Source organism: Mesobacillus sp. (assembly GCF_047739415.1).
Lineage (GTDB): Bacteria > Bacillota > Bacilli > Bacillales > Cytobacillaceae > Mesobacillus.
In genome coordinates, this window is record NZ_JBIQOE010000165.1 from 1 (window position 1) to 43,691 (window position 43,691).

37 protein-coding genes and 2 pseudogenes are annotated in these 43,691 nt (G+C 43.5%); 34 read left to right on the forward strand and 5 right to left on the reverse strand.

Translation table 11 applies throughout. From position 1 onward, the window contains the following. Nucleotides 1-257 precede the first annotated feature (257 nt). From xseA to spo0A, 9 genes are all read left to right on the forward strand, one after another. Nucleotides 258-1,616 (forward strand): exodeoxyribonuclease VII large subunit, encoded by a 1,359-nt coding sequence (xseA, locus tag ACH0QE_RS12795; protein ID WP_415801029.1) that lies wholly within the window; start codon nucleotides 258-260, stop codon nucleotides 1,614-1,616. After that, nucleotides 1,606-1,839 carry an exodeoxyribonuclease VII small subunit gene (locus ACH0QE_RS12800; RefSeq protein WP_102263537.1) on the forward strand — a complete coding sequence of 78 codons (234 nt, stop codon included), beginning with the start codon at nucleotides 1,606-1,608 and terminating at the stop codon, nucleotides 1,837-1,839. The genes xseA and ACH0QE_RS12800 overlap by 11 nt, the downstream gene beginning before the upstream one ends. A 2-nt stretch (nucleotides 1,840-1,841) precedes the next feature. After that, the gene (locus ACH0QE_RS12805; protein WP_415801030.1) at nucleotides 1,842-2,735 is read left to right on the forward strand and encodes a polyprenyl synthetase family protein; all 894 of its coding nucleotides are present in this window, start codon (nucleotides 1,842-1,844) and stop codon (nucleotides 2,733-2,735) included. A 220-nt stretch (nucleotides 2,736-2,955) separates the two neighbouring features. Continuing rightward, nucleotides 2,956-4,848, forward strand: a complete 1,893-nt coding sequence (dxs, locus tag ACH0QE_RS12810) for a 1-deoxy-D-xylulose-5-phosphate synthase (RefSeq protein WP_415801031.1) — start codon at nucleotides 2,956-2,958, stop codon at nucleotides 4,846-4,848. Between the two features lie 3 nt (nucleotides 4,849-4,851). Continuing rightward, the gene (locus ACH0QE_RS12815; RefSeq protein WP_415801033.1) at nucleotides 4,852-5,700 is read left to right on the forward strand and encodes a TlyA family RNA methyltransferase; all 849 of its coding nucleotides are present in this window, start codon (nucleotides 4,852-4,854) and stop codon (nucleotides 5,698-5,700) included. A gap of 421 nt (nucleotides 5,701-6,121) precedes the next feature. After that, entirely contained in the window at nucleotides 6,122-6,571 is a 450-nt protein-coding gene (gene ahrC, locus ACH0QE_RS12820; protein ID WP_041967930.1) for a transcriptional regulator AhrC/ArgR, read from the forward strand. A 16-nt stretch (nucleotides 6,572-6,587) separates the two neighbouring features. After that, nucleotides 6,588-8,279 carry a DNA repair protein RecN gene (gene recN, locus ACH0QE_RS12825; protein ID WP_415801034.1) on the forward strand — a complete coding sequence of 564 codons (1,692 nt, stop codon included), beginning with the start codon at nucleotides 6,588-6,590 and terminating at the stop codon, nucleotides 8,277-8,279. A gap of 119 nt (nucleotides 8,280-8,398) precedes the next feature. Beyond that, complete coding sequence (gene spoIVB, locus ACH0QE_RS12830; protein ID WP_415801035.1) at nucleotides 8,399-9,691, forward strand: SpoIVB peptidase; 1,293 nt, start codon at nucleotides 8,399-8,401, stop codon at nucleotides 9,689-9,691. A gap of 1,000 nt (nucleotides 9,692-10,691) precedes the next feature. Then, entirely contained in the window at nucleotides 10,692-11,486 is a 795-nt protein-coding gene (spo0A, locus tag ACH0QE_RS12835; RefSeq protein WP_415801036.1) for a sporulation transcription factor Spo0A, read from the forward strand. A 189-nt stretch (nucleotides 11,487-11,675) separates the two neighbouring features. Here spo0A and ACH0QE_RS12840 read toward each other — a convergent pair whose 3' ends face one another. Further along, nucleotides 11,676-11,816 carry a YycC family protein gene (locus ACH0QE_RS12840; protein ID WP_023627393.1) on the reverse strand — a complete coding sequence of 47 codons (141 nt, stop codon included), beginning with the start codon at nucleotides 11,814-11,816 and terminating at the stop codon, nucleotides 11,676-11,678. A gap of 39 nt (nucleotides 11,817-11,855) precedes the next feature. Here ACH0QE_RS12840 and ACH0QE_RS12845 point away from each other — a divergent pair, with 39 nt between their 5' ends. Beyond that, on the forward strand, nucleotides 11,856-12,590 hold the full coding sequence (locus ACH0QE_RS12845) for a glycerophosphodiester phosphodiesterase (protein ID WP_415801037.1): 735 nt from the start codon (nucleotides 11,856-11,858) through the stop codon (nucleotides 12,588-12,590). A 2-nt stretch (nucleotides 12,591-12,592) separates the two neighbouring features. Here ACH0QE_RS12845 and ACH0QE_RS12850 read toward each other — a convergent pair whose 3' ends face one another. After that, nucleotides 12,593-12,856: a DUF2627 domain-containing protein gene (locus ACH0QE_RS12850; protein ID WP_415801038.1), complete on the reverse strand. Its 264-nt coding sequence runs from the start codon at nucleotides 12,854-12,856 to the stop codon at nucleotides 12,593-12,595. 214 nt (nucleotides 12,857-13,070) lie between these two features. Here ACH0QE_RS12850 and ACH0QE_RS12855 point away from each other — a divergent pair, with 214 nt between their 5' ends. From ACH0QE_RS12855 to ACH0QE_RS12895, 9 genes and pseudogenes are all read left to right on the forward strand, one after another. Continuing rightward, complete coding sequence (locus ACH0QE_RS12855) at nucleotides 13,071-15,131, forward strand: sigma 54-interacting transcriptional regulator (RefSeq protein ID WP_415801039.1); 2,061 nt, start codon at nucleotides 13,071-13,073, stop codon at nucleotides 15,129-15,131. Between the two features lie 132 nt (nucleotides 15,132-15,263). Further along, nucleotides 15,264-16,169: a phosphate butyryltransferase gene (gene yqiS / locus ACH0QE_RS12860; RefSeq protein WP_415801040.1), complete on the forward strand. Its 906-nt coding sequence runs from the start codon at nucleotides 15,264-15,266 to the stop codon at nucleotides 16,167-16,169. Nucleotides 16,170-16,197: 28 nt separating this feature from the next. Further along, complete coding sequence (gene bcd, locus ACH0QE_RS12865) at nucleotides 16,198-17,292, forward strand: Leu/Phe/Val dehydrogenase (RefSeq protein ID WP_226085308.1); 1,095 nt, start codon at nucleotides 16,198-16,200, stop codon at nucleotides 17,290-17,292. A 250-nt stretch (nucleotides 17,293-17,542) separates the two neighbouring features. Continuing rightward, on the forward strand, nucleotides 17,543-18,628 hold the full coding sequence (gene buk / locus ACH0QE_RS12870) for a butyrate kinase (RefSeq protein WP_415801041.1): 1,086 nt from the start codon (nucleotides 17,543-17,545) through the stop codon (nucleotides 18,626-18,628). A 91-nt stretch (nucleotides 18,629-18,719) separates the two neighbouring features. Next, nucleotides 18,720-20,141: a dihydrolipoyl dehydrogenase gene (gene lpdA, locus ACH0QE_RS12875; RefSeq protein WP_415801042.1), complete on the forward strand. Its 1,422-nt coding sequence runs from the start codon at nucleotides 18,720-18,722 to the stop codon at nucleotides 20,139-20,141. 70 nt (nucleotides 20,142-20,211) lie between these two features. Next, nucleotides 20,212-21,207, forward strand: coding sequence for a thiamine pyrophosphate-dependent dehydrogenase E1 component subunit alpha (locus ACH0QE_RS12880; protein WP_415801043.1), 996 nt, complete (start codon nucleotides 20,212-20,214; stop codon nucleotides 21,205-21,207). A 12-nt stretch (nucleotides 21,208-21,219) separates the two neighbouring features. After that, nucleotides 21,220-22,203 (forward strand): alpha-ketoacid dehydrogenase subunit beta, encoded by a 984-nt coding sequence (locus ACH0QE_RS12885; protein WP_214906953.1) that lies wholly within the window; start codon nucleotides 21,220-21,222, stop codon nucleotides 22,201-22,203. Nucleotides 22,204-22,270: 67 nt separating this feature from the next. Beyond that, nucleotides 22,271-22,420, forward strand: a pseudogene (locus tag ACH0QE_RS12890) (biotin/lipoyl-containing protein); the annotation flags it as partial. A 171-nt stretch (nucleotides 22,421-22,591) separates the two neighbouring features. Further along, a pseudogene (locus tag ACH0QE_RS12895) lies at nucleotides 22,592-23,566 on the forward strand (dihydrolipoamide acetyltransferase family protein); the annotation flags it as partial. 90 nt (nucleotides 23,567-23,656) lie between these two features. Here the strand turns inward: ACH0QE_RS12895 and ACH0QE_RS12900 are convergent. Continuing rightward, nucleotides 23,657-23,818: a hypothetical protein gene (locus ACH0QE_RS12900; protein ID WP_415801044.1), complete on the reverse strand. Its 162-nt coding sequence runs from the start codon at nucleotides 23,816-23,818 to the stop codon at nucleotides 23,657-23,659. A 243-nt stretch (nucleotides 23,819-24,061) separates the two neighbouring features. On the opposite strand from ACH0QE_RS12900, the gene ACH0QE_RS12905 reads away from it, so the two are divergent. The 9 genes from ACH0QE_RS12905 to ACH0QE_RS12945 all read left to right on the forward strand — a co-directional run bounded on the left by ACH0QE_RS12905 (nucleotide 24,062) and on the right by ACH0QE_RS12945 (nucleotide 34,641). Beyond that, nucleotides 24,062-26,017, forward strand: a complete 1,956-nt coding sequence (locus ACH0QE_RS12905) for a methylmalonyl-CoA mutase subunit beta (protein ID WP_415801045.1) — start codon at nucleotides 24,062-24,064, stop codon at nucleotides 26,015-26,017. Continuing rightward, nucleotides 26,004-28,184: a methylmalonyl-CoA mutase gene (gene scpA, locus ACH0QE_RS12910; protein ID WP_415801046.1), complete on the forward strand. Its 2,181-nt coding sequence runs from the start codon at nucleotides 26,004-26,006 to the stop codon at nucleotides 28,182-28,184. Before ACH0QE_RS12905 ends, scpA begins: the two co-directional genes overlap by 14 nt. After that, a complete protein-coding gene (gene meaB / locus ACH0QE_RS12915; protein WP_415801047.1) occupies nucleotides 28,184-29,311 on the forward strand; it encodes a methylmalonyl Co-A mutase-associated GTPase MeaB in 1,128 nt (375 codons plus the stop codon). Before scpA ends, meaB begins: the two co-directional genes overlap by 1 nt. A gap of 552 nt (nucleotides 29,312-29,863) precedes the next feature. Further along, entirely contained in the window at nucleotides 29,864-30,301 is a 438-nt protein-coding gene (locus tag ACH0QE_RS12920; RefSeq protein ID WP_415801048.1) for a BrxA/BrxB family bacilliredoxin, read from the forward strand. 218 nt (nucleotides 30,302-30,519) lie between these two features. Continuing rightward, entirely contained in the window at nucleotides 30,520-31,311 is a 792-nt protein-coding gene (locus tag ACH0QE_RS12925; protein ID WP_415801049.1) for a transporter substrate-binding domain-containing protein, read from the forward strand. An 83-nt stretch (nucleotides 31,312-31,394) separates the two neighbouring features. Beyond that, nucleotides 31,395-32,054: an amino acid ABC transporter permease gene (locus tag ACH0QE_RS12930; protein ID WP_102263517.1), complete on the forward strand. Its 660-nt coding sequence runs from the start codon at nucleotides 31,395-31,397 to the stop codon at nucleotides 32,052-32,054. Continuing rightward, a complete protein-coding gene (locus ACH0QE_RS12935) occupies nucleotides 32,047-32,769 on the forward strand; it encodes an amino acid ABC transporter ATP-binding protein (RefSeq protein ID WP_415801050.1) in 723 nt (240 codons plus the stop codon). Before ACH0QE_RS12930 ends, ACH0QE_RS12935 begins: the two co-directional genes overlap by 8 nt. A gap of 340 nt (nucleotides 32,770-33,109) precedes the next feature. Then, on the forward strand, nucleotides 33,110-34,099 hold the full coding sequence (locus ACH0QE_RS12940) for an aromatic acid exporter family protein (RefSeq protein WP_415801051.1): 990 nt from the start codon (nucleotides 33,110-33,112) through the stop codon (nucleotides 34,097-34,099). Between the two features lie 26 nt (nucleotides 34,100-34,125). Continuing rightward, nucleotides 34,126-34,641, forward strand: a complete 516-nt coding sequence (locus ACH0QE_RS12945; protein WP_415801052.1) for a L,D-transpeptidase — start codon at nucleotides 34,126-34,128, stop codon at nucleotides 34,639-34,641. A 48-nt stretch (nucleotides 34,642-34,689) separates the two neighbouring features. Here the strand turns inward: ACH0QE_RS12945 and prli42 are convergent, their stop codons facing one another. Further along, a complete protein-coding gene (gene prli42, locus ACH0QE_RS12950; protein WP_023627413.1) occupies nucleotides 34,690-34,785 on the reverse strand; it encodes a stressosome-associated protein Prli42 in 96 nt (31 codons plus the stop codon). A 266-nt stretch (nucleotides 34,786-35,051) separates the two neighbouring features. Between prli42 and mce the strand changes: the two genes are divergently transcribed. From mce to ACH0QE_RS12970, 4 genes are all read left to right on the forward strand, one after another. Next, nucleotides 35,052-35,465 carry a methylmalonyl-CoA epimerase gene (mce, locus tag ACH0QE_RS12955; protein WP_415801053.1) on the forward strand — a complete coding sequence of 138 codons (414 nt, stop codon included), beginning with the start codon at nucleotides 35,052-35,054 and terminating at the stop codon, nucleotides 35,463-35,465. Nucleotide 35,466: 1 nt separating this feature from the next. After that, nucleotides 35,467-37,017 (forward strand): acyl-CoA carboxylase subunit beta, encoded by a 1,551-nt coding sequence (locus ACH0QE_RS12960; RefSeq protein ID WP_415801054.1) that lies wholly within the window; start codon nucleotides 35,467-35,469, stop codon nucleotides 37,015-37,017. 74 nt (nucleotides 37,018-37,091) lie between these two features. Next, nucleotides 37,092-38,213: a tripeptidase T gene (locus ACH0QE_RS12965; RefSeq protein ID WP_415801055.1), complete on the forward strand. Its 1,122-nt coding sequence runs from the start codon at nucleotides 37,092-37,094 to the stop codon at nucleotides 38,211-38,213. Nucleotides 38,214-38,695: 482 nt separating this feature from the next. Then, nucleotides 38,696-39,178 carry a chemotaxis protein CheW gene (locus tag ACH0QE_RS12970; protein WP_415801056.1) on the forward strand — a complete coding sequence of 161 codons (483 nt, stop codon included), beginning with the start codon at nucleotides 38,696-38,698 and terminating at the stop codon, nucleotides 39,176-39,178. A gap of 59 nt (nucleotides 39,179-39,237) precedes the next feature. Here the strand turns inward: ACH0QE_RS12970 and ACH0QE_RS12975 are convergent, their stop codons facing one another. Next, nucleotides 39,238-40,950: a methyl-accepting chemotaxis protein gene (locus ACH0QE_RS12975; protein ID WP_415801057.1), complete on the reverse strand. Its 1,713-nt coding sequence runs from the start codon at nucleotides 40,948-40,950 to the stop codon at nucleotides 39,238-39,240. Nucleotides 40,951-41,141: 191 nt separating this feature from the next. Between ACH0QE_RS12975 and ACH0QE_RS12980 the strand changes: the two genes are divergently transcribed. Both ACH0QE_RS12980 and gndA read left to right on the forward strand, forming a co-directional pair. Beyond that, on the forward strand, nucleotides 41,142-42,434 hold the full coding sequence (locus tag ACH0QE_RS12980) for a DNA polymerase IV (RefSeq protein WP_415801058.1): 1,293 nt from the start codon (nucleotides 41,142-41,144) through the stop codon (nucleotides 42,432-42,434). A 132-nt stretch (nucleotides 42,435-42,566) separates the two neighbouring features. Next, the coding region (gene gndA, locus ACH0QE_RS12985; protein WP_415801059.1) for an NADP-dependent phosphogluconate dehydrogenase at nucleotides 42,567-43,691 on the forward strand (1,125 nt) is incomplete at its 3' end.

Below are 43,691 nucleotides of genomic sequence, written 5' to 3' on the forward strand. Positions count from 1 at the left end.
TAGCTTTGAGCAGCTCGAGTCGCTTGTCTAGTTTCGCCTCCTAGAAACTCCGAAACTTCAACTCCGCCGGCAGAAGCAAAAAGCGCTTCTTTGTCGGAGTCTCCAGTTTCTGCGTTTCTGGGCAGTCGGCTATACATTTCGATTTCGGTCAGCCCAATGAAGTCAAAGAGCGATTTCACTGGTCGGCCCTCCAGCGCTTGTCGAGGCTGGACAAGGTGCTTGAGCTTTCTAATCAGTTCCACAAAAGGAGTTTACCAATGGATAATCAGCGTTATCTAACCGTCAACGCGTTAACCAAATACATAAAACGAAAATTCGATGCAGATCCGCATCTACAGGGTGTCTATATCAAAGGGGAAATCTCCAACTTCAAAAGGCATTCGAGCGGGCATATGTATTTTACGCTCAAGGATGAGAAAGCCCGAATACTTGCTGTCATGTTTGCGGGTGCCGCCAGGTCCATGAAGTTCAAGCCTGAGAATGGCATGAAGGTTCTGGTCAGAGGAGATATCTCAGTGTACGAAGGCAGTGGACAGTACCAGGTATACATAAAAGAAATGAAAACCGATGGAGTGGGCGATTTATTTGTTGCTTATGAGCAGCTGAAGAAGAAGCTTGAGCAAGAAGGCCTTTTTTCTCCAAAATACAAGCAGCCTATTCCGAAATATCCAAAAGCTGTCGGCATTGTTACTTCCCCAACTGGGGCAGCAATCCGCGATATATTAACAACGATTAAAAGAAGATATCCAATTACCAAGGTGCTCATTTTCCCGGCCCTTGTTCAGGGAGAGCAGGGAGGCCCTTCCATTGTGAGGGCAATTGAGAAAGCGAATGCAAGGACAGATATTGATGTTCTGATCATCGGTCGCGGGGGCGGATCGATTGAAGAGCTGTGGAATTTTAATGAGGAATCAGTTGCCAGAGCAATTTTTGCCTCGAAAATTCCCATCATCTCAGCAGTCGGGCATGAAACAGATTTCACGATCGCTGACTTTGTCGCGGACATGAGAGCGCCGACTCCAACTGGAGCAGCGGAACTGGCAGTCCCTCATATCCAGGATCTCATTGAGAGGGTAATGAACAGGGAAACAAGGCTGATGAGGGCGATGAGGGAAAAAGTATTTTTCCAGCAGGAACGCTATCAGCGACTGATCAGGTCATATGCCTTCCGTTATCCAAGGAAGCTTTATGAACAAAAACTTGAACAAGTTGACAAGTTGACGGAATCGCTGACCAGGGGAGCTGAAAAGCTCTATACTGCTAAAAGCGATTCGCTTTTACAACTGAAGAGAAGATTGGTTCGAAGTCACCCAGAAGAACTGAGGAAAGTGTCTGCTGAAAGGCACGGAAGGACAACGAGGGCTTTAAACAGGGCGATGACGGCCGTCTTATCTGAAAAGCGAAAAGAGTTTGATGGAATACTGTCTACGCTTGAAGCCTTAAGCCCATTGAAAATCATGGACCGAGGCTATAGCCTTGCATACACAGAAGATGGGGAACTGATCAAAACAGTCACCCAGGTAAGACCTGAACGGAAAATAAAGGTGAAGCTTTCTGATGGAAGCATTCAATGTATCGTGACAGATATCAAGGAGAGTGAAAACGATGGCAGATGAAAAAAAACTAAGTTTTGAGCAGGCGATGGATCAACTGGAGACTATTGTTGAAAAACTTGAAGAAGGCGATGTGCCTTTGGAAGAAGCGATCTCTTTTTATAAAGAAGGAATGGAATTATCCAAGCTTTGCCATGATAAGCTAAAGAATGTGGAAGAACAACTGGCCCAGATCATTACTGAAGATGGACGGACTGAGGGTTTCTCCATAAATGAGGAGGAATAGTATTGCATCCTGTTTCACTTGATTCTTTTACAACAAAATACAAGACTCTTGTAGAGGAAAGGCTAAGGGAGGCGGTTGGTGCCCTTGATACGCCGGAGAATCTTGCTAAGGCGATGCTTTATTCACTGGAAGCAGGCGGGAAAAGGATCCGCCCGCTGCTCGTTTTCGCTGTAATCGATGCATTCGGGAAAGACCCGCAAGATGGACTTGATGCTGCTGCGGCAATCGAAATGGTCCATACTTATTCACTGATTCATGATGATCTGCCGAGTATGGACGATGATGATTTGAGAAGAGGAAAGCCAACGAACCATAAAGTTTTCGGTGAAGCGACTGCCATCCTTGCAGGCGACGCTTTATTGACATTGAGTTTCAACATGCTGGCGGATATCCCTGAGGATACAGCACCTGCTACTGTAAAGCTGGCGTTGATTAAGGGATTATCAACTGCCGCTGGTGCTCCGGGCATGGTGGGCGGCCAGGTAGCAGATATGGAAGGGGAAAATAAAGAGCTGACTCTTGAGCAGCTTGAATATATCCATATTAATAAAACGGGGAAATTGCTCGAATACAGTATCATTGCGGGGGCAGAAATTGCCGGGGCAACTAAGGAGCAAAAGGATGTAATGTCCAAGTTTGCCTATCATATTGGCCTGGCATTCCAGATACGTGATGATATCCTCGACCTTGAGGGTACAGAAGAATTGATCGGCAAGCCGGTTGGCAGCGATACAGCTAACGAAAAAAGCACGTATCCTGCTTTGCTTGGATTAGCCGGAGCCAAAGAAGCACTTGATTACCATTTGCGAAGCGCGAAAGATTCACTTGACAAAAGCGGGCTTGAGGTTGGGATTCTTGACCAGATCACCGATTTGATTGGACTGCGTAACCATTAGAGCAATCGTTGAGAATAGTGCAATAGTGTGCTATAATTGGCTGTTAGCACGGTAGTGTTGGCAGCTTTTTTTATACATAAATTAGAAAAATAGATGCCATATTTTCAGGTAGTGCTTGAAAACCTTTCTTTACTTAATATATGGTATTACTAACAACTTTTTCAGAATATGAATAAACAACGCGGAATAATAAGTCAGAAATGAAAGTGAGTGGTCCGAAATGGATCTTTTATCAATAAAAGACCCTTCCTTCTTAAAAAATCTTTCGAATAAGGAATTGGAAGAGTTAAGCAGGGAGATTCGGCAGTTTTTAATCGAAAAACTATCAGTTACAGGCGGACACATAGGACCTAACCTCGGTGTTGTCGAATTAACGATTGCCCTTCATAAGTGTTTTGACAGCCCGAAGGATAAATTTCTTTGGGATGTCGGCCATCAATCATACGTACATAAAATCCTGACCGGAAGAGCATGTCAATTTGATACGTTAAGGCAGCATAAAGGACTGTGCGGTTTTCCTAAAATGATTGAAAGTGAGCATGATGTCTGGGAAACAGGCCATAGTTCGACTTCACTTTCAGCTGCTATGGGGATGGCGATTGCCCGGGACCTGAAAAGGGAAGATTCCCATATCGTTCCAATTATCGGTGACGGTGCTCTTACAGGAGGAATGGCTTTAGAGGCCTTGAACCACATCGGGCATGAAAAGAAGAAGCTGATTGTCATTTTGAATGATAACGAAATGTCGATCGCTCCAAATGTGGGAGCTTTGCATAGTGTGCTTGGCCGCCTTCGGACCGCTGGTAAGTACCATTGGGTAAAAGATGAACTTGAATACTTGTTAAAAAAGGTTCCTGCTATTGGCGGTCAGCTCGCAGCGACTGCCGAAAGGATAAAGGACAGTTTAAAATATCTGTTTGTTTCAGGAATCTTTTTCGAGGAATTAGGATTTACTTATCTTGGACCAGTAGATGGCCATGATTACGACGACTTGTTTGAAAACCTTGCATATGCAAAAAAACAGGAAGGGCCTGTATTGTTGCATGTGATCACGAAAAAGGGCAAGGGATATAACCCGGCTGAAAACGATAAAATTGGCACTTGGCATGGAACCGGACCTTATAAAATGGAAACCGGTGATTTTGTGAAGCCAGAATTCTCACCTCCAGCCTGGAGTAAGCTGGTTAGTGAGACAGTAAGGAAAATCGCGAGGACGGACGAACGTATCGTTGCTGTAACGCCTGCTATGCCTGTTGGTTCGAAGCTTGAGGGCTTTGCCAGCGAATTCCCTGACAGAATGATCGACGTCGGAATCGCTGAACAGCATGCGACGACGTTTGCCGCAGGACTGGCAACGCAAAATATGAAACCATTCTTGGCAATCTATTCAACCTTCCTGCAGCGCGCATATGACCAGGTGGTCCATGATATTTGCCGCCAGAACCTGAATGTGTTCATTGGAATTGACCGTGCCGGACTCGTTGGTGCTGATGGCGAAACTCACCAGGGCGTATTTGATATCGCCTTTTTAAGGCACTTGCCTAATATGGTATTGATGATGCCGAAAGATGAAAATGAAGGACAACATATGGTATACACGGCCATAAAGTATGACGAAGGCCCGATTGCCATGCGTTATCCACGAGGCAATGGACTAGGTGTACCAATGGATGAAGAGTTGAAAGAAATCCCAATTGGAACCTGGGAAGTGCTTCGTGAAGGTGAAGACGCAGCCATCCTGACATTTGGAACCACGATTCCGATGGCAATGGAGGCAGCAGAGATTCTGGCAAAACAGGGTGTATCAGTAAAAGTAGTCAATACCCGTTTTATCAAGCCTCTGGATGAAGAGATGCTGGTTGGCATCCTGAATGATAATATGCCGATTCTTACGATTGAGGAAGCTATCCTTCAGGGTGGATTCGGCAGCTTCGTGCTAGAAATGTCCCATGACCTGGGCTATCAGCATGTAGAAATCGACAGGATGGGAATCCCAGATCAATTCATTGAGCATGGCAGTGTCGATAAGCTTCTTGAAGAAATTGGAATGACAACAGAAGATGTCGTCTTGCGAATGCAGAAGCTTGCGAGACAGAAACAAAAAAGGGCGTAGCAAATGAAAATCAAAAAAGAACGATTAGATGTACTGCTTGTTGAACGCGGTCTTGCCGAAACAAGGGAGAAGGCCAAACGGACAATCATGGCGGGGCTCGTCTATTCCAATGAAAACCGACTGGACAAGCCTGGTGAAAAGGTTAGCAGTGACATTCCATTGATGGTAAAAGGAAATGTCCTGCCATACGTAAGCCGTGGAGGATTGAAGCTTGAAAAGGCATTAAAGGTTTTTGATCTTGATGTTCAAGGGAAAACGCTGCTGGATATCGGAGCTTCGACTGGCGGCTTTACCGATTGTGCCCTTCAAAACGGCGCTGAGATGTCTTACGCCTTGGATGTCGGCTACAACCAGCTAGCCTGGAAGCTTCGTCAGGATGTACGTGTCGTCGTGATGGAGCGGACAAACTTCCGCTATGTGAAACCGGAGGACCTAATTAAAGGGATGCCGAATTTTGCAAGCATAGATGTATCTTTCATATCACTTCGGCTGATATTGCCTGTGTTAAAAACTTTACTGGTAACAGGCAGCGATGTTGTCGCTCTCGTCAAGCCGCAATTTGAGGCCGGAAGAGAACAAGTTGGCAAAAAAGGTATCGTACGTGACAGGAAGGTCCACGAACAAGTTTTGGACAGAATCATTTCTTTTTCGATAGAAGAGGGCTATGATGTTATGGATCTAAGCTTCTCGCCGATCACAGGCGGTGATGGCAATATCGAATTCCTGCTTCATCTTCAGTGGAACAACACAGCAGAAGAGAAAGGCAGTCTGTTGCTGAAGACCAAGCCTGAAGCAGTCGTAACTGAAGCGCATAATGAACTAAAATCAAAGCAAACCAGCGAAGAAGAATAGGCTGAATAAGCCTGTTCTTTTTTGTGTGATTTTGAAATTTTATGAAGTTTACAGTGGAATAAGACATAATGCTATAGGTTTTAGGTTTTGGTAATGCTATTGTTGAATATTAAAAACCTGTTGTTTGTAGTGGAAGGCGCGTAGACTCCTGCGGGATGAGAAAGTCACGGGAGACCCCGCAGGCGCTAAAAGCGCCGAGGAGGCTCCCGGACTTCCCGCGGAAAGCGAAGCGCCTGGAACGAAAATCAACAGCCGAATTTATAGTGCCATTTTCAGAAGAAACTCTTCTTATAGAAAGTTCACCACTTCGTCAATTCCATCGATAACTTTTGCCGAAAGTCCACGAATGATTGTACATTCTGTTGAAATCGGCTAACATATGAGTATATGAATGTTTCGGATATATCCAGGGGTGATATTAATGAATAAAGGACAGCGACATATTAAAATCCGTGAATTAATCGCGAGTAAAGATATCGAGACGCAGGATGAACTTGTCGATCGGCTGAAGGCTGCCGGTTTTAATGTTACACAGGCGACAGTTTCACGTGACATCAAGGAGCTCCATCTTGTAAAGGTTCCTTTGATTGATGGCAGATACAAATACAGTCTTCCTGCAGATCAGCGGTTCAATCCATTGCAAAAATTAAAAAGGTCGTTGATGGATGCTTTTATCCGGATTGACCAGGCAGGCCACCTTTTAGTAATGAAAACTCTGCCTGGCAATGCAAATGCGATCGGCGCACTGATTGATAATCTCGATTGGGAAGATATTCTTGGCACGATTTGTGGAGACGATACCATCTTGATTATTTGCCGTACTCCAGAGGATACTGAGCAAGTCACAAATCGTTTTCTCGAAATGCTGTAAATGAGGTGACGTTTGCTTGTTAAATGAATTATCGATACGAAACTTCGCAATAATTGAATCATTATCCGTTTCTTTTAATAAAGGGCTTACCGTACTCACGGGTGAAACAGGGGCTGGGAAATCCATCATCATTGATGCCATCCACCTGCTCGTGGGCGGAAGGGGTTCAGCAGAATTCGTTCGCCATGGCGAAGATAAAGCTGAAATTGAAGGTTTATTCCATCTGGAAGGTGAAAATCATCCGAGTTATGGAAAAGCAGCTGAATTTGGCATTGAAATTGAAGATGCCATGATTGTTTTAAGAAGAGATATTTCAGCGAGTGGAAAAAGCGTCTGCAGAATTAATGGCAAGCTTGTCACGATTGCAGTCCTGCGTGAAGTAGGTTCGACCTTGATTGACATTCATGGTCAGCACGAGCACCAGGAATTGATGGATGAGACAAAGCATATCAATCTGCTGGACCAATTTGGTGCAGATGAAATCCTGCCTGCCCTTCATGAATACCAGCAGGTTTACCGTTCATTTGAACAAACACAGAAAAAGCTGAAAAGCTTAAGTGAAAATGAACAGCAAATGGCCCATAGACTTGATTTGATCCAGTTCCAACATGATGAAATCCTCTCAGCGGGCCTACAGATGAACGAGGATGAAGAGCTTTTTGAAGAGAAGCGTAAGCTTGGCAACTTCGAAAAGATTTACGAGAGCATCCAAACCAGTTATTCAGCTTTACAGGGTGAGCAAAAGGGCCTTGACTGGATTGGTCTAGTAATGGATAACCTGCAGAATGCAGCTGATTTGCATCCAGACTATAAAAATGTCGCTGACATTGTAGCGAACAGTTTTTATATGCTGGAAGACGCAACGAGAACTATCAGGAATGAACTTGATTCCCTTGAATATGACCCGCAGCGCTTGATTGAAATCGAAGACAGGCTAAATGAAATCAATCAATTGAAGCGTAAATATGGGAAAACGATAGAAGAAATCCTCGAGTATTCTTCGAAAATCGAAGAAGAAATTGAGACGCTACAAAATAAAGAAGTTCATATCGGCCAGATGGAAAAGGAGCTTACATCGCTTAAGAAGGATTTGCGCATCGAGGCCAATAACCTGACTCAGACTCGCAGGAAATGGGCGAAAAAGCTTGCAAAATTAATCCATAAAGAACTAAAAGAGCTGTATATGGAGAAGACGGTATTTGACCTAAGAATCGACGCGGATTCTGACCATTTTCATAAAAATGGCGCAGATAAGGTTGAATTTTATATCTCGACAAATCCAGGAGAACCACTGAAGCCTCTGTCAAAAATTGCATCCGGAGGAGAACTTTCTCGGATCATGCTCGCCCTGAAAAGTATCTTCTCAAAACATCAGGGTGTTACTTCAATCATTTTCGATGAAGTGGACACAGGAGTCAGCGGACGGGTTGCACAATCGATTGCAGAAAAAATCTATAATGTGTCGACTGGATCCCAGGTTCTGTGCATTTCGCATTTGCCTCAAGTTGCTGCTATGGCAGATACCCACCTATATATCGCAAAGGTCATAAAGAATGGAAGGACGAAAACATCCGTCACTCCACTTTCTTCCTCTGAAAAGGTAAAGGAAATTGTCAGGATGATATCAGGCGTTGAAGTTACAGACCTCACGAAACAGCATGCTGAAGAATTACTGAAGCTTGCCCAGAATATGAAGGCCGTTACATGAAAAGCTATCCATAATGGGTAGCTTTTTTATTTTTATACAGGTTATAAATGCGGGGAGTCGAGGCAAAATTAAAGATGTAGCCATTTTCGATGTGTGTGGACTAGAAGCGAGGAGAGTGAATGGATTTGAAAAAAGATTTTCTCAGAAAATTTATTGGTGGAATTCTCCTTGTTTCATTAATTGCTTTAGGATTTGCAAAACCAGTACATGAATATTTATCTATTCCAGGAGATATAACATTATTCGAGGGGCAAAAGCTTGATTTCCAGGCAAATGCAGTCCAAGTTTCAGCTCTCGTAAAAGACTCAAATATCGCAGTGGATCAAAAAGGTGAAACCTTGTCTCTAGAGGCAAAAAGGCATGGGAAGGATGAAATGGTCCTTGAACTAGCAGGTTTCCCGGTTAAAAAAGTCGATGTAAATGTCTTGAAGGATTTCAAGGTCAGGCCAGGCGGTCAATCAATAGGTGTAAAGCTGAATACGGTTGGTGTCCTTGTGGTCGGACATCACCAGGTTCAGGCAGATGAAGGAAGAGTGTCACCAGGTGAAAAGGCAGGAATAAAAAAAGGCGATATCATCACAGAAATCAATGGACAGCAAATTGAAAAAATGGCGGACGTTGGCCCGTTTGTAAAACAAGCTGGGGAAGATGGCAAGCCATTGGATGTTGTAATTAAAAGGGAAAATGAAAAAATCAAAACGAAACTTCAGCCAGAAAAGGATGTAAATGAAAACACCTATAAGCTTGGGTTGTATATACGCGATTCAGCTGCAGGAATCGGGACGATGACTTTTTATCATCCTCAGTCAAAAAAATATGGAGCGCTGGGTCATGTTATTTCCGACATGGATACGAAAAAGCCAATCGTCGTAGGAGATGGGCAAATCGTAAGATCGACAGTTACTTCGATTGAAAAAGGCGGTAAAGGCAATCCGGGGGAAAAGCTTGCTCGCTTTTCATCTGACCGGGAAGTAATTGGGAATATCCGGAGGAACAGTCCTTTTGGAATCTTTGGAGAACTGAACAAAGATATTTCAAATGGCGTATTTGATAAACCCTTGCCAATTGCGCTTTCACATCAAGTAAAAGAAGGTCCGGCGAAAATCCTGACGGTCGTGAATAATGACGAAGTAAACCTTTTTGATATAGAAATTGTCAGCACAATCCCACAAAAATTCCCAGCAACGAAGGGGATGGTCATTAAGGTAACTGACCCGGAACTGTTGGAAAAAACAGGTGGAATTGTCCAGGGAATGAGCGGCAGTCCGATTATCCAGGGAGATAAGTTAGTGGGAGCTGTAACCCATGTCTTTGTAAATGACCCAACAAGTGGATATGGTGTCCATATAGAATGGATGCTGAACGAAGCAGGCATAGACATTTACGAAAAACCAAGAGAGCAGGCAAGCTAATACAGGAATTCGGCGGCGGCAAATAGCCGCCTTTTCTTTATGTGTAAACAATATATAGACGCCGCAAGAGCGTGACGGACAGAAATCAAAGTAAATCACGAAAAAGTGTCCGTCATAAGGGATATGACGGACAGAAATTGAAGAAAACCACGAAAAAGTGTCCGTCATCAGTGGCATGACGGACAGAAATCAAAGTAAATCACGAAAAAGTGTCCATCACCAGGGATATGACGGACAGAAATCAGTCAAAAATCATGAGAAAGTGTCCGTCATCAGTGGCATGACGGACACAAATTAATGAAAATCATGAAAAAGTGTCCGTCATCAGGGGCATGATGGACAGAAATTAATGAAAACCATAAAAAAGTGTCCGTCATCAGGGATATGACGGACAGAAATTGAAGAAAACCACGAAAAAGTGTCCGTCATCAGGGGCATGACGGACAGAAATTAATGAAAACCATAAAAAAGTGTCCGTCATAAGGGATGTGACGGACAGAAATCAAAGTAAATCACGAAAAAAGTGTCCCTCACCAGGGATATGACGGACAGAAATCAGTGAAAATCATGAAAAAGTGTCCGTCATCAGGGTAAGACGAGCAAAAGTCTTAAAAAATTACGAAGGTGTTATCTTTCGACGGGGAGGCTCACCGCCAGTGAGGAAGAATTCGCTTATTGAAAAAAGCCGGCAGTTGGGTTTTGTTATAATTCTTCCAGCGGATAACCTGGACGGAAATCAACAGTCTAAGTAAAAAGTGTTTCATTATAGGAATCATCCCAAAACCAAGATTATTCGACAAAATATCTATCACTTTTTTGTCAACTATCGAAATAAGTCGAAAAACAAAGGAAAATGAAGCATTTATAAGAAAATATTACTTTTTTAAGAAAAAATTAAAAATAAGAGGAATTTCTGTTGCATTGTCGAATTAGTCATTTAGAATAGAATTTAGAGAAGATAATGTTTGTGATCATAATTGGATTGAGGAGGAACCAAGTAGTGAACAAAATAAAAGTATGCGTAGTTGATGACAACAGAGAATTAGTAGGTCTTCTTGAGGAATATATTTCCTCTCAGGATGATATGGAGATTGTTGGAGTTGCCCATAATGGCCAGGAATGTTTAGAAATGCTCGAAGATACAGATCCTGATGTCCTGCTTTTAGATATTATTATGCCGCACCTTGATGGGCTGGCGGTCCTGGAGAGACTTCGTGAAATGAAGAAGGGTATCATTCCAAATGTAATCATGTTGACTGCGTTTGGCCAAGAAGATGTAACAAAGAAAGCTGTAGACCTTGGGGCATCCTATTTCATTCTAAAACCGTTCGATATGGAGCAGCTGGCAGGACATATCCGTCAGGTAAGCGGCAAGGCGAAATCAGTTGCTCGCAAACCATCGTCATCAATCAATTATGGCAGAAATGCGGAACAAAAGCCTAAAAATCTTGATGCAAGCATTACAAGCATCATCCATGAAATTGGCGTCCCTGCACATATTAAAGGTTATATGTACTTGCGTGAGGCCATTTCAATGGTATATAACGATATTGAACTACTTGGCTCGATCACAAAAGTCCTCTATCCGGATATCGCTAAGAAATTCAATACAACGGCAAGCCGTGTAGAACGTGCAATCCGCCATGCGATTGAAGTGGCGTGGAGCAGAGGGAATATTGATTCTATTTCCTCGCTGTTTGGTTATACTGTTTCGATGTCCAAGGCAAAGCCGACAAATTCTGAATTCATCGCGATGGTCGCTGACAAGCTGCGCCTTGAGCATAAGGCTTCTTGAAGGAGTTAGGGAAGAGTTAGCTATTTATTCATACTATTTTATGGAACATCTTACTTTATCACGGTATTACCGTCCTAAAGTAAGATGTTTTTATATGCCTGAATATTGGTATTCCATGAGTTTGAATATTATCATGTATATATAGCGAAGGATTCCATAAAAAAAACGCCCTGTAGGCGTTTTTTGGATTTATTTTTCTTTTTCTTTTTCAAGTTCCGTCAATTTTTGAATAAGGATATGTTGGGGCATATGCATGATTTGTTCAATAGGCACTCCGAGTTTTTCGGAAAGCTTTACAGCAGTCTCAGCAGAAATATGTAATGGCCTCATTGTCTTACCTCCAAATTGAAAAGATAGGTGTGATAGTTTATGACTCTTATTTTAGCACATCGCGGCTATGCAGCAGAATATCCTGAAAACACTTTGCTTGCTTTTAAAGAAGCGGAAACAGCAGGTGCAGAGGGATTGGAGCTCGATGTCCAGATGACAAAAGACGGTGAGCTAGTTGTGATTCATGATGAGAAGGTTGATCGTACAACGGATGGCACTGGACTCGTAAAGGACTACAATTTAAAGGATTTAAGAAAATTGGATGCCCGATACAAATTCGAGGCTATACCAAAAAAAGAACCGATCCCTACTTTAGATGAAGTTCTGGAATGGTTAACCGGAACCAAAATGGTCTGTAATATTGAATTAAAAAATAGTATCATCCCTTATGAAGGTATGGAGGAAAAGGTCATAAATATGGTTAGGTCTTATGACTTATCAGACAGGATCATCATTTCATCCTTCAATCATTACAGCATTGTCCAAAGCTATTTGCTTGCTCCAGAGATTGAAATCGCACCTTTGCTTTCCGAAGGATTATACATGCCATGGATATACGCACAGTCGATAAAAGCTAAAGGCTTTCATCCTCACTGGCGGGCTGCGCCGGATCAAATTGTCATGGCTTCGCTGGAAAGCGGGATTGAAGTGAGACCATATACTGTAAATAAAGAGACAGAGCTGGAAAGGTTGTTCAAGGTTAATTGCAGTGCGATCATAACAGATGATCCTGCAAAGGCAAGGAGAATTAGAGAAAAAATAAAACAGGCCTGAATTCAAGGCCTGTTTTGCTTTTTATTGCTATCAGGTATTCGGAAATATGCCTGGACTTTATTTCTTTTGCGATCACGATGCAGGATAAAACCAGCGATGAACCCCAGTCCCGCCAGGAAAAAAAGAAGTCCCGCCAAGAATTGAAGCCCTAAATTTGGGAAAGGCGCCTGCAAGATTCCAAACACCATGTCTCGCATAAGTTTTACCCCTAAAGCAGCGATGACGCCTGGTATCAACATAATGATTAATGCTATGATCCTGATCATTTGGTTTCCCCTCGTTATTTGTCCTCTTCTAAAAAGTATACTCAACCCCGTGTTTTTCCGCAATATAAGTTGTTCAAGGAGCATTACTTACAGAAGAGTTGGAAAACAAAGAAATTTGTCAGCGCATTCAAAAAGAATTACAATAATAGTGAAAGATTTTGCACACTAGAAAATTGGACCTATGAAATATTTTTCCAGATATGTGGTGGATATTATGCAGAAAGTAATGATTGTAGGAGCGGGTAAGGGTGGAACGGCCATCCTGAACATTTTCAAAGAGACTGCAGATGTTATAGCTGTAATTGACCTTAATCCTGACGCCCCTGGAATTCTCGCGGCGCAAAATGCTGGCATCCAAACCGGAACAGATTGGCATCAATATATGTCAGAACATCTGGATATCATCATCGAAGTGACAGGTGAGGAGGAAGTCTTCAAGGAATTAAGGGAGGCCCGCGGTAAAAACACAGTACTGATTCCCGGCAGTGTCGCATTCCTACTGGCGACCCTTTTAGAGGAAAAAGAAGAGTTAATAAAAACTCTCAGAAAAATTACATATGAGCATGACTTGATTTTTAACTCTTCTGGAGATGGTATGGTAGTCATCAATACAGAAGGAATCATAACTTTGTTTAATAAGAGCGCTGAGAAAATTATCGGAACAACAAGAGAACAGGCAGAAGGGCAACATGTTTTAGAAATAATACCAACAAGCAAGCTTCCAAGAATTTTGAACACGAGGAAGACAGAGTCCAACCAGGAATTATTGCTCCCGAATGGGTCAAAAATCATCACGACAAGAATACCGATCATTGATGAAAATGACCAATTGATTGGAGCGTTCTCTGTTTTTAAGGATATTACAGAAGTTGTAAATCTTGCGGAAGAGATAACGAATCTAAAAGAGATTCAAACAATGCTTCAGGCAATCATAAACTCCAGCGATGAAGCAATTTCTGTGGTAGATGAAGATGGACGGGGGATTTTAATCAATCCTGCTTATACCAGGATAACTGGACTTAAGGAAGAGGAAGTAATCGGGCAGCCAGCCACCGCTGATATATCCGAAGGCGAAAGCATGCACATGAAAGTCCTTAAGACGAGAAGGCCAGTTCGTGGAACAGCGATGAGGGTCGGCCCCAATAAAAAAGAAGTTGTTGTCAACGTAGCGCCCATCATAGTAGATGGAAAGTTAAAGGGGAGTGTCGGGGTTATCCATGATATGTCGGAAATCCAGAGCTTGAATCGGGAGCTGACACGCGCAAGGCAGATTATCAGGACCCTTGAAGCAAAATACTCGTTTGAGGATATTATCGGCCAATCCGAAGAAATGACGATTCCGATTGAACAAGCAAAGCTCGGGGCAAAAACACCTGCTACTGTCCTCCTTCGCGGGGAATCTGGAACCGGGAAAGAATTATTTGCCCATGCGATTCACAATGCCAGCGACCGCAGGTTCAATAAGTTCATACGTGTTAATTGCGCGGCAATTTCTGAATCGCTGCTGGAAAGCGAACTTTTTGGCTACGAAGAAGGAGCGTTTTCAGGTGCTAAACGTGGCGGTAAACGCGGTTTTTTTGAGGAAGCCAATAACGGCAGTATTTTTCTTGATGAAATCGGTGAGCTTCCTGCCAATACTCAGGCCAAATTACTTCGGGTTTTACAGGAGAGAGAAATTGTCCGGGTAGGTGGAACGAAACCTGTACCAATCAATGTCAGGGTTATAGCCGCCACAAATATGAACCTTGAAAAAGCGATTGCAAATGGCAGTTTTAGAGAAGACTTATATTATCGTTTGAACAGAATGCCGATTCATATACCGCCTCTCAGAAGAAGGAAGGAAGACATCCCACTCCTATGTGAAAGGTTGATCCGCAAAATTAATCAAGACTATGGACGTAACGTTGAAGGTGTTTCAGAGGATGCTATTAGAAAGTTGATGGAGTATGATTGGCCCGGAAACGTCAGGGAGCTTGAAAATGTTCTTGGCCGCGCAATTATCTTCTTGAGCTATAGCGAAACGATCATCCGGATTGAGCATTTGCCTGAATTGCAGAAAAGTCAACTGAAGGACAGTGATGATACCATTGGCCAGTCAATTCCGACTGAACCCCTTTCACTCCAGTTGGACAAGTACGAAGCAAAAGTAATCAAATCAACTCTTAAGGCTGTAAAAGGGAATAAAACAGCTGCAGCCAAAGTTTTAGGTGTATCAGTCAGAAATTTATACTATAAGCTTGAAAAATATAGTATTGAAGCAGATGGCATGCAATAATTTTCACACTCTGCAATTTTTTGCATAATATTTTTGAGCAAAAGTAAAGCGTTTTCAACGTTCCGGGTTGGCACAGTTCTTGCATATATAATTAGCGGTGATGCGAGAAGAACAGAAAGGGTTGAATCAGTCATGAAATTAGACTCACTTATCAGCATGGCATCCCAAAATGAAAGGAAAACAGTAGCTGTCGCAGCGGCTGAAGATGCTGAGGTATTAGAGGCAGTTGCTCAAGCTGTAAACCTGGAGCTTGCCGATTTTCTTCTATACGGAAACAAGGAAGAAATCGAAAGAATGATTGCAGCTGATCATCCAGAACTTGCAGACAGCAAACGGGTTAAAATCATTTCCGCGCCGAATAATAATACTGCCGCAGAAATGGCCGTGAAAGCAGTCAATGCGAAAGAAGCCAATGTCGTGATGAAAGGGAATATCCCGACTGCTGCGATTTTGAAGGCTGTCCTAAATAAAGAATATGGGCTGAGGACAGGGGCGGTGCTTTCTCATGTGGCTGTTTTTGAAGTGCCGGGTTACGATCGATTTACAATCGTTACCGATGCAGCTATGAATATTGCGCCAGATCTCGAGCAAAAAGCCCAAATTATCAAGAATGCTGTCAAGGTAGCTCATGCTATAGGGAATGAATTGCCGAAAGTAGCACCACTCGCAGCGGTTGAAGTGATCAATCCGGCCATGCAGGCTACGGTAGATGCAGCTTCATTAACGATGATGAACAAAAGGGGACAAATTCCCGGATGTATCGTGGATGGCCCGCTGGCCCTTGATAATGCGGTTTCACAGCTTGCCGCAGAGCATAAGGGGATAAATAGTGAGGTTGCCGGCAGAGCTGATATCTTGTTAGTCCCAGCAATCGAGGTAGGTAATGTCCTTTATAAATCATTAATTTATTTTGCCAACGCAAAGGTTGGGGCAGTCATTGCCGGAGCAAAAGCACCAATCGTGTTAACATCCAGGGCGGACACTGCTGAAAGTAAGTTATACTCACTTGCATTGGCGTTATGCTCTGCTTCTAAATAATTTACATAAACCAGGGGAGGAATTTTAAATGGAAATTTTCAAGTATCTAGAACAGTACGATTATGAGCAGGTTGTATTTTGCCAGGATAAACAGTCAGGATTGAAAGCAATCATCGCAATTCATGATACAACTCTTGGACCAGCTTTAGGTGGAACTCGTATGTGGACTTACGCATCAGAAGAGGCGGCGATCGAGGATGCACTTCGCCTTGCTAAAGGTATGACATACAAGAATGCTGCTGCTGGCTTGAACCTTGGTGGCGGTAAGACAGTTATTATTGGCGACCCGCGCAAGGATAAGAACGAAGAAATGTTCCGTGCATTCGGCCGCTATATCCAGGGCTTGAATGGAAGATATATCACTGCAGAAGATGTGGGTACTACTGTTGCAGATATGGACTTAATCCATGAGGAAACTGATTATGTAACTGGTATCTCACCAGCTTTCGGTTCATCAGGAAATCCATCCCCGGTAACGGCTTACGGCGTATACAGAGGAATGAAGGCAGCTGCTAAGGAAGCGTTTGGTACAGATTCCCTAGAAGGAAAGACAATCGCAGTTCAAGGGGTAGGCAATGTGGCATTTAATCTTTGCCGCCACCTCCATGAAGAAGGCGCTCAGCTGATCGTTACTGATATTAACAAGGAAGCAGTACAAAGAGCTGTTGAGGAATTCGGTGCTAAAGCGGTTGAGCCGGATGAAATCTACAGTGTAGACTGTGATATTTACGCACCATGTGCATTAGGCGCAGTAATCAATGACGAAACAATCCCCCAGTTAAAAGCAAAGGTTATTGCTGGAGCTGCAAACAACCAGCTAAAGGATACAAAACATGGAGATATCATCCATGAAATGGGTATTGTGTATGCGCCTGACTATGTCATCAATGCTGGCGGTGTAATTAATGTTGCAGATGAGCTTTACGGCTATAATGCTGAAAGAGCAATGAAAAAGGTTGAAACTATTTACAACAATATTGAAAAAGTAATCGAAATTGCTAAAAGGGATGGAATTCCTACTTATAAAGCGGCTGACCGTATGGCAGAAGAACGTATCGAAAGAATGCGCAACTCTCGCAGCCAATTCCTGCAAAACGGCCACCATATCCTTAGCCGCCGTTAATATAGGCTCATATCGAAAAAATTGTTGCTGTTAAACATGATAAGGCTTTGTTTATCAAGTGTATTACCAAGCCTCGAAGTCAATAATCATGTGGTTGAGTTATACAAATAGCAATGATGAATTCGAAAACAACCTATAAAAGGTTCTGCAGAGATCGCTGAATATTTGTTTCGGCGCCTCTGCTGTTTCCTAAAATGTTACTGACGTATCGCGGATTTTTATATTCCGCGAGCAAATTGGAGGTTTAACTGTGCAACAAACAGAACATCGGATTCTAGTTATTAATCCAGGATCTACATCAACGAAAATTGGAGTATTTGACAATGAGGTTTCTGTTTTTGAAAAAACGATCCGTCATGATTCAGCTGTCATCAACTCCTATGAAACCATCATCGACCAATACGAATTCAGGAAGAATACGATACTTGAAACGCTTGATACTGAAGGGATCAACATTTCAAAATTGAGTGCTGTTTGTGGGCGCGGCGGGCTTTTACGGCCAATCGAAGGCGGAACATATGCAGTGAATAATAAGATGCTCGACGACCTGCGAGCAGGTTATTCAGGCCAGCATGCATCAAATCTGGGAGGTATTCTTGCATATGAAATTGCATCAGGCTTGAATATCCCTTCCTTTATCGTCGACCCGGTCGTGGTCGATGAACTTGACCCGGTTGCGCGAGTATCGGGATTCTCGCTCATTGAACGAAAAAGCATTTTCCATGCATTGAACCAAAAGGCAGTAGCCCGCAGGGTTTCGAAAGAGCTGGGTAAAAAATATGAAGAGCTGAACTTGATTATTACCCATCTTGGCGGCGGTATCACTGTTGGCGCCCATAAAATGGGAAGAGTTGTTGATGTGAATAACGGTCTGCACGGCGATGGTCCATTCAGTCCAGAACGTGCAGGTACAGTACCGGCGGGTGACCTTGTTCAGCTATGTTTTTCCGGTGATTATTTCCGCGAAGAAATAATGAAAAAACTAGTCGGCCAGGGCGGCCTTGTGGGATATCTTGGCACGAATGATGCAGTTAAGGTCGAAAAAATGATCAAGCAAGGAAATGCTAAGGCAAAGCTTGTATATGAAGCAATGGCTTACCAGGTAGCAAAGGAAATCGGTTCTGCAAGTGCTGTCCTTGCCGGGAAAGTGGACGCGATTGTACTGACTGGCGGGCTTGCTTACGGCAAAGAGTTCGTCCAGGAAATCACTGAACGAATCAATTGGATCGCGGACGTTATTGTCCACCCGGGTGAAAACGAACTGCAGGCCCTTGCTGAAGGAGCCCTCCGTATCCTGCGCGATGAAGAAAAAGTAAAAGAATATCCGGGCAGATAAAAATCCCTAATTTATAGGACCAGCCAGAGCCTGGAGCAGAAATCAGCAATCAAATAAATAATGTTAAACCATATATAGAGGAGGGATCCAGATGGCTCAAGAATATGATTTGGTCATTCTTGGAGGCGGTACAGGCGGATACGTAGCAGCAATCAGAGCTTCTCAGCTTGGCTTGAAAACTGCCATCGTTGAAAAAGGAAAGCTTGGCGGAACATGTCTGCATAAAGGCTGTATCCCAAGCAAGGCATTGCTTCGCAGTGCTGAGGTTTATGCTACAGCAAAGAAAAGCGAAGACTTTGGCGTGACGACAGGTGAAGTTGGTGTCAATTTCGTAAAGGTACAGGAAAGAAAAGAAAAAATCGTCGAGCAGCTGCACCGCGGTGTACAGCACCTGATGAAACAAGGGAAAATCGATGTTTATGAAGGTTTGGGAAGAATCCTTGGTCCATCCATCTTCTCACCAATGCCAGGCACCATCTCTGTAGAAATGAACAATGGCGAAGAAAATGAAATGCTGATCCCTAAGAATGTCATCGTTGCGACAGGATCCAGACCTAGAACATTGCCTGGTCTTGAAGCCGATGGCCAATATGTGATGACGTCAGATGAAGCGCTTGTGATGGAGGATCTTCCTAAGTCTATCATCATCGTCGGCGGTGGTGTAATCGGCATCGAATGGGCTTCCATGCTTGCTGATTTTGGATCTGCTGTCACTGTGATTGAGTATGCGGACCGTATTGTTCCAACAGAGGACAAGGAAGTTTCAAGAGAAATGCAGCGCGCAATGAAGAAAAAAGGCGTAAAAATTGTAACGAACGCAAAAGTTTTATCAGAGACACTGCAAAAAGGCGAAGGTGTCACGATCAGCGCTGAGGTTAAAGGTGAAACGAAAGAATTCACTGCTGAAAAATTGCTTGTCTCTGTTGGACGCCAGGCAAATGTTGAAGGAATCGGCCTTGAGAATACAGAAATACAGCTGGAAAGAGGTTTCATCCAGACAAACGAGTTTTTCCAGACAAAAGAATCCCACATCTATGGAATTGGCGATGTCATTGGCGGCTTGCAGCTAGCACACGTGGCGTCACATGAGGGTATAGTGGCTGTTGAGCACATTGCCAATCAAAATCCACACCCAATCGACTATACGCTCGTCTCAAAATGTATTTACAGCTCTCCAGAGGCCGCCAGCGTTGGACTGACTGAAGATGAAGCTAAAGAAAAAGGTCACGATGTGAAAATAGGCAAATTCTCCTTCAAGGCAATCGGAAAAGCGCTTGTATATGGTGAATCCGATGGTTTTGTGAAAATTGTAGCTGACAAGGAAACCAATGATATTTTGGGTGTCCATATGATCGGCCCGCATGTAACGGATATGATCTCAGAAGCGGGACTTGCAAAAGTTTTAGATGCTACACCATGGGAAATTGCCCATACCATCCATCCTCACCCGACATTGTCCGAGGCAATTGGTGAAGCTGCCCTTGCAGTGGATGGCAAAGCAATCCATTCTTAATTTCTATTTTATAAACAAGAGCTCTTTTCCCTGGAAAAGAGCCTTGTACGAACAATTGGGAGGTATAAAGATGGCAGAAAATCGTCACGCTGCACTTGGCTTAAGTGATGAAAAGGTTTTGGATATGTATGAAACAATGCTGTTGGCCCGCCGGCTGGATGAGCGGATGTGGCTGTTGAACCGTGCCGGGAAAATCCCGTTTGTCATTTCCTGTCAAGGACAGGAAGCGGCACAGGTAGGAGCAGCTTTTGCTCTAGATCGTGAAAAGGATTATGTACTTCCATACTACCGTGACATGGGAGTGGTCTTAACTTTTGGCATGACTGCAAAAGACCTGATGCTTTCCGGTTTTGCCAAAGCGGAAGACCCAAACTCTGGGGGCCGCCAGATGCCTGGACACTTCGGTCAAAAGAAGAACAGGATCGTCACAGGTTCTTCACCGGTAACAACACAGGTTCCTCATGCTGTTGGAATCGCTCTTGCAGGCAAAATGGAGAAGAAGGACTTAGTAACATTCGTTACGTTTGGAGAAGGTTCATCCAACCAGGGGGATTTCCATGAGGGTGCAAACTTTGCGGGAGTCCATAAGCTTCCTGTCATTTTCATGGTTGAGAACAATAAATATGCGATTTCGATTCCTTACGAGAGGCAAGTTGCAGCCGAGAAGGTTTCCGACCGTGCTATCGGTTATGGCATGCCAGGAGTCACTGTTGATGGAAATGATCCTTTAGAAGTTTATAAAGTGGTCAAGGAAGCGGCTGACCGAGGACGCCGCGGTGAAGGGCCGACTCTTGTCGAGGCTGTATCCTACCGCCTGACTCCACACTCATCAGATGATGACGACAGAAGCTACCGTGCGCCAGATGAAGTTGCACAGGCAAAAACGAAGGACCCTATCATTACCTTCGGCGCTTATTTGAAGGAAAATGGCATCATGAATGATGAAAGTGAAAAGGAAATAAACGATCGAATCATGAAGCTGGTTAATGAAGCAACCGATTATGCTGAAAATGCACCGTATGCGGAGCCTGAACATGCTCTGAAATACGTATATGCTGAAGAGTAAGGGGGAACGAAAATGGCGGTAATTTCTTATATAGATGCAGTGACATTGGCAATAAAAGAAGAGATGGAAAGAGATCCAAGAGTTTTTGTCCTCGGTGAAGATGTTGGAAAAAAAGGCGGAGTATTTAAAGCGACACAAGGTTTATTTGAGAAGTTTGGCGAAGATCGCGTTATTGATGCTCCGCTTGCAGAATCAGCGATCGCAGGGGTTGGAATCGGTGCTGCAATGTACGGCATGCGTCCAATCGCCGAAATGCAATTCGCAGATTTCATAATGCCAGCTGTAAACCAGATCATTTCTGAAGCAGCAAGAATCCGTTACCGTTCAAACAATGACTGGAGCTGTCCAATGGTCATCCGCGCTCCTTATGGCGGCGGAGTCCACGGTGCTCTTTATCATTCCCAATCTGTGGAGGCTGTTTTTGCGAATCAGCCAGGCTTGAAAATTGTCATGCCTTCAACTCCTTATGATGTAAAAGGATTATTGAAAGCAGCGATCAGGGATGAAGATCCGGTCTTGTTCTTTGAGCATAAGCGTGCTTACCGACTGATCAAGGGAGAAGTCCCTGAGGATGATTATGTGCTTCCGATTGGCAAAGCAGACGTAAAGCGTGAGGGAGAGGATATCACGGTCATTACTTATGGTCTTGCGGTCCATTTTGCGCTTCAGGCTGCTGAAAGACTTGCGAAGGATGGAATTTCTGCTCATATCCTTGACCTTCGAACTGTATATCCATTGGATAAGGAAGCAATTATCGAGGCTGCTTCGAAAACTGGTAAGGTCCTTCTTGTGACGGAAGACAACAAAGAAGGCAGCATCATGAGTGAAGTTTCTGCGATCATCGCAGAACATTGCCTGTTTGAATTGGACGCACCAATCAAGAGACTGGCAGGACCGGATGTGCCAGCAATGCCTTATGCCCCAACAATGGAGAAATATTTCATGATCAATCCTGATAAAGTTGAAAAAGCAATGAGAGAGCTTGCTGAATTTTAACATATTCATGTTGGAAATAGAATGATTGGAGAAGGAGGGTCCATCTGTGGCAATCGAACAAATCAAAATGCCTCAATTAGGTGAGAGTGTTACCGAGGGAACAATCAGCAAGTGGCTGGTTTCCGTTGGCGACAAAGTAAATAAATACGATCCACTCGCAGAAGTCATGACCGACAAAGTAAATGCTGAAGTACCATCTTCATTTTCAGGTACAATCAAAGAATTGATTGCGGGTGAAGGGGATACAATGGCAGTTGGTGAGGTTATCTGCACAATTGAAATTGAAGGCGGAGCTTCTGAAGAAGCACCGGCCGCTGCTTCAGATTCTGCATCTACATCAAGTGCAAGTGCAACACCAGCACCAGCACCTTCAGCGGATGAGGGAAGCAAGGCTAGATACTCTCCTGCAGTATTAAAGCTGGCTCAGGAAAATAATATTGATTTAACCCAGGTCAAGGGAAGTGGAGCTGGCGGAAGGATTACACGTAAGGATCTTAAGCAAATGATCGAATCCGGTAATATTCCTCAAGCTTCTTCACAGACTGAAGCACCAAAAGAATCAGTTCAGGTTCAAACTAATTCAGCTCAGCCTGCGGCACAAACGCAGCCTGCAGCACAGGCACAGCCAGCTGCGCCTGCTCCGTCTGTCCCAGTTGCTGCCGGTGACATTGAAATCCCAGTGACTGGCGTTCGCAAGGCGATTGCCGCGAACATGCTGCGCAGCAAGCATGAAGCACCGCACGCATGGACGATGGTAGAAGTGGATGTTACGAATCTTGTAGAGTACAGGAATGGCCTAAAGGATGATTTCAAGAAGAAAGAAGGTTTCAACCTTACATTCTTTGCTTTCTTCGTGAAGGCAGTTGCCCAGGCATTGAAGGAATTCCCGCAAATCAATTCAATGTGGGCTGGCGATAAGATCATCCAGAAAAAAGAAATTAATATTTCAATTGCAGTTGCTACTGATGATGCACTTTTCGTACCTGTCATTAAGAATGCAGATGAAAAAACAATCAAAGGCATTGGCCGTGAAATCAATGAACTTGCCCAAAAGGTACGCACAGGCAAGCTTCGTTCAGAGGATATGCAAGGTGGAACCTTCACTGTTAACAACACAGGTTCTTTCGGTTCGGTACAATCAATGGGAATCATCAATTACCCACAGGCAGCGATTCTACAGGTTGAATCGATCGTTAAGCGCCCTGTAGTGATGAACAACGGCATGATCGCTGTTCGTGATATGGTGAACCTATGTCTGTCTCTAGATCACCGAGTACTGGATGGCCTGGTTTGCGGCCGTTTCCTTGCAAGGGTTAAAGAGATCCTTGAGAATACATCAAAAGAAACTACTTCAATTTATTAAATAGTATTGAAAGCCGTTGCTAATGCAGCGGCTTTTATTATTTATAAGAAATAAACTTTGTGCACTAAGTTTAGTGTCTAGCTCCAGCGCCTAGCCCTTCGAGGTCGCTTGTCTAGTGTCGCCTCCTAGAAACTCCGAAACTTCAACTCCGCCGGCAGAAGCAAAAAGCGCTTCTTTGTCGGAGTCTCCAGTTTCTGCGTTTCTGGACAGTCGGCTATACTTTTCGATTTCGGTCCGCTCAGGTGAAGTCAAAGGACGACTTCACCGGTCGGCCCCCCGTGGCACACGATGTGCTAGACCCGCCAGCCACAGGACGTGGCGTTATTAGGCGGGCAGCGCTTGTCGGGGCTGACCAAGGCGCTTGCGCTTTTATGTATCACTTCGTTGCTTGAAAAGCATTCCTATACTAAAATATAGAAGAGTATAAAAATTTGAATTTTACTACAATTTTTGGTGAAGGGGGGAAAGCTGTCTGAACTATGGACAGTAAGGTTTATGACGATTGAAAATATGAAAGCTATCTCGTTCAAAGATGCAACATTTGATGATTGGCAGGAAAAAGCTGCTGCTTCATTAAAAGGCAAGCCGATTGATTCTCTTTATACGAATACATATGAGGATATTACGCTTAAACCGCTTTATACAAAAGGGGATCTCCCAGATGGATTGGCCGGAGGTCTGCCTGGTCAGCTAGATTACAGAAGAGGCATCCAATCTCTTGGATACCAGTCAAAGTCCTGGCATATAGCAAACCGCGTCTTTTACTCCGATGTTGAAGAGCTGAAAGGAAAGCTCGATAACGCATTGTCAAAGGGACAAACAGCCATTTCCTTTGATGTAAAACCGGAGTTATTTTCCGATAATCGTGCATTGGTGTCATTCCTCTCTTCCTATAAAAATAAGTACCCTTTAAGCCTGGATGCTGGATTGCTCCAGACGCCATTGCTTGCAGCTTTGGCTATCGCCAGTAAGGATGCTGGGGGTATAGAAAAGCTATCAGGTTTCGTTGCAGTGGATCCTGTTGCCGAAGCAAGTTTGATTGGTGGACTTCCGACGGAGGAAAATGAATTCTTTACCAAATGGTCAAAGGTACTTGAAGAAGCAGCAGAGCAATTACCCGAAGTAAAGACAGTACTGATCAATACCGTCCCATACCATAACAGCGGCGCTAATGCAGTGCAAGAACTGGCTATTGCCGTTTCTACCGGAGTATATCTTCTTCAAAAGTTGCTGGATAATGGATGGGAATTAAAGAAAGCGTTATCAAAAATCGTATTCCATTTTGCGATTGGTTCAAACTTCTTCATGGAAACGGCCAAGCTTAGAGCTGCCAGGCTTCTGTGGAGTAAAACTGCAGAAGCTTTCGGAGCAGAAAATGAAGATCGGAAAATGGTCCTATCTGCTGAAACCTCAAAGTTCACAAAAACTATTTTTGATCCATACGTGAACATGCTCAGGGCTGGAAATGAGGCCTTTGCGGCCGTTTTGGGCGGAATCCAATACCTTCACACTGGAAGCTTTGATGAACCAGCAGGAACTGCTAATCTATTTTCCGAAAGAGTTGCCCGTAATACCCAGTTGGTGCTTAAATCTGAAGCACATCTTGAAAGAGTAGCTGACCCTGCAGGAGGTTCCTGGTATGTTGAGTCACTGACAAAAGAACTGGCTGAAAAAGCCTGGGAGCTATTCCTTGAAATGGATGGCAAGGGCGGTATTTATGAAACGCTGAAATCAGGCTGGCTCCAGGAGCAGATTGCTCAGACAGCTGAAGACCGCGAGCAGGACATTGCTACTCGTAAAAAAAGCATGATCGGAACAAATGTTTATGCGAACCTTTCGGATGATATCAGTGAACCTGTTATCCAAGAGATACAAAGAGATTATATGATTGACTCCCTTGAAGCCATCATAGGTAAAATTGCGTCTGAGAGAACTCTCAAAGATAGTTTTAAAGAGGTGAAACCAAGCTTTACATCTTTAAAATTAAAAAGATTAGCTGAGCCTTATGAAGAATTGAGGTTCAAGGCTATGAAACTTGAGAAAAAGGTTGTGGACCCTATTGTCGGCCTAATTTGCCTGGGTGAGCTGAAGAAGCATAAGGCAAGGGCAGATTTCACTTCCGGCTTATTGTCGGCAGGAGGAATCCATGCTGAAAGAAGCGGCGAGGTGGACACCATTTCAGCAGCGATTCAGTTTATTAACTCGTCAAATGCACGTCAGTTTGTTATTTGCGGCGATCAGTCTGCCTACAATTCTTTTGGGCCAGAGCTGGCGCAGGAGATTACAAGGGAGCACGATGTCAAGCTTTACCTGGCAGGCATCCCTGACGAGAAACAAAGCGAATGGAAAACGTCTGGAATACAGGAGTTCCTGCATGTAAGAAGCAATGCAGTACAGACTCTATCAGGTATGCTTCAGGAAATGGAGGTGGGCGCAAATGCAAAAGCCTGATTTTACTAAAGTACGTTTGTTTGCTGAGGAAAAGGAAGTCAGCAAGGAAGAAGTTGATCGCCATATAAAACAAAAAATAGATGATATGTTATTTGAAACGAATGAGCAGATCAAGGTCAAACCAGTGTACACAAAAGAAGATGTCACATCAACAGAGCATATGGAAGGCATGCCAGGCCTCCCTCCTTATACAAGGGGGCCTTATGCAGCTATGTATGTAAACCGTCCATGGACGGTAAGACAGTATGCAGGCTTTTCGACTGCGGAAGAAAGCAACGCATTTTATAGGCGAAACCTTGCAATGGGGCAAAAAGGTTTGTCTGTTGCCTTTGACCTGGCAACACACCGGGGCTATGATTCTGACCATCCTCGCGTCGAGGGTGACGTCGGGAAAGCAGGGGTGGCGATTGATTCGATTTTAGATATGAAAATTCTATTCGACGGAATCCCGCTCGACCAGATGTCTGTATCAATGACCATGAATGGTGCTGTCCTTCCAATCATGGCGTTCTTTATCGTGACTGCCGAGGAACAGGGTGTGACACAGGATCAATTATCCGGGACGATACAGAATGACATCCTGAAGGAGTATATGGTCAGGAACACGTACATATATCCACCGGAAATGTCGATGAAGATCATTGCCGATATTTTTGAGTACACTTCCAAATATATGCCAAAATTCAATTCAATAAGTATTTCAGGCTATCATATGCAGGAAGCTGGTGCTCCTGCGGATATCGAATTGGCTTACACGCTCGCGGATGGTCTTGAATATGTGAGAACCGGCCTTAAGGCAGGAATCGATATTGATTCATTCGCACCAAGACTGAGCTTCTTCTGGGCGATCGGCATGAACTATTTCATGGAAGTAGCCAAAATGAGGGCTGCCCGCTTTATTTGGGCTAAAATGATCAAGACCTTTAATCCAAAAAATGAAAAATCGATGGCTTTGAGGACTCATTCACAAACATCTGGTTGGAGTCTTACTGAGCAGGATCCATATAATAATGTCATCCGAACCTTGATTGAAGCCCATGCGGCGGCAATGGGGCATACCCAATCATTGCATACGAATGCACTTGATGAAGCCATCGCGCTGCCGACTGATTTTTCAGCGCGCATCGCCCGTAATACACAATTATTTCTTCAGGAAGAAACCGGAATCACAAAGGTCATCGATCCATGGGCAGGCAGTTATTACGTTGAAAGTCTTACCAATTCACTCATCGAGCGTGCCTGGGAGCATATCGAAGAAATTGAAGGTCTTGGCGGGATGGCGAAAGCAATTGAAACCGGTCTTCCAAAGATGCGCATCGAAGAAGCAGCGGCAAGGAGACAGGCTCAGATTGACTCTGGAAAAGAAACGATCATTGGCGTGAATAAATATAAGCTGGATCAGGAGGATCCTCTGGAAATCCTCGATATCGATAATACCGCCGTCCGTGCGAAACAGCTTGAAAGGCTAAAGCAGCTGAAAGAAAATCGTGATGATGAAAAAGCTGAAGCAGCTTTACATGATTTAGCCAGGGTGGCTGAAACAGGCGAAGGCAACCTTCTGGAATATGCAGTTAGGGCGGCTCGAGCAAGGGCGACACTTGGGGAAATTTCAGATGCAATCGAAAAGGCTGCTGGTAGGCATAAAGCAGTCATCCGGTCAGTCAGCGGAGTTTATAGCACAGCCTTCACAAATGGTGAGGAAATTGCCGAAGTCCAGCAAATGACAGAGGAGTTCCTTGAAAATGAAGGACGCAGACCCCGCATCATGATTGCAAAAATGGGACAGGATGGACACGACCGCGGAGCAAAGGTCATTTCAACCGCTTTTGCTGATTTAGGTTTTGATGTGGATATTGGTCCGCTTTTCCAAACGCCTGAAGAAACAGCAGTCCAGGCAGTTGAAAATGATGTCCATGCCATCGGAATCAGCTCTTTGGCAGCTGGACATAAAACTCTTCTGCCACAGCTTGTGAAGGAGCTGAAAAAATTAGGGCGCGAGGATATTGTCGTGATAGTCGGCGGGGTCATCCCGGCTCAGGATTATCAATTCTTGTATGATAATGGAGCAAGTGCGATTTTTGGTCCCGGAACGGTCATTCCTGTTGCGGCACAAAAGGTTTTACGGACTATATATGATCGCCTGGGCTATGAGGAAGTGTCTAGCTAATGGCTGATGAGAAAAAGCCCGAATGGTTCGATCCCGATAAGGCTGATTCGTTTTCAAGTGTAGTGAAGCCTGGAGTGTCGGGCGGAAATGCCGAAAAGCCGGCAGCAAAAGCCGGGCGTTTCGTAAAGAAAAAGAATTCTCGCAGGGTTGATCCGGGTTTACTTGCTGATGAAATCAAGGCTGGGGGCAGGACGGCGCTGGCAAAAGGGATCACATTGATTGAAAGCAATGCGGAGCATGACTTTCAGTCGGCTCAAGCCCTTTTACAGCAGCTTTTGCCTGACTCTGGCCATTCCATCAGGATTGGCATCACGGGTGTGCCGGGAGCTGGCAAGAGTACTTTTATCGAGAGCTTTGGCAGCTATTTATGCGACCTGGGCCATAAGGTTGCAGTCCTGGCGGTAGATCCTACCTCCAGCCTGACTGGTGGCAGCATCCTTGGCGATAAGACGAGGATGGAAAAGCTAGCTCGAAATCCGAGAGCATTTATCAGACCATCACCTTCTGGTGGAAAGCTTGGCGGTGTCCACCGCAAAACGCGGGAAACTATGCTATTATGTGAAGCAGCTGGATTCGATGTCATTCTTGTTGAAACGGTTGGGGTTGGCCAGAGTGAGGTCATCGTCAGGGATATGGTCGATTTCTTCATGCTCCTCGTACTGACTGGTGCCGGTGATGAACTTCAGGGGATGAAGAAAGGAATCATGGAGCTTGCTGATGCAGTCATAGTGAATAAGGCAGATGGTCCAAATGAGCAAACAGCAAATAAGACGAAAGAAGAGTACAACCGGATCCTGCATTTCCTGCAGCCTGCGACAAAAGGCTGGCAGACAGCAGCTATGACGAGTTCAGCACTGCAGAACAAAGGAATTGATGATATCTGGAAAGCAATCTCAACCTTTGAGAGTTTAACGAAAAAAAGTGGAATTTTTGATGAAAGAAGAAGATTCCAGACAAAAGAGTGGCTGAATGATATGATCATCGATCAGCTTCAGGCAAATTTCTTTCATAATCCAGCAATAAAGAACCTGCTTCCTAAGGTAGAAAATGAAGTCATTTCGGGAAACAGGCCAGTAGCTTCAGGTGTCGAGGAGCTATTTAAAGCTTTTTTCGAGACGGAAAAATGAGCTGTCCAGTGGGGGGCAGCTCATTTTGTAGTGCTAATAAAAAGTTAACTATTTAGGCGAAGATCAGGTTAACCGAAGTATAGATCTGAAACTCAAACAGGATGTGCCCGAAGTCGAGCAAAAAGCCAGAGTACGGGAAAAAGATGATTAAACATGTGCCCGAAATTGAGCCAAAAGCCAGAGTAGGGGAAGAAGATGATCAAACATGTGCCCGAAGTTGAGCCAAAAGCGAGAGTACGGGAAGGAGATAGTCAAACATGTAAGCGAAATTGACTAAAACAACAAGTGCAAGCACAGATGGTCGTATTAAAGAAAATCGTTCACGGAGACATTGATTCAGAGATAATCCAAACGACAGCAAATATTATTCAAAAAAAAGCGGACAACGGAATGGTCCGTTGTCCTTCATCTAGGGAGTTTAGGGGTATGGATCTAGCTGTATTGTTACCTTTCCCGGAATCCATAAGAGTTAAACATACTTTGAAAAAATTATTTTAATTGGTATCATATATTTATGTACTAGTTACTATACAGCAGAGGAGAGATGTATCGATGAGCATGGATTTCAATTTTTTCATGAATGATGTAGTCCGCCAGGCTCGCCAGGAAATAGGGGCAGCTGGATACACAGAATTAACAACGAGCGAGGAAGTAGAACAAGCATTGGCTAAAGAAGGCACAACTCTTGTGATGGTAAACTCGGTCTGCGGTTGCGCCGGAGGTATTGCGCGCCCTGCAGCAGCACATGCTGTTCACTATGATAAACGTCCAGATCATCTTGTGACTGTTTTCGCCGGCCAGGATAAGGAAGCGACAGAAAAAGCACGGAGCTATTTTACTGGCTATCCGCCATCATCCCCATCTTTCGCATTGCTGAAGAACGGGAAACTTTGCACAATGGTCGAACGCCACGAAATCGAAGGCCACGATCCGATGCAAGTTGTAAACAAACTGCAAAATGCATTCGAAGAATATTGCGAAGAAATGTAAGTACTGAAGAATCCCGGTTTGCCGGGGTTCTTTTTTCATGGAGAAAACACATTTTATTTATATTTAAAAATATTATTGCATATTTATTAATATGTGTTAAAATACATTTTAGTTAATAAATATTAGTTGATATGCAGTGAATAGCAAGTTTAATAGCTAATATATTAATAAACTTGTATAAAAGTTACAGAATAGACATTATAGGGGGAAAACAACAGATGAAAAAGGCAATTTCAGTTTTATTGATGAGCATTTTATTAATGGGAGTTCTCGCAGCATGTGGGACAAGCACTGAAAAAACTTCAGGCGACGGTGGAGAGGAAAAGAAAGTCCTTAAAATGGGCACTTCAGCTGACTATCCGCCATTTGAATACGTAGAAACAGCTACAAGTGATGAAATCATTGGTTTTGACGTAGATCTGGCAAATCTGATTGCAAATGAATTAGGCTATGAAGTTGAAATCAAGGATATGGATTTTAACGGCCTTATTGGTGCACTTCAGGCTGAGCGTGTTGACTTTGTCATGGCAGGCATGACTCCAACGCCTGAGCGTAAAGAGAATGTTGACTTCACGGATGTTTACTATACTGCGAAACATATGATTGTTTCTGCAAAAGACAGCAACATCCAATCAATCGAAGATCTAAAAGGAAAGACTGTTGGTGTCCAGCTTTCTTCTATCCAGGAAGAAGAAGCTGAGAAAATCGCTGAGACAGTGGAAATCAAGATTGAAAAACGTACTAGAATTCCTGAATTGGTACAGGAAATTAAAGCTGGGCGTATTGATGCAGCAATTATTGAAGATACAGTAGCAGAGGGGTATTTCAAGAATAATCCTGACCTTGCTGGTTTTACGATTGAAGATGGAAACGAAGAAGAAGCTGGTTCAGCGATTGCCTTCCCTAAAGGAAGCAAGCTGACTGAAGAATTTAACAAGGTTCTCAAAGAAAAAATGGAAAATGGCGAAGTAGATAAGTTAATCGTTAAATGGTTTGGCGGAGAAAAGTAAGATGTAAATCAGGCGTTCAGAATGCGTATGTCTTCTGGGCGCCTTTCTCCTTCATGAAATAGATAGAGAGGGCTGTTAATACTATGAATCTTGATTTTACCGCCATCCTTCCTTCATTGCCATATATTTTGAAGGGAATCGGCGTCACTTTGAAAATAGTAATTGTAGCAGGACTGCTGGGTTTTGCATTTGGGATTGTCCTGGCGATTTTTAAAATCAGTAAATCCAAGGCACTTAATTGGTTTGCGGATGCCTATACATCGATTTTCCGTGGAACCCCGTTAATTCTCCAATTGATGATCATCTATTATGGGCTGCCCCAGCTTATTGGATTCGAGATTGCTTCCTATACAGCTGCTGTAGCAGCATTCTCCTTAAACTCTGCAGCCTATATTTCAGAAATCATCAGGGCAGGGATTTTGGCGGTCGATAAAGGGCAAAAAGAAGCCGCAATGGCACTGGGCGTTCCTGGAGAGAGAATGATGCGTGACATCATCCTGCCTCAGGCGATGAAAAACATACTGCCGGCTTTGATGAATGAATTCATCACACTTACAAAGGAATCAGCGATCGTTACTGTCATTGCGGTCGATGATATTATGCGCAGGTCTTATATTGTCGGCGGAGATCAATACAGATTTTTTGAACCGTTGATTTTTGCCGGACTTATTTATTACGTATTGGTCATCTCCTTGACAATGATTGGCAAGGTAGTGGAAAGGAGATTGAGGCAAAGTGATTAAAGTACAAGAACTTCATAAATCATTTGGCAAGCTTGAAGTTTTAAAAGGAATTTCAACTACAATCGAAAACGGTGAGGTTGTTGCCATCATCGGACCATCAGGTTCAGGTAAATCGACATTCCTCCGCTGTTTGAATCTACTTGAGCAGCCGACAAGCGGACAGATCTTTATTGGCTCAGATGATATAACCAACAAGAAAACGAACATCATGAAAGTTCGCGAAAATGTCGGTATGGTGTTCCAGCACTTTCATCTCTTTCCGCATATGACCGTATTGCAAAACATAACATATGCTCCGATTAAGGTTAAAGGATTGGCAAAAGCTGAAGCTGAAAAGCATGGAATGGAGCTTCTTAAAAAGGTTGGTCTTTCCGAAAAGGCAAATGAATATCCAAACAGGCTTTCAGGAGGCCAAAAACAGCGTGTAGCAATTGCCCGGGCACTAGCAATGAACCCCGAAGTCATGCTGTTCGATGAGCCAACCTCTGCATTGGATCCCGAAATGGTCAAAGAGGTGCTTGAGGTTATGAAGTCCCTAGCTCATACCGGTATGACAATGGCAATCGTGACCCATGAAATGGGCTTTGCCCGTGAAGTCGCCGATCGCGTATTGTTCCTTGACGGCGGAGTACTTGTTGAGGATGCCCCTCCAACAGAATTCTTTAACAGCCCAAAAAGCAGCAGGGCAAAAGAGTTCCTCGAAAAAATGCTATAAGACACATGCGTTACTTTTATAAATCGTGACGTATCTGATAAACTAGTGGATGATCATATCTTGAAAGGTATGATCATCTTTTTATTTTGTGATACCCGTCCTGCACTACCTGTTTTTCATTCAAGAATCGAATTTGGGTAAAAGGAGAGGGCCTGCATTGCCCGTTTTTCATTTTTGGGTTGATTTTCGGTAAATGGAAACACGTTGCATTGCCGGTTTGTCCAATTTTAAATTGATTTCCGTAAAAGGATCATTTCATAATCATATTGGATGAAGGAAATCAGTTATGGGTGGTCTTGAAGTTTATAAAGCTTAAGTTTTACTGATAGGAGAATATAATGTGAAATTCAGAATTGGTTATCGGACGTTAAAAACAGCGCTGGGTACGGCGATTGCAATCATCATTGCCCAGTACCTTGGCTTTGGAAATTATGTCTCTGCGGGTATCCTGACGATTCTTTGTATCCAGGTGACAAAGAAACGCTCACTGCAGGCTTCATGGCATCGGTTCCTGGCTTGTATCATTGCGATGGCTTTTTCAGCTGTGTTTTTTGAGGGGATTGCTTACCATCCGATTGTCATCGGACTGTTATTGTTATTCTTCATTCCGACCGTTGTCATGTTTAGGGCAAAGGAAGGTGTTGTTTCTAGCAGTGTCATCATTATGCATATCTACTCGGCTGAAAAAGTAACTGGAGAATTATTATTGAACGAGCTGGGGATCATTACGATCGGGATTGGTGTCGCATTGGTTATGAATCTATATATGCCAAGTGTCGATAACAAGCTGGAGGAGTACCAAAGAGGAATTGAAGCTCATTTTAAAAAGATTTTCAGTGAAATTTCCCTATACCTTAAAAATCAAGATACAAGCTGGGATGGCCGGGAGCTGACTGAAACTGCGAGGCTGATTGAAAAGGCAAAGGCACTTGCTATTCAGGACGTAGAAAATCATTTTTTACGAGATGAAAATTTATATTATCAATATTTTAAAATCAGGGAAAAGCAATTTGAAATCATTGAAAGAGTTCTTCCTTCCATCACTTCTATTCCAAAGCATGTTGAACAGGCTAATATTGTCGCAGAGTTTATCGAGTCGCTGTCGAAAGGGATTCATCCAGGTAATACAGTACTCATTTACCTGGAAAAATTAATGAGGATGAAAACGGAGTTTGAGAATATGGAGCTTCCTAAAACTAGGGAAGAGTTCGAAGCGAGGGCCGCACTGCTTCATTTTGTTAATGAAATGGAACAATTCCTTTTGTTGAAACGGTCTTTTAAAGGATTGAAAACGGGTAAGGATAAATCTGAAGCTGCCGTGACAAACTAACGGAAATAGACCACGGAGGGATTAACATGCCAGTGTTTATTTCTATGCTTCTAGCAGCGTTTATTTTTTCGCCTATTTGGCCGTTGGGAACCAACCCGCTGCCTGGTGACCCATTTGTAATTGTGAATAAACAGACGAATGAGGTAGCACTGATCAATGAGAACAGAGTCCAGACGGTGGTTAGCGCAGCAACTGGTAAATCAGAGGAACTGACACCCGAAGGTTTGTTTACCGTCACTGTCAAAGCTCCTGACCCATATTACCGGAAAAAGGATATTCCGGGCGGTGACCCTAATAACCCACTTGGCAGCAGGTGGATTGGATTCGACGCAGAGGATACGGATGGACGAACATACGGAATCCATGGCACAAATGACCCCTCAAGCATCGGCAAAAAAATATCCCAGGGCTGCGTCCGACTTCAAAATGAGGCAGTCGAATCATTGTACGATTACATACCATTAGGAACAAAAATCCTAGTGACTTCTACTTCAAAAGACTTTAAAGAGCTAGGCAAAGAATATGGAGCAATCAGTGAATAAAAAAGGGCTGTCAATTTAATTGACAGCCCTTTGATTATTTTATAGTTATTATAGGAAAGTAGATAATCCCATAAGAAGGGTTGAAGCAAGCATAGTAAAAAGCATGATGTATACTACGACCTTCCTGATATTTGGCTTACGCATTTTAGAAATCCCCCTTCCCAAGCTTACGCTATCTATCACTATTATTTTACAACCACTTAATGAATTCAACAACCCTTTTAAGAGATGCGTTTTGGTGATTGTTCCAAGATTTTTATGTTAGGGTAGTATAAAACTGACCTAGATATTATGTCAATCCATCATTCAAAAATCAATCCTAAATCTATATTAAATAAGAAGGATTTGTGACACTTTTATAGAATATTAAAATGATTAAATATATTTAAATAGTATTTGGAGGGAATCACATGATTAAAAAGGTCGACCATATCGGCATTGCTGTCAAATCTCTTGAGCATGCCCTCCCATTTTATACAGATGTGTTGAAGCTGCCATTATTGGGGGTTGAGGAAGTAGACAGTGAGAAGGTCAAAGTAGCTTTTCTTAAAGCTGGAGAAACGAAGCTTGAGCTTCTGGAACCTTTATCTGATGAAAGCGCTATCGCTCGTTTCATCGAGAAGAAGGGCGAAGGGATTCACCATGTCGCGCTTGGTGTTGATTCGATTCAGGAACGTATTAATGATATGAAAGAAAATGGCATCAGGATGATCCAGGATATTCCTAAAAAAGGTGCCGGGGGAGCGCTTGTCGCATTCATGCATCCAAAATCGACAGGAAGCGTTTTATACGAACTATGCGAGAAAAACGGGGAGGCTGAATAAAATGCCAGACATCTATGAAAAAATTAATGAACTATATGACCGCCGCAGGGAAATCGAACTGGGCGGCGGTGATGAGCGGATTGAGAAACAGCATGAAAAAGGAAAGCTGACAGCCCGTGAAAGAATCGAGCTGCTTGTTGACCCAGGAAGCTTTGTGGAATTGAATCCATTCATCCAGCATCGCAGCACAGACTTTGGCCTTGAGAACCAAAAGGGGCCTGGGGATGGTGTTGTAACCGGTTATGGCAAGGTGAACGGCAGGCCAATTTATTTGTTTTCACAGGATTTCACAGTGTTCGGAGGGGCTTTAGGTGAAATGCATGCAAAGAAAATTGCCAATGTCATGGATCTGGCAGCTAAAAATGGTGCCCCGTTTGTAGGGTTGAATGATTCCGGCGGAGCAAGGATTCAGGAAGGTGTTGTTTCGCTCGATGGCTACGGCCATATTTTTTACCGCAACTCAATTTATTCCGGGGTCATCCCGCAAATCTCTGTAATCATGGGACCATGCGCAGGGGGGGCCGTTTATTCACCAGCGATTACCGATTTTGTGTTCATGGTTGAGAAGACAAGCCAGATGTTCATCACCGGCCCAAAGGTAATTGAAACGGTTACCGGGGAGAAAATTTCTGCAGAGGATCTAGGCGGTGCAATTGTACATAATACGATCAGTGGCAACGCTCATTTTCATGGCCAGTCAGAAGAAGAAACACTAGAGCAGGTAAGGCTGCTATTGAGCTATCTGCCGCAAAATTATGAGGAAAAACCGCCGCGCCTGGAAGCCGACGATAAGGATGACTATCGTCCAGACCTAACTGATGCCATTCCATTTGACGCTGTCCGTCCGTATGATGTACGCAAGGTCATTCAGCAAGTGGTCGATACCGATTCATTCCTTGAAATACAAAAGGATTTCGCAAAAAACATCGTCATCGGTCTTGCAAGGATCAAAGGTGAGGTCGTTGGCCTTGTCTGCAACCAGCCGAAGGTGATGGCGGGAGGACTAGATATCGATTCATCTGATAAAGCCTCACGCTTCATCAGGTTCTGTGATTCCTTCAATATTCCAATTATTACATTTGAAGACGTGACAGGATTTTTCCCTGGCATTAAACAGGAGCATGGCGGCATCATTCGTCATGGAGCGAAAATCCTGTATGCTTATTCAGAAGCAACAGTACCAAAGCTGACCGTTATTTTAAGGAAAGCATACGGAGGAGCATATGTTGCCTTGAACAGCAAATCCATCGGTGCGGATCTTGTTTTTGCCTGGCCGAATGCAGAAATTGCTGTAATGGGACCACAGGGGGCTGCCAATATTATTTTTGCGAAGGAAATCCAGAACAGTGACAATCCTGAACAGACAAGGCAGCAGAAGATCGATGAGTATCGTGAAAAATTTGCGAACCCATATGTCGCTGCAAGCCAGGGAATGGTCGATGATGTCATCGATCCGCGCGAAACGCGAATCAAATTGATTCAGTCGCTTGAAATGCTCCGGACAAAGAAGGAAGATAGACCGGGTAAAAAGCACGGCAACATTCCGCTATAGGATTTTGTGTTTGGTGTTGTTATTCAATTAGCGTTATACTCAAGTAGTATATACATAATTGGAGGTCGGCTAGGATGATTAATAACGAACGTTTATTGAATGAGTTTTTAGAGCTAGTCCAAATTGACTCTGAAACAAAGTATGAAACTGAAATCGCACGTGTCCTAAAGAAAAAATTCGAGGACCTCGGAGTAGAGGTTTTCGAGGACGATACAACTGCACAAACTGGTCACGGAGCAGGAAACCTGATCTGTACTTTACAAGGTACAAAAGAAGGTGTAGATACAATCTATTTTACTTCTCATATGGATACTGTCATTCCTGCCAAGGGGGTTAAGCCATCCATTAAGGATGGTTATGTCGTGACTGATGGAACGACAATCCTTGGAGCTGATGATAAGACTGGACTAGCGGTCATGCTTGAGACAATCCGCGTCCTCAAGGAACAATCAATCCCGCATGGAACGATCCAGTTCATTATTACTGTTGGGGAAGAATCAGGCCTCGTTGGCGCAAAAGCACTGGATTCTTCTTTGGTAAAAGCGAAGTATGGATATGCACTTGATAGTGACGGTAAGGTTGGAAACATTATTGTTGCAGCCCCAACGCAAGCAAAAGTAGCAGCTGTCATCCATGGTAAAACTGCTCACGCAGGTGTTGCTCCAGAAAAAGGTGTTTCCGCTATCACGATTGCTGCCAAGGCTGTCGCAAGAATGCCGCTTGGCCGTATTGATGGGGAAACTACTGCTAATATCGGACGTTTCCAGGGCGGTACACAGACAAATATCGTCTGCGACCATGTAGAAATCCTTGCAGAAGCACGTTCTCTTATTCCTGAAAAGATGGAAGCGCAAGTGGCGAAAATGAAAGAGGCATTCGAATCAGCTGCACAGGAAATGGGCGGGAAGGCAGATGTCGATGTCCAGGTAATGTACCCTGGATTCAAATTCGGAGAAGGCGACCTGGTCGTTGAGCTTGCCAAAAAAGCAGCCGCAAAAATCGGCAGAAGCTCAGAATTACTGCATAGCGGTGGCGGAAGCGACGCAAATGTCATTGCAGGCTTTGGCATCCCAACAGTCAACCTCGCTGTAGGATACGAAGAAATCCATACAACAAATGAAAGAATGCCAATCGAAGAGCTCAATAAGCTTGCTGAGATGGTCATCGCATTGATTGAAGAAGTAGCAGCACAATAAGATTGAAGGGCTTCCTTGTCGGGGAGCCCTTTGTTTATTTTAGAGTTAGGGGAATATTAATTCTATTTTAGAACGTTCTAAAACCATTATAGAGAGGAAGCCATATGAAAAAATGTCCAAAGAGTTTTAATAGACATTTTTAAAAGAGGAAGTCCTCGAAATGTCCAGTAAACAAGTTTTAATAGACATTTTGGAACGAGTGAGCCATCGAAATGTCCAGTAAACAAGGTTTAATAGACATTTCGGCAAGAGTGAGCCACCTAAACGTCCAATAAACAAGTATTAATAGACATTCTGGATAGAGGAAACCATCAAAATGGCTATTAATACATGCTCGTTCATCAAAAATCCTAAAGGTGACCTTATTGAATCCGATATAATACTTAGAATGACCTGCATATCAATTACAGCATTCATCAGTGAACCATTTAATTTACATACATAGAGTGATAGACAGAAATTTATAAAGGATGTGGACTCACATGGCTGAGAGCAATAAGACGGTAGTTTTTCAAGCTGGGAATGAAGAATATGCATTTCCGATTCTGTATGTCGTTTCCATTGAAAAAATGGAAGGAATGACAGCGATCCCGCATATGCCTGATTATGTAACAGGCATCACGAAGGTAAGGGGAGACTTGATTCCGGTCATTGACCTGGAAAAGGTGCTATACAACCGGGAAATTCAAGTTGAAGACAAAACCAGGCTGATTGTGATCGAGACAGCGGAAATTTCAATCGGAGCCCTTGTGAGGGATGCAAAGGAGATTCTTGAGGTTCCGGCGGAGAATCTAAAGCAGCCGGGCCTTATCGCCTATCAAAAGACAAGTTTCATTTCGGGTGTAGCTAATTTTGATAAACGGATGATCATGTTGATCGACCCGGAAGCATTGATCCAATCACTTGAAGGCATCAAAGAAATAAAGGAATATATGAAAAATCAAAAGCAAGAGTTACTTAACTAGAGCAATTCCTCGTAAAGAATTGAAAACAAGCTGACCCCACCAGGTCAGCTTGTTTTTGTCTATAACTTAAAACTGGAGAATGACTTCCTCAGGTCTTCAGCCATGCTTGATAGTTTGCTGGATGATTCCAATAGCTCCTGCATCGTTGCATTCTGTTCTTCTGTTGTTGCTGCTACCTGTTCAAGGAATAGCGCGGATCTTGAGGATGCGGTAATCACTTCATTGGCAGACTGTGCCATTGATTCCATCTTTTCATTAGCATTGATGACTGCATCGCTTACCGTGTTGCCGTTTATGCTTACTTCCTCAATCGATTCGGCAATCTCCGCGAAAATGGTGGCTACTTTCTCCACAAGCTCATTGCCTTTTAGTACGGTTTCCTGGCTTTGATCCATGACGCTTACGGCCTGGTTTGTTTCTTTACCAGTCTGCTCAAGGATGGTGCGGATACTGTCTGCCGCACCAGCGGATTGTTCAGCGAGTTTGCGGACTTCCTGGGCGACGACACCGAACCCTTTTCCATGCTCTCCAGCTCTTGCCGCTTCAATTGCAGCATTTAATGCGAGTAAATTGGTTTGGTTTGAAATATCGGTGATGATTTCAATGATTCTATGGATTTCCTGAGAATTGTTTTTCAGAGAATGGATCACATTCGCTAACTCGGATACTTTTCCATTGATTTGATCCATTTGTTCAGTCACGTTTAACGCATACTGTTTTCCTTCCTCAATTTTATCCTTTGTACTAGAGGTTGTATAAAGTGTCTCTTTTAAGGACCCTGTAACTTCAATTAATTGTGAAGAGACATTTTCTACCGCTTCATTTGTTCGCTCGGAAATCTTCACTTGTTCGTCAGAAGAAGATGCCACCTGCATGATCGATGTTGTAATTTCATTGTTAGCCTCAGTCGTAGCTTCTGCATTGAGTTTAAGTTTCCGTGACATTTCGTTTACCTGGTTAGAAGACGTCATAATACTCGAAATGGATGCTTTCAAATTACCTGATAATTGGTTCATAGCCAAAATGATTTGGCCGACTTCATCCTTGCTCTTCGCTTCCAATGCTTGGACATTTAATTCACCGGCAGCGAGTTTTTTGCAGTATGCGACTACATTTTTAAGGCTCTTGCTAATGTTTCGGGAAACAAAGTACATGGATACAGATGAAATAATGAATGCGAATATGATAAGGATAAAAGTATTTCGGATCATCGAAGCTATTGAAGTATGGGTTTCCTTCATTATTTTTGTTCTGTCATCAAGGATCGTTGTCCTGATGGCACTTAACTTCTCGATGTTCATATCACGGATTGTTTCTGCTTTGTTCGTCAAGCTGATCTGGGTATAAATATCAACCTGTTCAAAGTTCTGTTGGAATTCCGAGACAGTCTTCAAGATGTCTTCTTCCCACACTTTATCCATATGCTGGTCTATATTCATGATTGCAGTAAGTAAAGTTTTTGCTTCTTCTGATTTTACATATGTTTGCAGTTTTTTCGATGAAGCACTGAATTGCTCAGCCTCTTTTTCATACGCCGCAAGTAGCTCTGGCTTTGGTTCTGTTATGTAGTCTGTGATAATAATATATTTCTGTCGGAAAGAAGAACCCATCTCACTAATCATTATGGCATAATCACTTTTCTCCTCAGCAAGATTAATCGCTTTTTGGAGATCGGTTAAAACCGTTGATAAATAAATAAAGCTGGCCAGGAAAATGACCATAATGAATGCGAAAACGCTTGCATATTTTCTGCCAATCGACCAATGTTGCATTTCGTACGCCCCCGTCTTTTCTTTGTCATATACTTTTATATCGGTCTTTTCCAATATATCTTTAAAGTATTATTCGATATCTTCACATAAAGTTCATAAATTCAACTTTGGCTATTAATCAGTCTTTACGCAAGTATTGAAGCCCTTTTTTTGTTAAACTAAGAGGGAACGTATATTTGGGAAGTGGGATCATGAAAGAAATGTATCCAAAAAAGGGCAGAGTCATTTTGCATGTTGATATGAACAGCTTCTATGCTTCTGTAGAAATGGCTTACGATCCTGATTTGAAGGGCAAGCCACTGGCAATTGCCGGCAATCCAGAAGAAAGACGCGGAATCATTGTCACTTGCAGCTATGAAGCGAGGAAATTCGGCGTCCGGACAACCATGCCTTTATGGGAAGCCAAGAAGCTGTGCCCTGACTTAATCATAAAAAAACCGAATTTTGACAGATACCGTACAGCATCCGCTGCAATGTTCGATATTTTGCGCCAGTACACAGAGGTAGTCGAACCCGTTTCAATTGATGAAGGATATGTGGATATAACGGAATGCTCCGACCTCGGAGCGCCTCTGGAGATAGCTGAAAGCATTCAAAAAAGAATCCTTGAACAGTTGGACTTGCCGTGCAGCATAGGTGTTGCCCCAAATAAATTCCTGGCGAAAACAGCTTCGGATATGAAGAAGCCAATGGGGATTACCGTTTTAAGAAAACGTGACATTCCAAAGGTCCTCTGGCCGCTCGAGGTCGGGGAAATGCATGGAGTAGGAACAAAGACAGCGGACAAACTAAAAAGTATAGGAATCGATACAATTGGCGGATTGGCGGAAGCGAATGAAATCCAGCTTAAAGGACTGCTAGGCATCAACGGAATAAGATTGAAAGAAAGAGCAAATGGCCAGGACAACCGCCAGGTGGATCCGGATTCTGTGTACGATTTTAAAAGCATCGGCAATTCGACTACGCTGCCACGGGATATATCGAATCAACTTGAGCTCCTGAAAGTTCTTGATCGACTGTCGGAGCAAGTAGCTGCAAGGATGAAGAGGAAAGAAGCGGTCGCCACAAGCATTAGTGTAATGATTCGATTCAAGGACAGGAAGACGATCACACGAAGCCAGAAACTGCAGAATCCTGTATCTAAGCAGGACGAAATAGCCGCAGCAGCCAAAACACTTTTTCTGAAGCACTGGAATGGAGACCCTATCCGGCTGCTAGGGATTACGGGCACCGACTTGCTTGAAGCCGACAAAGCAGTCAAGCAGCTCGACCTATTCTCTTATGAGCAGGATGCGAAAAAGGAACCTCTTATCAATACGATGAGCCAGTTGCGTGAGAAATACGGAAAAAATATCATTGAGAGTGCTGGCTCACAGGTGAAAAAGACTCCAACTAAGGAGAATACCGGGGCGGGGACGAGTTTTAATAAGGATTTCCTTCAGGACCGCAGAAGAAGTAATGAAAGTGAGAAAAAAGATATTTAATGGAGGTTTATCGGCAACAGCTTAAGTCAAAATAAAGAGGAACAAACCAGATTGTTTGCAACCTTATATGTACCTTGTTAAATTAGTGTGTATGATTTAAAAAAACAGTTTCATAAAGGAGGAAGCAGAACTATGTCAAAACAGCAAATCGGTGTCATTGGTCTCGCTGTCATGGGTAAAAACCTGGCGATGAATATAGAAAGCAGAGGTTATTCTGTATCTGTATATAATCGATCAAGGGAAAAGACGGATGAAATGCTTGACGAAACGAAAGGCAAGAATATCGTCGGAACTTATACTATTGAGGAATTTGTTCAATCGCTTGAAAAGCCGCGTAAAATCCTGCTGATGGTCAAAGCTGGTGCAGCGACGGACGCGACAATCGAGCAATTGAAGCCTCATTTGGAAAAGGGCGATATCATCATTGACGGTGGTAATACATATTTTGCTGATACCCAGCGCCGGAACAAGGAATTGAGCGAGCTTGGGTTTCACTTTATTGGTACCGGTGTATCAGGTGGGGAGGAAGGTGCACTTCACGGACCTTCGATCATGCCTGGCGGACAAAAAGAAGCCTATGACCTGGTCGCACCTATTTTCCAGGATATATCTGCAAAAGTTAATGGTGAAGCATGCACGACTTACATTGGCCCGGATGGAGCAGGTCATTATGTAAAAATGGTCCACAACGGAATTGAATATGGCGACATGCAGCTAATTTCAGAATCTTATTTCATGTTAAAGCATGTTCTTGGATTAAGTGCCCAAGAGCTTCATGAAGTGTTTGCGGAATGGAACAAAGGTGAGCTTGACAGCTATTTGATTGAAATAACGGCTGATATTTTTACAAAGAAGGATGACGAGACTGGCAAGCCGCTTGTTGATATGATACTTGATACCGCTGGCCAAAAGGGTACTGGTAAATGGACAAGCCAGAGTGCGCTTGACCTTGGAGTGCCGCTGCCAATTATCACAGAATCGGTTTTCGCCCGCTTTATCTCCGCTATGAAGCAGGAGCGTGTGGAAGCAAGCAAAGTCCTTGCCGGTCCTGAAGCAAAACCATTTAATGGTGACCGTGAGGCATTTATTGAATCAATCCGCAAGGCACTTTACTTAAGCAAAATTTGTTCTTACGCACAGGGATTCGCACAAATGAGAGCGGCGTCTGAAGAGTATAACTGGGATTTGAATTATGGCGATATCGCGATGATCTTCCGTGGAGGCTGCATTATCAGAGCGCAGTTCCTTCAAAAAATC

Bases quoted from the DNA above. Each gene is read 5' to 3' on its own strand.
- xseA (WP_415801029.1), top strand. From the start codon at position 258: ATGGATAATCAGCGTTATCTAACCGTCAACGCGTTAACCAAATACATA.
- ACH0QE_RS12800 (WP_102263537.1), top strand. From the start codon at position 1,606: ATGGCAGATGAAAAAAAACTAAGTTTTGAGCAGGCGATGGATCAACTG.
- dxs (WP_415801031.1), top strand. From the start codon at position 2,956: ATGGATCTTTTATCAATAAAAGACCCTTCCTTCTTAAAAAATCTTTCG.
- ACH0QE_RS12815 (WP_415801033.1), top strand. From the start codon at position 4,852: ATGAAAATCAAAAAAGAACGATTAGATGTACTGCTTGTTGAACGCGGT.
- ahrC (WP_041967930.1), top strand. From the start codon at position 6,122: ATGAATAAAGGACAGCGACATATTAAAATCCGTGAATTAATCGCGAGT.
- spoIVB (WP_415801035.1), top strand. From the start codon at position 8,399: ATGGATTTGAAAAAAGATTTTCTCAGAAAATTTATTGGTGGAATTCTC.
- ACH0QE_RS12840 (WP_023627393.1), bottom strand. From the start codon at position 11,816: ATGAGGCCATTACATATTTCTGCTGAGACTGCTGTAAAGCTTTCCGAA.
- ACH0QE_RS12845 (WP_415801037.1), top strand. From the start codon at position 11,856: ATGACTCTTATTTTAGCACATCGCGGCTATGCAGCAGAATATCCTGAA.
- ACH0QE_RS12850 (WP_415801038.1), bottom strand. From the start codon at position 12,856: ATGATCAGGATCATAGCATTAATCATTATGTTGATACCAGGCGTCATC.
- ACH0QE_RS12855 (WP_415801039.1), top strand. From the start codon at position 13,071: ATGCAGAAAGTAATGATTGTAGGAGCGGGTAAGGGTGGAACGGCCATC.
- yqiS (WP_415801040.1), top strand. From the start codon at position 15,264: ATGAAATTAGACTCACTTATCAGCATGGCATCCCAAAATGAAAGGAAA.
- bcd (WP_226085308.1), top strand. From the start codon at position 16,198: ATGGAAATTTTCAAGTATCTAGAACAGTACGATTATGAGCAGGTTGTA.
- lpdA (WP_415801042.1), top strand. From the start codon at position 18,720: ATGGCTCAAGAATATGATTTGGTCATTCTTGGAGGCGGTACAGGCGGA.
- ACH0QE_RS12880 (WP_415801043.1), top strand. From the start codon at position 20,212: ATGGCAGAAAATCGTCACGCTGCACTTGGCTTAAGTGATGAAAAGGTT.
- ACH0QE_RS12885 (WP_214906953.1), top strand. From the start codon at position 21,220: ATGGCGGTAATTTCTTATATAGATGCAGTGACATTGGCAATAAAAGAA.
- ACH0QE_RS12905 (WP_415801045.1), top strand. From the start codon at position 24,062: ATGACGATTGAAAATATGAAAGCTATCTCGTTCAAAGATGCAACATTT.
- scpA (WP_415801046.1), top strand. From the start codon at position 26,004: ATGCAAAAGCCTGATTTTACTAAAGTACGTTTGTTTGCTGAGGAAAAG.
- meaB (WP_415801047.1), top strand. From the start codon at position 28,184: ATGGCTGATGAGAAAAAGCCCGAATGGTTCGATCCCGATAAGGCTGAT.
- ACH0QE_RS12920 (WP_415801048.1), top strand. From the start codon at position 29,864: ATGAGCATGGATTTCAATTTTTTCATGAATGATGTAGTCCGCCAGGCT.
- ACH0QE_RS12925 (WP_415801049.1), top strand. From the start codon at position 30,520: ATGAAAAAGGCAATTTCAGTTTTATTGATGAGCATTTTATTAATGGGA.
- ACH0QE_RS12930 (WP_102263517.1), top strand. From the start codon at position 31,395: ATGAATCTTGATTTTACCGCCATCCTTCCTTCATTGCCATATATTTTG.
- ACH0QE_RS12945 (WP_415801052.1), top strand. From the start codon at position 34,126: ATGCCAGTGTTTATTTCTATGCTTCTAGCAGCGTTTATTTTTTCGCCT.
- prli42 (WP_023627413.1), bottom strand. From the start codon at position 34,785: ATGCGTAAGCCAAATATCAGGAAGGTCGTAGTATACATCATGCTTTTT.
- mce (WP_415801053.1), top strand. From the start codon at position 35,052: ATGATTAAAAAGGTCGACCATATCGGCATTGCTGTCAAATCTCTTGAG.
- ACH0QE_RS12960 (WP_415801054.1), top strand. From the start codon at position 35,467: ATGCCAGACATCTATGAAAAAATTAATGAACTATATGACCGCCGCAGG.
- ACH0QE_RS12965 (WP_415801055.1), top strand. From the start codon at position 37,092: ATGATTAATAACGAACGTTTATTGAATGAGTTTTTAGAGCTAGTCCAA.
- ACH0QE_RS12970 (WP_415801056.1), top strand. From the start codon at position 38,696: ATGGCTGAGAGCAATAAGACGGTAGTTTTTCAAGCTGGGAATGAAGAA.
- ACH0QE_RS12975 (WP_415801057.1), bottom strand. From the start codon at position 40,950: ATGCAACATTGGTCGATTGGCAGAAAATATGCAAGCGTTTTCGCATTC.
- ACH0QE_RS12980 (WP_415801058.1), top strand. From the start codon at position 41,142: ATGAAAGAAATGTATCCAAAAAAGGGCAGAGTCATTTTGCATGTTGAT.